49 protein-coding genes and 1 pseudogene are annotated in these 48,745 nt (G+C 66.8%); 8 read left to right on the top strand and 42 right to left on the bottom strand.

The window, feature by feature from the left end:
* The 3 genes and pseudogenes from phzF to phzM all read left to right on the top strand — a co-directional run.
* Positions 1-369, top strand: a pseudogene (gene phzF, locus JHD77_RS32385) (phenazine biosynthesis protein PhzF); the annotation flags it as partial.
* A 25-nt stretch (positions 370-394) separates the two neighbouring features.
* Positions 395-1,039 (top strand): phenazine biosynthesis FMN-dependent oxidase PhzG, encoded by a 645-nt coding sequence (gene phzG, locus JHD77_RS17715; RefSeq protein ID WP_003112073.1) that lies wholly within the window; start codon positions 395-397, stop codon positions 1,037-1,039.
* A gap of 179 nt (positions 1,040-1,218) precedes the next feature.
* Entirely contained in the window at positions 1,219-2,427 is a 1,209-nt protein-coding gene (phzM, locus tag JHD77_RS17710; protein ID WP_003093633.1) for a pyocyanin biosynthetic protein PhzM, read from the top strand.
* A 95-nt stretch (positions 2,428-2,522) separates the two neighbouring features.
* Here phzM and JHD77_RS17705 read toward each other — a convergent pair whose 3' ends face one another.
* The 10 genes from JHD77_RS17705 to pchR form a co-directional block, all read right to left on the bottom strand.
* A complete protein-coding gene (locus tag JHD77_RS17705) occupies positions 2,523-3,767 on the bottom strand; it encodes an MFS transporter (RefSeq protein WP_003115085.1) in 1,245 nt (414 codons plus the stop codon).
* Positions 3,760-5,265, bottom strand: coding sequence for a PepSY-associated TM helix domain-containing protein (locus JHD77_RS17700; RefSeq protein ID WP_023090318.1), 1,506 nt, complete (start codon positions 5,263-5,265; stop codon positions 3,760-3,762). Before JHD77_RS17700 ends, JHD77_RS17705 begins: the two co-directional genes overlap by 8 nt.
* 1 nt (position 5,266) lies before the next feature.
* A complete protein-coding gene (locus tag JHD77_RS17695; protein WP_003107348.1) occupies positions 5,267-5,548 on the bottom strand; it encodes a protein FptB in 282 nt (93 codons plus the stop codon).
* Positions 5,548-7,710, bottom strand: a complete 2,163-nt coding sequence (gene fptA / locus JHD77_RS17690; protein WP_023116522.1) for a Fe(3+)-pyochelin receptor FptA — start codon at positions 7,708-7,710, stop codon at positions 5,548-5,550. The genes JHD77_RS17695 and fptA overlap by 1 nt, the downstream gene beginning before the upstream one ends.
* Positions 7,711-7,801: 91 nt before the next feature.
* Positions 7,802-9,526, bottom strand: a complete 1,725-nt coding sequence (pchI, locus tag JHD77_RS17685) for an ABC transporter ATP-binding protein PchI (protein WP_023116521.1) — start codon at positions 9,524-9,526, stop codon at positions 7,802-7,804.
* Entirely contained in the window at positions 9,523-11,235 is a 1,713-nt protein-coding gene (gene pchH / locus JHD77_RS17680) for an ABC transporter ATP-binding protein PchH (RefSeq protein WP_023116520.1), read from the bottom strand. The genes pchI and pchH overlap by 4 nt, the downstream gene beginning before the upstream one ends.
* Positions 11,232-12,281, bottom strand: coding sequence for a pyochelin biosynthesis thiazoline reductase PchG (gene pchG / locus JHD77_RS17675; protein ID WP_023088845.1), 1,050 nt, complete (start codon positions 12,279-12,281; stop codon positions 11,232-11,234). The genes pchH and pchG overlap by 4 nt, the downstream gene beginning before the upstream one ends.
* Positions 12,278-17,707: a pyochelin non-ribosomal peptide synthetase PchF gene (gene pchF, locus JHD77_RS17670; RefSeq protein WP_023116519.1), complete on the bottom strand. Its 5,430-nt coding sequence runs from the start codon at positions 17,705-17,707 to the stop codon at positions 12,278-12,280. The genes pchG and pchF overlap by 4 nt, the downstream gene beginning before the upstream one ends.
* A complete protein-coding gene (gene pchE / locus JHD77_RS17665) occupies positions 17,704-22,020 on the bottom strand; it encodes a pyochelin non-ribosomal peptide synthetase PchE (protein ID WP_034022205.1) in 4,317 nt (1,438 codons plus the stop codon). Before pchE ends, pchF begins: the two co-directional genes overlap by 4 nt.
* 193 nt (positions 22,021-22,213) lie before the next feature.
* Positions 22,214-23,104, bottom strand: a complete 891-nt coding sequence (gene pchR, locus JHD77_RS17660) for a pyochelin biosynthesis transcriptional regulator PchR (protein ID WP_003106955.1) — start codon at positions 23,102-23,104, stop codon at positions 22,214-22,216.
* Positions 23,105-23,333: 229 nt separating this feature from the next.
* Here pchR and pchD point away from each other — a divergent pair, with 229 nt between their 5' ends.
* From pchD to pchA, 4 genes are read left to right on the top strand one after another with little or no spacing between them, the layout of a single operon-like run.
* The gene (gene pchD, locus JHD77_RS17655; protein WP_015649689.1) at positions 23,334-24,977 is read left to right on the top strand and encodes a pyochelin biosynthesis salicyl-AMP ligase PchD; all 1,644 of its coding nucleotides are present in this window, start codon (positions 23,334-23,336) and stop codon (positions 24,975-24,977) included.
* Positions 24,974-25,729 (top strand): pyochelin biosynthesis editing thioesterase PchC, encoded by a 756-nt coding sequence (gene pchC, locus JHD77_RS17650; protein WP_003118153.1) that lies wholly within the window; start codon positions 24,974-24,976, stop codon positions 25,727-25,729. Before pchD ends, pchC begins: the two co-directional genes overlap by 4 nt.
* Positions 25,729-26,034, top strand: a complete 306-nt coding sequence (pchB, locus tag JHD77_RS17645) for an isochorismate lyase PchB (RefSeq protein ID WP_003106950.1) — start codon at positions 25,729-25,731, stop codon at positions 26,032-26,034. The genes pchC and pchB overlap by 1 nt, the downstream gene beginning before the upstream one ends.
* Positions 26,031-27,461 (top strand): isochorismate synthase PchA, encoded by a 1,431-nt coding sequence (pchA, locus tag JHD77_RS17640; protein ID WP_003118152.1) that lies wholly within the window; start codon positions 26,031-26,033, stop codon positions 27,459-27,461. Before pchB ends, pchA begins: the two co-directional genes overlap by 4 nt.
* Positions 27,462-27,549: 88 nt before the next feature.
* On the opposite strand, the gene ssb is transcribed toward pchA, so the two are convergent.
* Positions 27,550-28,047 carry a single-stranded DNA-binding protein gene (gene ssb, locus JHD77_RS17635; protein WP_003114685.1) on the bottom strand — a complete coding sequence of 166 codons (498 nt, stop codon included), beginning with the start codon at positions 28,045-28,047 and terminating at the stop codon, positions 27,550-27,552.
* 16 nt (positions 28,048-28,063) lie between these two features.
* Positions 28,064-29,452, bottom strand: coding sequence for an MFS transporter (locus JHD77_RS17630; RefSeq protein ID WP_003103910.1), 1,389 nt, complete (start codon positions 29,450-29,452; stop codon positions 28,064-28,066).
* 213 nt (positions 29,453-29,665) lie between these two features.
* On the opposite strand from JHD77_RS17630, the gene uvrA reads away from it, so the two are divergent.
* Positions 29,666-32,503, top strand: a complete 2,838-nt coding sequence (gene uvrA, locus JHD77_RS17625; RefSeq protein WP_003093663.1) for an excinuclease ABC subunit UvrA — start codon at positions 29,666-29,668, stop codon at positions 32,501-32,503.
* A gap of 70 nt (positions 32,504-32,573) precedes the next feature.
* On the opposite strand, the gene bfr is transcribed toward uvrA, so the two are convergent.
* From bfr to rpsJ, 30 genes are all read right to left on the bottom strand, one after another.
* Positions 32,574-33,038, bottom strand: coding sequence for a bacterioferritin (gene bfr / locus JHD77_RS17620; RefSeq protein ID WP_003093668.1), 465 nt, complete (start codon positions 33,036-33,038; stop codon positions 32,574-32,576).
* Positions 33,039-33,168: 130 nt separating this feature from the next.
* Positions 33,169-34,617 (bottom strand): catalase KatA, encoded by a 1,449-nt coding sequence (gene katA, locus JHD77_RS17615; protein WP_003103909.1) that lies wholly within the window; start codon positions 34,615-34,617, stop codon positions 33,169-33,171.
* Between the two features lie 281 nt (positions 34,618-34,898).
* On the bottom strand, positions 34,899-35,288 hold the full coding sequence (rplQ, locus tag JHD77_RS17610; RefSeq protein ID WP_003093672.1) for a 50S ribosomal protein L17: 390 nt from the start codon (positions 35,286-35,288) through the stop codon (positions 34,899-34,901).
* 43 nt (positions 35,289-35,331) lie between these two features.
* Positions 35,332-36,333, bottom strand: a complete 1,002-nt coding sequence (locus JHD77_RS17605) for a DNA-directed RNA polymerase subunit alpha (RefSeq protein ID WP_003093675.1) — start codon at positions 36,331-36,333, stop codon at positions 35,332-35,334.
* A gap of 22 nt (positions 36,334-36,355) precedes the next feature.
* Positions 36,356-36,976: a 30S ribosomal protein S4 gene (gene rpsD, locus JHD77_RS17600; RefSeq protein ID WP_003093678.1), complete on the bottom strand. Its 621-nt coding sequence runs from the start codon at positions 36,974-36,976 to the stop codon at positions 36,356-36,358.
* Between the two features lie 16 nt (positions 36,977-36,992).
* Positions 36,993-37,382: a 30S ribosomal protein S11 gene (rpsK, locus tag JHD77_RS17595; RefSeq protein ID WP_003093689.1), complete on the bottom strand. Its 390-nt coding sequence runs from the start codon at positions 37,380-37,382 to the stop codon at positions 36,993-36,995.
* Between the two features lie 18 nt (positions 37,383-37,400).
* Positions 37,401-37,757 (bottom strand): 30S ribosomal protein S13, encoded by a 357-nt coding sequence (gene rpsM, locus JHD77_RS17590; RefSeq protein ID WP_003093692.1) that lies wholly within the window; start codon positions 37,755-37,757, stop codon positions 37,401-37,403.
* Between the two features lie 130 nt (positions 37,758-37,887).
* A complete protein-coding gene (rpmJ, locus tag JHD77_RS17585) occupies positions 37,888-38,004 on the bottom strand; it encodes a 50S ribosomal protein L36 (protein WP_003093693.1) in 117 nt (38 codons plus the stop codon).
* A gap of 28 nt (positions 38,005-38,032) precedes the next feature.
* Positions 38,033-39,361, bottom strand: coding sequence for a preprotein translocase subunit SecY (gene secY, locus JHD77_RS17580; protein WP_003093694.1), 1,329 nt, complete (start codon positions 39,359-39,361; stop codon positions 38,033-38,035).
* Positions 39,362-39,796: a 50S ribosomal protein L15 gene (rplO, locus tag JHD77_RS17575; protein WP_003093695.1), complete on the bottom strand. Its 435-nt coding sequence runs from the start codon at positions 39,794-39,796 to the stop codon at positions 39,362-39,364.
* A gap of 3 nt (positions 39,797-39,799) precedes the next feature.
* Positions 39,800-39,976, bottom strand: coding sequence for a 50S ribosomal protein L30 (gene rpmD / locus JHD77_RS17570; protein WP_003093696.1), 177 nt, complete (start codon positions 39,974-39,976; stop codon positions 39,800-39,802).
* Between the two features lie 2 nt (positions 39,977-39,978).
* Positions 39,979-40,479 (bottom strand): 30S ribosomal protein S5, encoded by a 501-nt coding sequence (gene rpsE / locus JHD77_RS17565; protein ID WP_003093697.1) that lies wholly within the window; start codon positions 40,477-40,479, stop codon positions 39,979-39,981.
* 3 nt (positions 40,480-40,482) lie between these two features.
* Entirely contained in the window at positions 40,483-40,833 is a 351-nt protein-coding gene (gene rplR / locus JHD77_RS17560; RefSeq protein ID WP_003093698.1) for a 50S ribosomal protein L18, read from the bottom strand.
* Positions 40,834-40,843: 10 nt separating this feature from the next.
* Positions 40,844-41,377 carry a 50S ribosomal protein L6 gene (rplF, locus tag JHD77_RS17555; RefSeq protein WP_003093699.1) on the bottom strand — a complete coding sequence of 178 codons (534 nt, stop codon included), beginning with the start codon at positions 41,375-41,377 and terminating at the stop codon, positions 40,844-40,846.
* 11 nt (positions 41,378-41,388) lie between these two features.
* Complete coding sequence (gene rpsH, locus JHD77_RS17550; RefSeq protein ID WP_003093700.1) at positions 41,389-41,781, bottom strand: 30S ribosomal protein S8; 393 nt, start codon at positions 41,779-41,781, stop codon at positions 41,389-41,391.
* A 189-nt stretch (positions 41,782-41,970) separates the two neighbouring features.
* Positions 41,971-42,276: a 30S ribosomal protein S14 gene (gene rpsN, locus JHD77_RS17545; RefSeq protein ID WP_003093701.1), complete on the bottom strand. Its 306-nt coding sequence runs from the start codon at positions 42,274-42,276 to the stop codon at positions 41,971-41,973.
* A 13-nt stretch (positions 42,277-42,289) separates the two neighbouring features.
* Positions 42,290-42,829 carry a 50S ribosomal protein L5 gene (rplE, locus tag JHD77_RS17540; protein WP_003093703.1) on the bottom strand — a complete coding sequence of 180 codons (540 nt, stop codon included), beginning with the start codon at positions 42,827-42,829 and terminating at the stop codon, positions 42,290-42,292.
* Between the two features lie 19 nt (positions 42,830-42,848).
* Positions 42,849-43,163 (bottom strand): 50S ribosomal protein L24, encoded by a 315-nt coding sequence (gene rplX, locus JHD77_RS17535; protein WP_003093711.1) that lies wholly within the window; start codon positions 43,161-43,163, stop codon positions 42,849-42,851.
* Between the two features lie 12 nt (positions 43,164-43,175).
* On the bottom strand, positions 43,176-43,544 hold the full coding sequence (gene rplN / locus JHD77_RS17530; protein WP_003093714.1) for a 50S ribosomal protein L14: 369 nt from the start codon (positions 43,542-43,544) through the stop codon (positions 43,176-43,178).
* Between the two features lie 23 nt (positions 43,545-43,567).
* Entirely contained in the window at positions 43,568-43,834 is a 267-nt protein-coding gene (rpsQ, locus tag JHD77_RS17525; RefSeq protein ID WP_003093717.1) for a 30S ribosomal protein S17, read from the bottom strand.
* A gap of 2 nt (positions 43,835-43,836) precedes the next feature.
* On the bottom strand, positions 43,837-44,028 hold the full coding sequence (gene rpmC / locus JHD77_RS17520; protein WP_003093720.1) for a 50S ribosomal protein L29: 192 nt from the start codon (positions 44,026-44,028) through the stop codon (positions 43,837-43,839).
* Positions 44,028-44,441: a 50S ribosomal protein L16 gene (rplP, locus tag JHD77_RS17515; RefSeq protein ID WP_003093723.1), complete on the bottom strand. Its 414-nt coding sequence runs from the start codon at positions 44,439-44,441 to the stop codon at positions 44,028-44,030. Before rplP ends, rpmC begins: the two co-directional genes overlap by 1 nt.
* Positions 44,442-44,452: 11 nt before the next feature.
* Positions 44,453-45,139: a 30S ribosomal protein S3 gene (gene rpsC, locus JHD77_RS17510; RefSeq protein ID WP_003093727.1), complete on the bottom strand. Its 687-nt coding sequence runs from the start codon at positions 45,137-45,139 to the stop codon at positions 44,453-44,455.
* Between the two features lie 12 nt (positions 45,140-45,151).
* Positions 45,152-45,484 (bottom strand): 50S ribosomal protein L22, encoded by a 333-nt coding sequence (gene rplV / locus JHD77_RS17505; protein WP_003103908.1) that lies wholly within the window; start codon positions 45,482-45,484, stop codon positions 45,152-45,154.
* A gap of 12 nt (positions 45,485-45,496) precedes the next feature.
* On the bottom strand, positions 45,497-45,772 hold the full coding sequence (gene rpsS, locus JHD77_RS17500; RefSeq protein WP_003093734.1) for a 30S ribosomal protein S19: 276 nt from the start codon (positions 45,770-45,772) through the stop codon (positions 45,497-45,499).
* A 16-nt stretch (positions 45,773-45,788) separates the two neighbouring features.
* Positions 45,789-46,610, bottom strand: coding sequence for a 50S ribosomal protein L2 (gene rplB, locus JHD77_RS17495; RefSeq protein ID WP_003103878.1), 822 nt, complete (start codon positions 46,608-46,610; stop codon positions 45,789-45,791).
* A gap of 11 nt (positions 46,611-46,621) precedes the next feature.
* Positions 46,622-46,921 (bottom strand): 50S ribosomal protein L23, encoded by a 300-nt coding sequence (gene rplW, locus JHD77_RS17490; protein WP_003093736.1) that lies wholly within the window; start codon positions 46,919-46,921, stop codon positions 46,622-46,624.
* Positions 46,918-47,520, bottom strand: a complete 603-nt coding sequence (gene rplD, locus JHD77_RS17485; protein WP_003093737.1) for a 50S ribosomal protein L4 — start codon at positions 47,518-47,520, stop codon at positions 46,918-46,920. Before rplD ends, rplW begins: the two co-directional genes overlap by 4 nt.
* Positions 47,521-47,533: 13 nt before the next feature.
* Positions 47,534-48,169 carry a 50S ribosomal protein L3 gene (rplC, locus tag JHD77_RS17480; protein WP_003103877.1) on the bottom strand — a complete coding sequence of 212 codons (636 nt, stop codon included), beginning with the start codon at positions 48,167-48,169 and terminating at the stop codon, positions 47,534-47,536.
* A gap of 82 nt (positions 48,170-48,251) precedes the next feature.
* Complete coding sequence (gene rpsJ / locus JHD77_RS17475; RefSeq protein ID WP_003103876.1) at positions 48,252-48,563, bottom strand: 30S ribosomal protein S10; 312 nt, start codon at positions 48,561-48,563, stop codon at positions 48,252-48,254.
* Positions 48,564-48,745 lie beyond the last annotated feature (182 nt).

Below are 48,745 nucleotides of genomic sequence, written 5' to 3'. Positions count from 1 at the left end.
TTCGTCGGCCTGGAGAGCGTCGCCGCGCTGTCCGCGCTGCACCCCGACCACCGCGCGCTGTGCGACTTCCCGGACCTGGCGGTGAACTGCTTCGCCGGCGCCGGGCGGCACTGGCGCAGCCGCATGTTCTCGCCGGCCTACGGCGTGGTCGAGGACGCCGCCACCGGTTCCGCCGCCGGGCCGCTGGCGATCCACCTGGCGCGCCACCGGCAGATTCCCTACGGGCAGCAGATCGAGATCCTCCAGGGCGTCGAGATCGGCCGGCCGTCGCGCATGTACGCCCGCGCCGAGGGCGCCGGCGAGCGGGTCTCGGCGGTGGAAGTGTCGGGCAACGGCGCGGCCTTCGCCGAAGGCCGCGCCTACCTGTGAACGGGCAGAACGGAGGAACGCCGTGATGGGCGTCAACGCGAACATTTCCGAGTCCCTCACCGGGACCATCGAAGCCCCTTTCCCGGAGTTCGAGGCGCCGCCGGCGAACCCCATGGAGGTGCTGCGCAACTGGCTGGAACGCGCCCGCCGCTATGGCGTGCGCGAGCCGCGGGCACTGGCCCTGGCCACGGTCGACGGGCAGGGCCGGCCGTCGACGCGGATCGTGGTGATCGCCGAGCTGGGCGAGCGCGGGGTGGTGTTCGCCACCCACGCCGATAGCCAGAAGGGCCGCGAACTGGCGCAGAACCCCTGGGCCTCGGGGGTGCTGTACTGGCGCGAGAGCAGCCAGCAGATCATCCTCAACGGCCGCGCCGAACGCCTGCCCGACGAGCGCGCCGACGCCCAGTGGCTGAGCCGCCCGTACCAGACCCACCCGATGTCGATCGCCTCGCGGCAGAGCGAAACCCTCGCCGACATCCACGCCCTGCGCGCCGAAGCCCGGCGCCTGGCGGAAACCGACGGCCCGCTGCCGCGCCCGCCGGGCTACTGCCTGTTCGAACTGTGCCTGGAGTCGGTGGAGTTCTGGGGCAACGGCACCGAGCGGCTGCACGAGCGCCTGCGCTACGACCGCGACGAAGGAGGCTGGAAGCACCGCTACCTGCAACCGTGACGACACCGCTGCGCCGGCGTTTCATGGCGGATATGCGTCCCGCGGCCCCGGAGTCGGGCCGTAGGGTGAATAACGCCACCGGCGTTATCCGCCGCTGCGCCGACGTTTCATCGCGGTAAACGGTCATCCATCCCAGCCGAACCCCCATCGATTCGAACACTCGAGAAAAGGAAGCACCCATGAGCGAACCCATCGATATCCTCATCGCCGGCGCCGGCATCGGCGGCCTCAGTTGCGCCCTGGCCCTGCACCAGGCCGGCATCGGCAAGGTCACGCTGCTGGAAAGCAGCAGCGAGATACGCCCCCTTGGCGTCGGCATCAATATCCAGCCCGCGGCGGTCGAGGCCCTTGCCGAACTGGGCCTCGGCCCGGCGCTGGCGGCCACCGCCATCCCCACCCACGAGCTGCGCTACATCGACCAGAGCGGCGCCACGGTATGGTCCGAGCCGCGCGGGGTGGAAGCCGGCAACGCCTATCCGCAGTACTCGATCCATCGCGGCGAACTGCAGATGATCCTGCTCGCCGCGGTGCGCGAGCGTCTCGGCCAACAGGCGGTACGCACCGGTCTCGGCGTGGAGCGCATCGAAGAGCGCGACGGCCGCGTACTGATCGGCGCCCGCGACGGACACGGCAAGCCCCTGGCGCTCGGTGCTGATGTGCTGGTCGGCGCCGACGGCATCCATTCGGCGGTCCGCGCGCACCTGCATCCCGACCAGGGGCCGCTGTCCCACGGTGGGATCACCATGTGGCGCGGCGTCACCGAGTTCGACCGTTTCCTCGACGGCAAGACCATGATCGTCGCCAACGACGAGCACTGGTCGCGCCTGGTCGCCTATCCGATCTCGGCGCGCCACGCGGCCGAAGGCAAGTCGCTGGTGAACTGGGTGTGCATGGTGCCGAGCGCCGCCGTCGGCCAGCTCGACAACGAGGCCGACTGGAACCGCAACGGACGCCTGGAAGACGTGTTGCCGTTCTTCGCCGACTGGGACCTGGGCTGGTTCGACATCCGCGACCTGCTGACCCGCAACCAGTTGATCCTGCAGTACCCGATGGTCGACCGCGATCCGCTGCCGCACTGGGGCCGGGGACGCATCACGCTGCTCGGCGACGCCGCCCACCTGATGTATCCGATGGGCGCCAACGGCGCTTCGCAGGCGATCCTCGACGGCATCGAGCTGGCCGCCGCGCTGGCGCGCAACGCCGACGTGGCCGCAGCCCTGCGCGAATACGAAGAAGCGCGGCGGCCGACCGCCAACAAGATCATCCTGGCCAACCGCGAACGGGAAAAAGAGGAATGGGCCGCGGCTTCGCGACCGAAGACCGAGAAGAGCGCGGCGCTGGAAGCGATCACCGGCAGCTACCGCAACCAGGTGGAACGGCCACGCTAGCAACACCGGGCAGGCCACCGCGCCTGCCCTCTCCCGTCCGCGGGAGAGGCGGCATCCGTGCGGGTGCCGGGCGCTGCGCGCCTATCGGCAGCGCCTCAGGCCTCTTCCGCCCGCCCCTTCCACTCCCCGCGCCCCTCGCCGGCCTGCAGGCGCAGGGCGAGCAGCAGGGCCAGCACCGCCAGGGCGCTGCCGGTGAGGAAACCGCCGGCATAGCCGATCTGCGCGGTGAGGCTGACCAGGAACGAAGACGCCAGCATCTCGCCGAGGTCTCGGGTGCTCTGCACCGCGGTGACATCGGTGCCGGCCTGGCCGCCCTGGCCGGCGAAGCGCATCGCCGCGGTGAGGATCGCCACCGAGGTGATGCCGGTAGCCAGCGAGCCGATCAGCACGCAGGTCCACGCCAATCCTTCGCTCAGTGCCAACCAGCGACCGGCCTGCAGATACCAGAGCAGCGCCGAACAACCGGCGAGCACCACGCCAAGGGCGAAACCGCGCCACAGGCCGATCCGCCTGACCAGCCAGGCGCCGCCGCCGCAGCCGAGGAATACCGTGACCAGGCCACCGCTCATGCCCAGCCGGCCGATGTCCTGCAAGGCCCAGCCGGCATCGCTGAGGTACAGCTTGGACAGGCCGAAGCCGGATACCGCGGTCATCGCCGACAGCAGCGCCAGCGCCAGCAGCGAAGGCGCCAGCGGCCGACGCAGGAAGCGCAGCAGGCTGGCCTTGGCGGCCGGTGCCGGGGGGAGTTCGTGGGGGTCGCCGCGCCCCAGGGCGAGCACGCAGCACAGGCTTGCCAGCGGCACGCAGGCCATGACCAGGAACGCCGTGCGCTGGCCGAAATGCCCGGCGAGGATCAGGCTGCCGGCGCCGCCGCCGAAGAAGCCGATCATCACCCCGGCGATCTGTACCGCGTTGACCTTGGCCAGCAGCTCGCCGCTGAAGTGCTCCGCCGCCATGCCGTCGGTGGCGATGTCCTGGGTCGCGCTGGCCAGCGAAGCCAGCGCCAGCAGGCCGACCGCCCAACCGGCACTGGCCACGCCGAGGCCGAGCGTCGCCAGGCCGAGCAGGCAGGCGAGGACCATGCATTGCATCGGCAGGATCCAGCTACGCCGCCGGCCGAGACGGCGCGACCAGTGATTGTCGACCCAGGGTGCCCAGAGGAACTTGACCACCCAGGGCAGCCCCACCAGGGGCAGGAAGGCCAGCGCCTGCAATGGCGCGCCATCCTGGCGCAGGAGGGTGGGCAGGGCGTCCATGGCCAGGCCAATGGGAATGCCCTGGGACAGGTAGAGCAACGCCAGGGTGATGACCAGGCGGCGGTGGCGATACAGCTCAAGCATGGTGGTCTCCGGTGACACGGGGGTGGGCGGGTGGCGCGGCGGCGCGCGCCTGCATCCAGGCGTGCCGGATGAGCAGCGCGCCGCAGAGGATCAGGGTGAGGTCGGGGCCCAGGGCCGGCAGCCGGCCGCGCATGAGCCAGGGCGCCAGGTGCGCGACGGCGGCCGCCAGGCAGGCCAACCCGGCGACGCCGAGCAACCCGCGCGCCAGCGGCCAGTCGCCCGGCAGCAGCAACGCCGCCAGGCCAGCGGCGGCCCACAGGACAAGGAACAGCCGCCCCGGCCAGTGTCCGGCGAGTAGCTCCGAGGGGGCGAGTTGCAGCCCCAGCAGGAGCAACGCGGCCGCCGCCACCAGGCCGGCACAGAAACCCTCGCTCAGGCGCTGCAAGAGCCGTACGCGGGCGTCCGGCGCCGAGGCGCGTCGTTGCAGCCACAGGTACAGGCCGCTGGCGCAGAGCAGGCAGGCGCCGAGGCCCATCGCCAGGTGCAGGCCGCGCAACGCGGCGGACCAGCCCGGCCCGAGCCACTGGTACTGGGCGAAATGCAACGGCTGCACGGCGATGAAGGCGCGCAGCCAGAAACCGCGCTGCGCCGAGCTGCGCTCGCCGAGCAGGGTGCCGTCGGCCAGCCGATAGCGGTGCCGCTCGAAGTTCGCGGTGCTCGGCAGGCCACGCCGGATACCGGCGATCTCCACGCTGCCGGCGACATCCCCGGCATGACTGAGGCTCAAACGCTGGGCGACGAAGCCGGGCGCCCGCACGGCATCGCCGGCAAGCAGGCGGTCGAGATCGATGCGGGACGCCAATGGCCGCCCCTCGGCGGCGGGCGGCGGCGGTCCCATCAACTCGACGAACACCCGGTTCGGTTCCTGCGGGTAGGCCACCGGCGCCAGCAGCAGGGTCCCGAGCGCGCCCAGCCCGCTGAGCGCGCCGGTGAAACCGAACAACAGCAGCCAGGGCAGTCCCCAGATGCCGATCAGGCCATGCAGGTCGAACAGCGCCAGGCGCAGCCCGCGATCCCGCCGCCAACGCCGCAGGTCGCGCCAGCGGCGGCTGTGCAGCAGCACGCCGGCCAGGCACAGCAGCAACAGCGATACGCCGAACAGGCTGACCAGCACCCGCCCGGGGAAGCCGACGAACAGGCTCTTGTGCAGGTTCAGCAGGAGGTCCAGCGCCGGCATCGGTGGCAGCACCCGGCCGCTGGCCGGGTCGAGGTCCAGCCGGCAGTCCAGGCGCGCATCGCAGACGCTGAAGGCGGCATGGCCGGGAGCGGGCAGCAGCAGGGTCGCATCGCGGATGTCGACGCCTTCCTCGCCCGCCCGTTCGAGCAGGCGCTCCAGCGCAAGGGCTTCTCCTCCCGCCTGCGCCGGGGCCCGCAGCCACTCGCGCAGGTCGTCGTGGCCAAGACTCCAGGCGCCACTGAACAGCACCACGAACAGCAACACGCCGAACAGCGCGCCGGCGCCACCGTGCAGCGAGAGCAGGAGAGGACGCGCCGCCACTTCAACCGCGCCCCGCCAGCAGCCACAACGCCAGGCCCAGTACCAGCAGGCTACCGCCCAGGCGCCAGGCGAAGTTGCCCGGACCACGCGCCAGCAACCCGCCGACAAGCAGCAACAAGCCCACCCCGAGCGCGCCGAAGAGCCCGGCGTAGAGACGCTCGAGCGGGTCGTCCAGGGGCAGCCCGCGAGTCAACAGATAGCCGCTGGCGGTCGCCGCCGCCAGGCTGCCGGCGAGCGCCAGCGGAACCCGCCAGGCCCAGCCGAAGCCCGACTGGCGCGGCATCAGAACGCGCCCCGCAGGCTGACGTTGAAGCTGCGCGGTTCGCCGTAGCGGTTGTTCCAGTTGGGGTTGGACAGGCTCTGGTAGTAGGTCCGGTCGAACAGGTTGTTGACGTTGACCGCCGCCGTCCAGTGCTCGTCGATCTTGTAGCCCAGGCGCATGTTGACCAGTGCGTAGCCGCCCTGGCGCATGCTCACGCCGCGGTAGTCGACGCTGTAGTCGCTCTGCGCCTGGAGTCCGCCGCCGACGCTCCAGCGCCGATCCTGCCAGGGCAGGTCGTAGTTGCTCCACAGGCGCAGCAGGTGCCTCGGGGTGAAGGTGGAGTAGCGCGTCCCCGAGTCGTTCTGGCTGTCCTTGAGGTACTCGGTGCTGGTGTAGGTGTAGCCGGCCGAGAGACTCCAGTAGGGCGTCAGGTAGCCGGTGCCTTCCAGCTCGAAGCCCTGGCTGCGCACCTTGCCGCCGCTGATGTAGAACGGATTGTTGGGCGGCCCCGAATGGTCCGGGTCTTCCTGCGGATTGTTCTCCAGGTCGATGCGGAACGCCGCCAGCGACAGGTTCAGGCGGCCGTCGGCCAGTTCGCCCTTGATCCCGGTTTCGTAGGTCTTGCCTTCCACCGGGCTCAACGGCTCGCTGTTCCAGGTCTGGCGATCCGCCTGCGGCTGGTAGACCTCGGCGTAGCTGACATACCACGACCAGTCCCTGGCGAAGTCCCAGATCAGCCCGCCGTAGGGCGTGAACTGGCGACCGGGCTTGAAGCGGGTGGCCGGGGTGTCCTGGTCCCACCAGCTTTCGCGGCCGCCGACCACCAGGGTCAGCGGCTCGGCGAGCTTGATCCGACCCAGGGCATAGAGGCCTTTCTGGGTGGTGGTGGTGGTGCCCGGCGAAGTGTACTGGCCGATCTGCGGGCGCGGCACGCCGTGCGGGTCCCAGCGGTAGACATTGACCGGGGTGTTCGGCAGGTTGAGGAAGCGTGCGGTGTCCTGGCGGGTCTCGCCCTGGGCGTAGGTGACCCCACCGAGCAGTTCGTGGGTCAGGCCGAACAGTCGCACCGGCCCATTGAGGTTGGCGTCGAGGCTGCGCTGGATGCTCTTGAACTTGTAGGCGGCGCCCGTCAGCTGGCCACCGTCGCCGGTCTGCGGGTCGATGGCGCCGAAGGAGCCGGCGTAACGCAGGCGCGAATCGGCTTCCTGGTATTCGGCGCTGACCTTGCCTTTCCAGCCGCCGCCCAGTTGCTGTTCGAGGGAGCCGAAGGCGCGGTAGGTGTCCCACTTGAAGCGGTCCCAGTCGACATCGAGGTAGGTGTCGCGGGACAGCCCGAGATTGGACCCATCCTTGGCCATCGGTACCCCGGCCATGTTGGTGATCGAGTCGATGTGCTGGTATTGCGCACCGACGGTGAGCAGGGTGTCGGGGCTCAGGTCGAACTCGGTCACCCCGTAGAGCAGGCGGGTGCCCTGGTCGGCCACGTCGTAGAAGTAGTCGCGGTCCTCGTAGGCGGCCACCGCTCGGCCGCGCACGTTGCCGCTGGCGCTCAGCGGGCCGCCGACGTCGACCTCGGCGCGGTAGCGGTCCCAGCGCCCGGCGCTGAGGGTAGTGCTGGCGGCGAATTCGCGCTGCGGCCGCTTGCGCACCAGGTTGACGGTGGCCGCCGGGTTGCCGGTGCCATGCAGCAGTCCGTTGGAGCCGCGAAGGATCTCGACCCGCTCGTAAATCGCCATGTCCTGCGGCGAACTGGCAGTATTGCCAAGCAGCGCCGGCACCCCGTCCAGCTCGAAGGAGTCGACCTTGAAGCCGCGCACGTAGTAGGCGGTGGTCAGCAGCTGGAACGGCTGCACGGTGACCCCGGTGGCCTGCTGCATGGCTTCGTCGAGGCTGAACAGATTCTGCTGTTCGAGGCGCTCATGGTCGATGACGCTGGCGGACTGCGGCAGCTCGCGCGGCTTGAGCGGCACCTTGCCCAGGGTAGTCACCCCCGGCGGCTGGGTGGCAGACGTGCTTTCTCCGCTGATCACCATGTCCGGCAGTTCCGTCTCGCCGTCCTTGCGCGCGTCGGCCACGGCCGCGGCCAGCGGACTCAGCGCCAGCAGCAGCCCCAGGCACAACGGGGTGTGCCGATTGCGGGCGATGCCCTGGCGTCCCTTGATCACCTTCGTCTCCGTTTTCATCGTTCGAACAGCCTCGGGGGATATACGATTTGATAATGCTTATCATTATGAAGAAATCGTCTACGGGGCTTTTTCGATTGCCGGTCTTTCTCTATCGATCCACGACCGTCGCGGAACTTTCCTCGCCCGCCAGCCCGACGAAACCGGCATACCAGTCGTCCCGGACGAGCAGATCGGCGTGACGTCCGCTGAGGCGCAGGCGCCCCTCCTCCAGCAGCAGTACCTGGTCGGCCTGACGCGCCAGCGCCGGGCGGTGGGTCACTACCAGCAGGGTGCGCCGGCCGCGCAACCCGAGCAGGCTGCGCAGCACCTGCGCCTCGCTGGCGGCGTCGAGGCTGGCGGTGGGCTCGTCGAGCAGCAGCAACGGCGCCGTCGAGAGCAGCCCGCGAGCCAGGCACAGGCGTTGCCGCTGGCCGCCGGACAGCAGCGCGCCGCCGGGACCGACGTCGCTGTCCCAGCCCTGCGGCCAGGCCTCGATCTCTTCCAGCAGGCCAACCGCCCGCGCCGCCTCGCGCAGCGCTTCGAGATCGGCGTCCGCTCGCGCCATGCGCAGGTTCCAGGCAACGCTGCCGCGGAACAGGCCGTTGTCCTGGAACACCAGGTTGCGACTGGCGGCGAGGGTCGTTTCGCTCAACCGGCGGATATCCACGCCACCCAGCAGGACACACCCGGCGTCGGCGTCGTAGAGCCGCCCGAGCAGCGCCAGCAGGCTGCTCTTGCCGGCCCCGGAGGGTCCGACGAGGACGTTCAGCGAACCCGGCTCCAGCCTCAGGGAAATGTCCTCGAGCAAGGCGCGGCCATCTTCCAGACGCAATTCCACGGCCTCGGCCGCCAGGCTGGCGTCGTGCGGCCGCTCGCCCGGCTCGGGGCTGCGCAGCGGAGCCAGGGCGAAAACCCGCAGCAGGGTATCCAGCGCCTGCCAGGCGCCGCGCAACGCCTGGTCGAGATGGGTGAGCTGGGCCAGCGGCTCGATGAAGCGCACCAGTAGCACCAGCACGGCCACCAGCCGAGCGCCGTCCAGCCATTGCCGCTCCACCGCCCAGGCGCCGCCGAGCAGGGCGAAGGCGAACGCCGCCTGCACCGCCAGGGCGAAGCCGAGGCCGCTGGGCAGGCTGCGCCGCAACAGATCCAGGGTGCTGCGGTGGAGACTGCGCAAGGCCTCTTCCAGCCCCTGGCGGGCGACGCTTTCGCGCTGCGCCGCGCGCAGCAGCGGCTGGCGTTCGGCGAACGCCTGCAACTGCCGTGCAGCGTCGCGCTCGGCGGCCAGCCGGGCATCCTCCGCCGCCAGATTGCGCCGCCCGCTCCAGCGCAACAGCGCAGCGAGGACGGCACCGGCAACGAGCAGGCCGAGGGCGATGGACGGGTCGATCAGGAACAGCCCGAGGATCACCCCGAGCGGCGTCACCAATGCGGCGATCAGCGGCCCCAGCAGGTGCGCCGGAATGCCCATCGCCTGCATCACCGGACCGCGCAGCAGGCCTTCGGCCGGCGCGACCCGGCGCAGCGCCGGCGGCGCCAGGCGCGGCAAGCGCGCCACCAGGCTGCGCACCAGTCCAGCCGCCAGCGAGCCGCCGGCGGCGAAACCGCGACGCAGGGCCAGGTACTGCAACAGCGCCTGCGCCAGGCTCAAGCCGAGCAACGCGGCGACCCAGCGCCAGGGCAACGCGCCTTCGGCGAACCAGGCCTCGACCAACGGCACCAGCAATACGCCGCAAGCGGCGTCCAGCAGCGCCGCCAGGACCGCCCAGGCGCTCGCCCGGCGCAACGCGGCACGGCAGTCTTCGGGCAGCGCACGCATTCGTTCGAACAGGGTCATGCCGCCACCTCCGCGCCGTTCTGTTCACGCCACAAGCGCGCATAAGCGCCGTCCGCCGCCAACAGCGCCGCGTGCTCGCCGCGTTCGACCAGACGGCCAGCGACCAGCACCAGGATCAGGTCGGCATCGCTGACTTCGGCCAGACGATGGGCGACGATCACCCGGGTCCGGCCACCGCCGCGTTCGCGCAGGTTGCGCAGGACCTGCCGGGCGGTCTGCGGATCCAGCGCCGAGGTTGGCTCGTCGAGCAGCAACAGGCGCGCCGGCGATAGCAGCGCACGGGCCAGGGCCAGTCGTTGCAGTTCGCCGCCGGACAGTTGCAGGTCGCGTCCCGGCACGCTGTCGTAGCCACGCGGCAGGGCCATGATGCGCTCGTCGAGGCAGGCGTCACGGGCCGCCTGGCGAATCTCCTGGAGATCGGCATCGGGGCGGAACAGGGCAATGTTGTCGGCCAGGGATATCTCCAGCGCCGCCGCCTGCTGGCCGACCAGCGCGATATGCCGATGGCGCACGGCATCAGGCATGTCCTTCAGTGCCAGGCCGCCAACCTCCAGTTCGCCGCGCTGCGCGTCCATGTAGCGCGCCAGCAGGTGCAGCAGGGTGCTCTTGCCGGAGCCCGAGGGACCGACCAGGGCCACCAGGCTGCCATCCTCCAGCTCCAGATCGATATCGGCCAGGACCTCCACGCCTTCATAGGCATGGCCCAGGCCGTGCAGCGCCACCGCGCCATCGACCGGCTCGCGGGTCGAGCGGCCCTCGACCAGCGGCGCCTGGTCGAACACCTGCTGCAGGCGCTCGGCGGCGGCGCGCGCGCCCAGCAGCGCGTCGCCGCCGTGGCCGAGCGCCTGTACCGGGGCGGCCAGGGCCCGCAGCAGGAGCAGGAAGGCACAGGCCTGGCCGAGCGCCAGCGGCACGCCGAGGGCATCCAGGGCCAGCGCGCCGAGCAGGACCCAGGCCAGCAGCCAGGGCGTCGACAACTGCACGTAGACCAGCGCGGCGAGGTGGCCGACCCGCTTCACCCAGGCGCCGAACGCTTCGCCGAAGGCCGCCGCCGACGACTCGGCGCCCTGTTGTATGCCGGCCCCGGGGTACTGTCGGGCCAGCAGCAGGTTGTGGGCGAATTCGCCATAGTCCGCCGAGAGCCTTTCCAGCGCGGCATTGCGCCGCAGCACCAGGTCGCGGTAGCGCGCCGAGCGCAGCAGCAGGAAGCCGGCGGCGGCCAGCACCAGCGGCAGCAGGCAGAACAGCAGCAGCCAGGGGTGCAGCCAGGCCAGCCAGAGCAACGCGACGAGCGGCACCACCAACAGGTTGCTGAGATCGTTGGGAGCGTGCGCGATCAGTTGGTGCAGGGCCCGCACGTCCTGCTCCACGAGGCGCGCCACGCCGTCCGGGCCCTGGCGACCGAACCAGTCCAGCGGCAGCCGTTGCAGGTGCGCCAGCAGGCGCAGGCGCAGGTCGTTGCAGAGGTCCGCGTCGACCCGGTGGGCCAGGTGCGCGGCCAGCGCCTGGCAGCCCAGCCAGGCCAGCACCGCCAGCAGCACCAGGGCCAGCAGGGCCGGCTGCGCCTGGCCGCGCGCCAGCGGCTCGGCGAGCCAGGCGAGAAGCATCCAGGGCAACAGCGAGCAGAGCCCGGCCAGGGCCTGCAACCCCATGGCCGCCGCCAGCCGCCAGCGATAGGTGCGCAGCAGGCGCCACAGCACCGGGGTCACGAGGCTTGCTCCAGCACCTGTTCCAGGCTCGCCGGCGCCAGCGACGCCGGCGGCGCCTCAGGGAAGCCAAGGCACTCGCCGATCCGCTGCCACAGGGCGGCGACCTCCAGGCTGCGTTGGTTGCGCCGACGCACCTCGTCGCCGTCGGCGAGCAGCGCCAGCGCCTCGGCCGCCGCCGCCGGCCACAGGCGCTGGTGCACCTGGGCCCAGCTGCACGGTTCGGCATACCAGAGCTGGGCGCTGGGCAGCGGTTCGCCGGCTATCTCGTCGAACAGCGCGAACAGGCCGTCGTCATCCTCTGCCGGTACCGCCACCGCAGGCGTCCACAACAACGGGCCATGGGGGCTGAGCAGGCTCAGCGTGCCGCGATCGGTGGTCAGGCTGACGCGCTGCAACAAGGTCATGCGCCCGTCGTCGGCGGCCGCCAGTTCGTTGAGCACGAGCAGGCTCAACGGCACTTCCGCCAACACCAGGGACAGCCCGCGCATCGCCGACAGGTCGTTCGAGGGCGACTCCAGCGACCAGGGGCCAACGCCCTCCAGCAACGCGGCGAGGATGTCCAGGGTGGCGAAACCGACCTGCACCCCGCAGGCCGCGTCCAGGTGGCGGATGCCGCGCCGGCGATGCAACTGGCGGCCCAGCTCGATGAAACGCGCCACCGCCGGCAACTGCGGATAGAAGGTGTTGAGCAGGCAGCGCCGGCCCAGGCGCTCGGCGCTGCGCAGCAGGTCCTGCCATTCGCGCGGCAGCAACGGATGCTCGATCAGCACGTCGATGCCACGCGCCATCAGCGCCTCGGCCAGCGCCGGGCCCTGCTCGCCGCGTGCCGCGCCGCCGACCGCGACGCAGGCCAGGCGGACATCGTCCGGCAACGCCTCGACCTCGCACCAGGTCTCCACCCCGAGGCGCTCGGCCAACGCCCGCGAACGCCGGCTGCCCTGGCCAAGGATGCCGCGCAGGACGAAGCGCGGATCGGCGGCGACGCCGGCGGCATAGAACTGGCCGAACCGGGAACCGGCGACCACCACGGAACGGACGTCGCTCATCGGCTCGCCTCCTCTGGCATGGGTTTCGACAAGGATTGCGCCAGGGCTTCGCCCAGGCAGTCGAAGTGCCCGCCGGGCACCTCGTGGATGCCGCACGCGCCGAGCGCGGCGGCCCGCCATTGGGTCTCCAGGGCCTCGGTGTAGCGCGGCACCAATGGGTTGCCGGCGTCCGGCACGAACAGCCGCAGCGCGCCGACGTAGGGCTCCGGCGCCGCGGCCTGGCTGGCACGCACCGAGTGACAGAACAGTCGGTAGAGGGTGTCGCGTTCGACGCTGACGGCGTCGGCGCTACCGCTGGCCGCCTGTAGCACGCGGCCGCGCAGGGCGACGAGATCGGCCAGGCCCGGTAGCCCCGCCAACGCCTCGGCGCCCAGGCGCTCCGGTGTCTGCGCGAGCGCCGCCTGCACCGCCAGGCCGAGACGTTCCGGCGCGGGGAAGCCGAGCGCCGCGGTATCCAGGCCGAGGGTCGCGGCGAAGCTGAACAACAGCAGGCGCTCGTCGTCCACCCGGTAGGGAATCCGGTAGCTGGAGACGATATCCAGTTGGCGCACGCGCACCCCGCGCTGGACCAGGGACTTGGCGGTCTCCAGGGCGACCAGCCCGCCGGAGCAGTAGCCGAGCAGGTCGACCTCACGCAGCCCGGCGCGATGGAGCGCCTCGGCGTAGCGGCGGCCGAGGCAGGCGTTGAGATGCTCGGCGGGGATCGCCAGGTAGGCGTCGCTGTCATGCACGGCCAGCCCCAGCAACGGCCGCCCCTCACCCAGGGCGCGAAGCAGCGGGCGGTACGGCAGTAGCGTGCCGAGGCCTTCGTGGACCAGCACCCGCGGCACGCCCTCGCCGGGCACCAGGCGCACCAGCGGGTCGAGCGCCACCGCGCCCTCGGCGAGCGGTGCGCGCGACATGCCGGCCGGCGCCGGGGCGACGCCGCGCGCCGCGGCCAGGGCTGGCCCACGGCCCTCTTCCGGCGCGCTGCGCAGGCGTTCGGCCAGGCCGCGCGGCGTCGGCTGGCTGAGCGCCCAGCGTAGCAGGCGATCGAACGGATGCCGACGGGCGCTTTCCAGTCGTTCGCGCAAACGGGCGATCAACTGGGCGATCAACAGCGAGTCGCCGCCAGCCCCGAAGAAGTCTTGCTCGACGCCCAGCAACGGGTTGTCCAGCACCTCCCGCCAGAGTGCCAGCAGCGCATTCTCCAGTTCGTCGGCCGGTGCCTGCGCGACGCCATGCCGAAGGTCCGCCTGGGGCTGGCGGGCAAAGCCGGTCAGGGCCTTGCGGTCGATCTTGCCGTTGCCGGTGACCGGCAGGCGTTCGAGCACGCGCAACTGCGCCGGGAGCATGTAGCGCGGCACCCGCGCTTCGACGAAGGCCAGCAGCTCGGCCGGCTCCAGGCGGGCGCGGTCGGTCTTGCAGCGAGCCAGCAGGACATCGTAGCCAAGCAGGTCGAGAGCGCTGCCCGGCGGCACCACCCCACAAGCCAGGTCGCCACCCTGTGCCGCCAGCCACTCCAGCCATTGCCCGGTGTGGACGAACAGTTGGCGGCGCTCGTCGCGGAGGTCGCGCGGGTTCTCCATCATCAGGCTCTGGCTGACGCTGATCTCGTTGTGCTCGCGCGTCAGTTCCTGGATCACCAGCCAGGCGTCGGCGCTCAGCAACTCGCGCAGGCCGGCCAGCAGCGCCGGGGTGTCCAGCGCGTTGTTCAAGGCCCCGGAGCTGAGCAGGATATCCACCGAGTGCGGCGCCACGCCCTGGTCGAGAAGATCGCCGTTCATGTCGAAGCGGCCGAAGCGTACCCACGGCTGGTCGGCGAAGCGCTCGCGGGCGGCGGCGAGGAAGTAGCTGGAAACGTCGGTGAACAGGTAGTCCACCTCCGCCCCTCGCTGCACCAGCGGCGCCAACCGGGCGATCACCGTGCGGCTGGCGGCGGCGGTGCCGGCGCCAAGCTCCAGCAGGCGCCAGCGCCGTTGCGGCTGGCGCTCGACGATGGCGGCGATGGCCTCGGCCATGGCCTCGTGCAGCGCCTGGGCATGCAGGCCCTGGCTGTACATGGCCTCGGCGATGCGCGCCGAGCCCTGCGGGAACATCAGCGCCGCCGGGCTGATCCGCCCGGCCAGTTGCTCGCCGAGGGATTGCGCGCTGTCACGCAGGTAGGCGACCAGCTCGGCCGGCCAGAGCGCCGCCGGCGCGCAGCCGGCGAACGCCGTCCAGGCGTCCTCCGGACTCTGCGCGGGACGCTCGGCGCAGCCCAGCCAGCCCTCGCCCTCGGCGCGCAGGTAGCCGCCCTCCTCCAGCTGGCGCAACCAGTGGCGCAGCAGGCGCTGGCGCGCCTCGGCGATACCCAGGCGCTGGCACAGGGTGGCGAAGTCCAGCGGCGTCGCACTGGCGAACAGACCGCTGCCGGCCAGCCAGGCGGCCAGCGAGGCGAGGCAGGCACGGTCGAGTGCGGCCACCGCCGCGGCGATGCCCTCCTCGCTGCCCCAGTCGCGGCGCAAGGCCTGGGCCGCCCGCTGGCGCACCGCGTCGAGCGCCGTACGCGGATCCTCGCCAGCCTCCGCCGGCGCATGCAGGGTGACGAAGCTGGCCAGGCTGCGCTCGTGGGTCTCGCCGAGCACCACGGTGGCCGCCAGATTGACCTGCGGATGAGCGCACAGCGCGGCGTCCAGCTCGGCCAGTTCGATGCGGTGGCCGCGAATCTTCACCTGGTCGTCCTCGCGGCCGAGGAACTCGATGCTGCCGTCGGCCAGATAGCGGCCGAGGTCGCCGGTGCGATACAGGCGACGGCCATCGGGGTGACGGACGAAGCGTTCGGCGGTGCGCTGCGGATCGCCGGCGTAGCCGAGCGCCAGGCCAACCCCGCCGATATGGATCTCGCCGCGCACGCCCGGCGGGCAGCGCCGCCCGCGGGCATCCAGGACTTCCACGCTCTGCCCACGCAGGGCACGGCCATAAGGGATGCTGGCCAGCTCGGTGTGCTGCGGGCGGATCGGCTGCTCGATCGACCAGATCGCCGCCTCGGTGGCGCCGCCCAGGCTGAACAGCGCGCTGTCCGGCCAGCGCCGCCACCAGCGGGTCGGCAGGCTGACCGGAATCCAGTCACCGGACCAGAGCACGCAGCGCGGTCCCGGCAGGTGGCGTTGCGGCTCGCTCTCCAGGTAATCGATGAGCATCTGGCCCTGGGCCGGCACCGAGTTCCACAGGGTGATGGCGTGGCGTTCCAGCAGTTCCGCCCAATGCGAAGGATCGCTGCCGCGCGCCGGGTCCGGCAGGACCACCTGGGCCCCCGCCGCGGTGGCGCCGAAGAAGTCGTAGACCGAGAGGTCGAAGCTCAGCTCGGCGAGGCCGAGGACGCGGTCGTTGGCGTCGACGCCGTAGCGCTGGTTGATGTCGAGCAGCGTGTTGCTCACCGCTGCATGGCTGAGCATCACGCCCTTGGGCGTGCCGGTGGAGCCGGAGGTGTAGATCACGTAGGCGAGGTCGTCCGCCGCCACCTCCGCCGCGGGCGGTGGCGGCCAGGCGCTGTCGGCGACCAGCCGGTCGATGGCCACGCAGGCGCAGCCGACGTCCGGGACATCGCTTTCCAGGCAGACCAGCGCGACCACTTCGGCGCTGGCGAGGATCGCCTGGCGCCGCAGCGGAGGCTGGCGGATGTCCACCGGCACATAGGCGGCGCCGGCCTGGAGGATGCCGATCACCGCGACCAATTGCGCGGCGCTTTTCGGCAGCATCACCGCGACCCGCCGGCCACGGCCCGCGCCGTGCGCTTCCAGGACGCGGCGCAGGGCGCTGGCGTGCTGGGCGACCTGGCGGTAGCTGTAGCTGCCGGCGGCATCGTGGATCGCCGTGGCGTCGGGGGTCAGCAGGGCACGCTCGGCGAAACCGGCGGCGATGCTCCGGGCACTACCGGGCAACGCCTGCGGCGGCGCCTCGACGGGTTCCGTGGCATCGCCGTCGGTCCAGGCGCGCGGGCTCTGCGCCAGGCGCCGGAGCAGCCCGACGAAGTCGTCGAACATGGCTTCCGCCTGGCCCTCGGGGAACAACCCGAGGCGTACGTCCCAGCCGATCTCCAGGCCGCCGAACTGGTCGGTGACCTGGCAGTCCAGCCAGACCTGCGGGGTCTGGCTGATCATGTAGCGTGGCGCGCGCGGCGCCTCGCCATCGCCGAGCAGGCGCTGCACACTGCCGATGCCACTGGTGAACACCACCGGCATCAGGTCGGCGCCGCGACCACGCCGGCGCGCCAGTTCGCGCAGCAGGTCGACGCCGCTGAAGGTCGGGTGGTCGAGGTCGTCGAACATCTGCTCGCCGATGCGTCGGGCACGCTCGACGAAACTGTCGCCGTGGCGGCTGTCCACTGCCAGCAGGCTGAGCGCGGTGAAGTCACCGAGCACCTGCGCCAGCTGCGGATGCAGCGGCGGCCGGTTGAGTACCGTCAGGTTGAGACAGAACGCCGGTGCCTGGCTCCAGCGACCGATGGTCTCGGCGAAGGCCGCCAGGGCCACGCCGGCAGCGCTCAGGCCGTGTTCGCCGGCGCGCGCGCCGAGCGCCTGCCAGGCGGCCTCGTCGAGGCGCGCGTGGAAGTGCCGGAAGCGCGTGGACCGGGTGTCCGGCTGCACCCGCAGCGGCAGGTCGGGACGCCCCGGTAGCGCGTCGAGACGCGCCAGCCACCAGTCGCGGTCGCGCTGCCAGGCTGGCGACTGGCGTCGGCGCTGCTCGACGCCGACATAGTCGCGGAAGGTCGCCTCCAGCGGTTCCGCCGTCCATTGCGGATCGAGATAGCGGCGGCGCCATTCGCCAAGCAGCAATTGCAGGCTGGCGTAGTCGACCAGGGTGAAATCCACCGAGCAGTGCAGTACGCAGGCATCCCGGCCGATACTCAGCTCGGGGCGCAGGACCGGCCACTGGTCGAGCGCCGCGCAGGCGTGGTCGAGGCGTTCGCGGACCCGCTCCAGGTGCGCCTGGAAAGCGGCCTCGTCGAGCCCCGCGCAGGCATGCACGGTCAGCCGCTGCCAGGGCACCTCGGGCAGCACGCGCTGCCAGGCGTTGTCCTCGATCACCGCGCGCAGCATCGGGTGGCGCTCGACCATGGCGTTCCAGGCCGCCTCCAGGCGCGCCGGATCGGTGTCGGCCGGCCAGTCGTACTCGGCGTACAGCTGGCAGGCGTTACCGCCGTAGTCGAAGGCCGCCTGGCGGCCCAGCACGTAGGCGGCCTGCACCGGGGTCAGCGGGAAGCGCTGGTGGGCCAGGTCGGGTTCGGCGCGCCAGCCAGGGCCGCCTTCCAGGTGTTCCAGCAGGGCCTCGCGCTCGGCCCGCAGGCGCTCGGCGAGGCCGGCGTCGAGGGCGCCCTGGGGGGCGCGATAGCGCAGGCGGCCCGCCTCGCTCCAGAGTTCGATGCGCCGGCTGCGGCAGGTTTCCAGCAGTTCGCCGAGGCTCATAGCACGCCCTCTTCCAGTTGGGTTTCCTCGATTTCGACGGTCTGCGCCTGCAAGTGGCGGGCAAGACCGGCCAGGGTCGGCTGGCGATAGAAGTCGGCCATGCCCAGGCGTACGCCGAAACGCTCACGTATGCCGGCCAGCAGGCGGGTCGCCAGCAGGCTGTCGCCGCCGAGGCTGAAGAAGCTCGCCTCGCGACGACGCACCGGGCGTTTGAGAACCGCTTCCCAGCACTCGGCCAGCGCTTGCTCATGGGCTTCCAGCGGCTCCTCCGCCGAGGGCTCGTGACGACACTCGCCGAGTGCGCGGGTCATGCTCTCGGCCAGGCGGCGACGATCGACCTTGCCATTGCCGTTCAACGGCAGGCTTGGCAGGCACCACAGGCGTTCGGGCCGCATCGCCTGGGGCAGGCGTTGCTCCAGGCCGGCCTGGAGCGCGGCGGCGTCGAGCCCGAGTCCCGGCGCCAGCGCCTCGACCAGGGCGAGCCGTTCGCTGCGCCACAGGCAACGCGGCGCCAGTCCCGCAGCGGCGAGATCGGCCAACAGGCTCGGCAACTCCGCCAGGCGCAGCGGCCGGTCGTCGAGCAAGGCCGCACCGAGCAGCGCCAGTGGCGACTCGCATAGCAGGTCCACCAGCAACAGGCGGCCCTGCGGGCGCAGCAGCGCCGCCGCCAGCGCCAGGCCTTCGCGGCTGGCCTCGTAGGCGTGCAGCGCGGCGAAGCTGATCACCCGGTCGTAGCGACCGAGGTGCTCGGCAGGTAGCAGGCCGTCGTCCAGCGCCTGCACCACGATCCGTTCCGGCAAGCGGGTGGCGGCGGCGTCGAGGAGGACGCGGCTGCGTTCGAAGAGGGTCAGTTCCAGCCCCGGGCGCAACAGCGAGGCCATGCCCTGGTCGAGCCAGAGCCCGGCGCGGGTATCCAGCACCGCCACCCGCAGGCGTTCGCCGGCAGCCGGCGTCGGCAGCGCTTCGAGCAGGCGCGCCAGGGCCTCGCGGCCGTCCGGCAGGCGCGCGGCCACCGCCTGCGGCGCCAGCCAGGGATCGAGGAGCAGCGCGGCCGGCGCCTGTTCGCCGGCGAGCAGGCCGCGCAGAGCGTTGCCCATCGCGGTCAGCCCCGCGGCCTGCCAGCCGAGCCGGCGCAACGCCTCGTCGAGCGACGGCAGCGCGCTGGCGGCGGAGTCCGCTAGCCAGTCCAGCCAGCGCCGGCGCAAACCGTCGTCTAGCTCCAGCGGCGCCTCCAGCAGCGCGCCGAGGATTTCCCGGGTGAGTACCGCCTCGGCCTCTGCCAGGCCGGCGAAGGGCTGTGCGGCCGGTAGTTCCATGGAGCCTTCGGCCCGTGGCGCCAGGCGCGGTACCAGCACCGCGCCGAGGCTCGCCACGCCACCGCCGAGCACCGCCGCGCAGGCGCTCTCCACGCCAGCCTGGGCGCACAGCGCGGCCTCCACCTCGCCCAACTCGATGCGCTGGCCGCGCACTTTCACCTGCTGGTCGACCCGACCGAGGAATTCCAGGGTACCGTCGCCCCAGTAGCGACCGCGATCGCCGGTGCGATACCAGCGGCCCTGGGCATCGTGGACGAAGCGCCGGGCGCTGAGTTCGGGATCGTTGCGATAGCCGCGGGCCAGGCTGGCGCCGCCGATCCACAACTCGCCGACCACCAGGTCCGGCACGTCGCGCCCGTGGGCGTCGACCACCCGGTAGGCCTGTCCCGGCAATGGCCGGCCGTAGGGAATCGAACGCCAGTGCGGCGGCACCGTATCGACGCTCTGCAGGTTCGACCAGATGCCCGCTTCGGTAGCGCCACCCAGCACATGCAGGCGGCAGCCTTCGGCACAACGTGGGCGCAGGCGGCCGGGCAGGTCCAGGGCCACCCAGTCGCCGGACAGCAGCACCGCCCGCAGACTGCGATAGTCGGCCTGGCTCGCCGGCAGGCTGAGGGCCATCTCCAGCAAGGCCGGCGCCGAGTTCCACAGGCTCACCGCATGCCGCTGGATAGCCTCCGCCCAGGCAGCGGCATCGCGCGCCTGTTCCTGGGCCGGCAGGACCAGGCTGGCACCGGCGCCGAGGCCGCCGAACAGGTCGAAGACCGACAGATCGAAGTCCAGCGCGGAGACCGCCAGCAAGCGATCCGATGCGTTCACCCGCAGCAGGTCGAGCAGCGCGTCGATGGTATTGATCGCCGCCGCGTGGCTGACCTCGACGCCCTTGGGCACCCCGGTGGAGCCCGAGGTGTAGATCACATAGGCACTCGCCTGCGGCGCCAGCGGCACGGGGGCGGCCAGCGCCGGGCCGCGCAGCAGGCGCTGGACATCCAGGCGCGGCGGCAAGGCCTGCGGATCGTCCTCCTCGGTGATCGCCAGGCATACCCCGGCGGCCTCTTCGATCAGGCGCCGCCGTGCGGGCGGCTGGTCGATGTCCAGCGGCACGTAGCAGGCGCCTGCGGCGAGCACGCCGAATACCGCCGCGACCTGCTGCGGTCCGCGCGGCAGGCTGACCTCGACCGCGTCGCCAGGGCGCACCCCGGCTTCGCGCAGGCCGCCGGCGATGCGCAGCGCACGCTCGGCCAGTTCGCCGCGGGTGACACGTTGGTCGCGATAGAGCAGCGCGTCGGCATCCGGCGCCTCGGCGGCGCGAAGGAAGAAGTCGCGATGCAGGGTGCGCGCCGTGGCGCATGCCGGCTGGCCGTTGAGCAGGGCCCGGCGCGCCTGCTGCGCCCAGGGCAACGGCAGATCGGCGGGCTGCTCCCAGGCGCTGTCGCAGAGACGCTGGAGCAGCCCCACGTAGGCTTCGAACATGGTTTCCGGCAGGCCTTCGGGGAACAGGCCGACGACGCTGTCCCAGGCCAGCAGGATACCGTCGCCCACCCGGTAGAGCTGGTGGTCGAGCCAGACCTGCGGGGTCTGCGAGAGCATGTCGTGGAGATCGCCGAAAGCGTCGCGGAAGGCCGCCGGGACGAAGCCCTCCTCGCCCAGGTTGCTGGCGAACACCACCGGCGCCGAGCGTGGCTGGCCCTGCCGGCGCGCCTCGCGGAGCACCTCCAGGGCGGGGAATGCGGCGTGGTCGATGGCTCCGTGGAGGTTGCGCTGGAAGCTCTTCACCGCCTCGGCGAAGGACACCCCGGCCTGCATCCGGCACTCCAGCAGCAACAGGGTGGTGAAGTCGGCGATCACCTCGCCGATACGCGGGTCGTCGGCATGCCGATCGAACAACGGCACGTTGAGGAGAAATTCCGCGCTTTCGCTCCAGCGCGCCAGGACCAGCGCGAAGGCGCAGCCGAACACGCTGGACAAGGTCACGCCATGCTGCGCGGCAAGACGCTCCAGGCGCCGGCTCTCGCCGGCGGAAAGCTGGAATGCCAGGCGCCGGGTGCGCGGCTGGCGGATGCTTTCCGGCGCGCAGGCCAACGGCAGGGCCGGCGCGTCCGGCAAGCGCGGCAGGCGTTCCAGCCAGTAGTCGCGGGCCCGCGCCGCGGCCTCGGCGCGTTGCGCCGCACGGCGCGCCAGGTAGTCGGCGAAATGCAGCGCCGGCGGCTCCGCCAGGCGCTCCGGCGCCAGGTAGGCAACGCCCAGTTCGGCCAGCAGCAGGCGCAGGCTTTCGACATCGGCGGCAAGCAGGTCGAGACTCAGCCAGAGGCGATCCTCGCCGCCCGGCATGCGCACCAGCCCGAGCAGGAACACCTGGCCGCGCTCCACCGCCAGGCATTCATGGGCGCGCCAGTCGCGCAGCGCCTGCCAGTCGCGCTCGGCCTCGTCCACCTGTAAGGTGCGCCAGTCCTGCAGGTCGAAGCAGGACAGCGGCGGCGTCGGAAGGATCTGCTGGCGACCGTCGAGGAAGCGCGCCCGCAACATCGGGTGGCGTTGACGCACGCACTCCGCCGCCGCGGCCAGGCGCTGCGGGTCGACATCCCGCGTGCGGAATTCCAGGAAGGCATGGCAGCTGACGTTGCCCAGCACCTCGCCGGCGCCACGTCCCAGCCAGTAGGCCTGCTGCACGGAAGACAGCTCGAACGGCTGGTCGCGATCCTGCGCCGTCGGCAGCGCGACCGTTGCCGGGGCGGACAGCCGGTCCGCGCAGGCCAGCAGGTCGAGCCAGGCCCCCAGGCAGGGGCGCTGCGCCAACTGGGCGAAGTCCAGCGTCGAGCCACGCGCGCGCAGGCGTTCCTGCAGGTACATCAGGCGGATCGAGTCGAGGCCGCAGCCCAGCAGGTCGTCGTCGTCCGCCAGGGCGCGCACGTCGGCAAGCGGTTCACCGAGCAGGTCGGCGAGCTGCTCGGTCAGCCAGTCGCGCAGGGCGGTACGGGAATCGGGGGGCAGATCCATGGGGGCTCCCTAGGGCAAGCATCTGAGGTCGGTTGCCAGTTCCTGGCAACGATTATCAAATGCGACCTTATCTCACTTGCCTGGGAGGCCTGGCCGGCAATGCTTTAGACAGCCGGACTGTTTCGTTAGATGCAGCGTCATCCCGCAGCGGCGACGCCCCTCCCGTGGCCGGGTCGGGGGTCGTCGCGGAGACTCAGCGGATCTCGCTGGGGGAGATGCCGTAGCGCTTGCGGAAAGCGATGGAGAAATGCGCCGGGCTGTAGCCCACCCGGTAGGCCACCGTGGAGACGTTCGCCTCTTCGTCGCAGAGCATCCGGTGCGCCTCGCGCAGGCGGTATTCCTGCAGGTAGCCGAATACGCTGGCGCCGAACACCTTGCGAAAGCCGGCGGTCAGCTTGCGCGGGTTCATGCCCACGCGGCTGGCCAGCGTGTCCAGCGACGGCGGCTCCTGCAAGGCGCCGACCAGCAGGTCGCGGGCGGCGTGGATGCGCTCGACCTCCGAGCAGGTGATGCGCGGCTCCTCGACGGGGCGCCCCTCGCCGGAAAGGAACTGTGCGCTGAGCGCGGCCAACTCCAGGGCCTTGCCGCCGAGGTAGAGATCGCGGGTCGGACCGAGCATCTGGCAGGTGGCGATCTGCGAGGCCAACGCCTGCATCGCCCGCGGCGCCGGGCAGCTCATGATTCGCGGATCGCCGCCGGGGCGGCGTATCAGTTGCTCGGGCAGCCAGCCGAGGCGGCTGTCCAGGGCTTCGACGCCGAGCTGGACGATGGTGTAGCGCAACGGCTTGTCGGTGCCGTAGATCTGCGCCGAGGTGAAGTCGCCATCGTTGGCGATGGTGCACAGGCTCGGCCCCTCGATGAGGTGCTCGGGCTGGCCGGGAATCCGGCAGCGCAACTGGCCGCTCTGCACGAGGATCAGGCGCAGGCCGCGCTCCAGCGGTTCCTCGAACCAGTCCTCGCTGGCCGAACAGAAGGTTCCGGTCACCAGCTTCATGTTCGGATCGATGTGCGCGACGCCGGGCCGGTTGCCCGGTGCCGGCGCGGCGGCATCGGCCTGTGGCGGAGCAATGATGGTGATGGTCATCAGGTTTTCCTGTAGCCCGGGCGCTGCCGACGCGGCGACGCCTTCCTGGATACGTGGGGGCAGGGGGACTTTTTAGCGGAGATGGACAAAGCGCCCTGCACTCCGCCCCTGCAGCGAATGAAAAAGCCCCGCAATCGAAAGGCGCGGGCTTGCGCGGTCCCTGCCGCCCGCCAATGATAATAAATCTCATTTCCCAGCAATGGCAATCGACCGCATCCACGGAGATCGCATGACTTCCTCGCCCGTCACCCCATCGGCCGTCGACGACGCCCCCGACTGGCCCGCCGCCTTCGTCCGCCGCTATCTCGACGCCGGCCACTGGCAGGACCAGAACTTCGCCGAAGCCCTGGCCGCCAGCGCCGCGCGCCATCCGCGGCGGATCGCGCTCTGCGACGACGACCAGCGGCTCAGCTATGCCGACCTGCTCCAGCGCTGCCGCCGCCTGGCAGCCGGACTGCGCCAGGCCGGCCTCGCACATGGCGACACGGTAGTGCTGCACCTGCCCAACGGCATCGCCTTCGTCGAGACCTGCTTCGCCCTGTTCCAGCTCGGCGTACGCCCGGTGCTCGCCCTCCCCGCCCATCGCCAGCATGAGATCAGCGGTTTCTGTCGCTTCGCCGAGGCCAAGGCCTACATCGGCGCCGAACGGATCGACGGCTTCGACCCACGGCCGATGGCCCGTGAGCTGCTCGCCAGCGGCGCCTGCCAGATGGCGCTGATCCACGGCGAGGCCGAGGCGCCGCTGCAAGCGCTGGCACCGCTGTACCAGGCCGACGCGCTGGAAGACTGCGCCGCCCGCGCCGAGGATATCGCCTGCTTCCAGTTGTCCGGCGGCACCACCGGCACGCCGAAGCTGATTCCCCGGCGTCATCGCGAGTATCTCTACAACGTCCGCGCCAGCGCCGAGGTCTGCGGCTTCGACGAGCACACGGTGTACCTCACCGGCTTGCCGATGGCGCACAACTTCACTCTCTGCTGCCCCGGAGTGATCGGCACGCTGCTGGCCGGCGGCCGCGTGGTGGTCAGCCAGCGCGCCGATCCCGAGCATTGCTTCGCCCTGATCGCCCGTGAACGGGTCACCCACACCGCCCTGGTACCGCCGCTGGCGATGCTCTGGCTGGATGCCCAGGAAAGCCGCCGCGCCGATCTATCCAGCCTGCGTCTGCTCCAGGTCGGCGGCTCCAGGCTCGGCAGCAGTGCCGCGCAACGCGTCGAACCGGTGCTCGGCTGCCAGTTGCAACAGGTGCTGGGAATGGCCGAGGGGCTGATCTGCTACACCCGCCTGGACGATCCGCCCGAACGCGTGCTGCATACCCAGGGTCGGCCGCTGTCGCCGGACGACGAAGTGCGGGTGGTCGACGCCGAGGGCCGCGAGGTCGGCCCCGGCGAGGTGGGCGAACTGACCGTGCGCGGTCCCTACACCATCCGCGGCTACTACCGCCTGCCCGAACACAACGCCAAGGCCTTCAGCGCGGACGGCTTCTACCGCACCGGCGACCGGGTCAGCCGCGACAAGGACGGCTACCTGGTGGTGGAGGGCCGCGACAAGGACCAGATCAACCGCGGCGGCGAGAAGATCGCCGCGGAAGAGGTGGAGAACCTGCTGATAGCCCATCCGCAGGTGCACGACGCCACCGTCGTGGCGATGCCCGACAGCCTGCTCGGCGAGCGCACCTGCGCCTTCGTCATCCCGCGCCAGCCGGCGCCCTCGGCGCTGAAGCTGAAGCAATACCTGCACGCCTGCGGGCTGGCCGCGTTCAAGGTGCCGGACCGCATCGAGCTGGTCCCGGCCTTCCCCCAGACCGGCATCGGCAAGATCAGCAAGAAGGACCTGCGCGAGCGCCTGCGCCGCGAGCTGGAGGCCCGCGCATGAGCGCCGCCTGGGTCCGGCCGTTCCGCCTGACGCCGATGCCGCACCTGCGCCTGGCCTGCTTCCCCCATGCAGGCGGCAGCGCCAGCTTCTTCCGTAGCTGGAGCGAACGCCTGCCGCCAGACATCGACCTGCTTGCCCTGCAGTACCCGGGTCGCGAGGACCGCTTCAACGAGGCGCCGGCCACCCGCCTGGAGGACCTCGCCGACGGCGCCGCCCTCGCCCTGCGCGATTTCGCCGACGCGCCCCTGGCGCTGTTCGGCCACAGTCTCGGCGCGGCGCTGGCCTACGAAACCGCCCTGCGCCTGGAAAGCGCCGGCGCGCCGCTGCGCCACCTGTTCGTCTCCGCCCATCCGGCACCGCACCGGCAACGCGGCGGCGCGTTGCACCGCGGCGACGAGGCGGCGCTGCTGGAGGACGTCCGCCGCCAGGGTGGCGCCAGCGAGCTACTCGAGGACGCCGACCTGCGCGCGCTGTTCCTGCCGATCCTGCGCGCCGACTACCAGGCGATCGAGACCTACCGACGGGCGCAGCCCATCGCCCTGGCCTGCGCCCTCGACGTCCTCCTCGGCGAGCACGACGAGGAAGTCAGCGCCGCCGAGGCGCAGGCCTGGAGCGACGCCAGCCGGACTCCCGCCAGGCTGCGGCGCTTTCCTGGCGGCCACTTCTACCTGAGCGAGGGGCGCGACGCGGTGATCGAGCACCTGCTGCGCCGCCTCGCACATCCCGACGCCCTTTCCCGAGAGGTTGCATGATGAAAACTCCCGAAGACTGCACCGGCCTGGCGGACATCCGCGAGGCCATCGACCGGATCGACCTGGATATCGTCCAGGCCCTCGGCCGCCGCATGGACTACGTCAAGGCGGCGTCGCGCTTCAAGGCCAGCGAGGCGGCGATTCCGGCGCCCGAGCGGGTCGCCGCGATGCTCCCCGAGCGCGCCCGCTGGGCCGAGGAAAACGGACTCGACGCGCCCTTCGTCGAGGGACTGTTCGCGCAGATCATCCACTGGTACATCGCCGAGCAGATCAAGTACTGGCGCCAGACACGGGGTGCCGCATGAGCCGGCTGGCGCCCCTGAGCCAGTGCCTGCACGCCTTGCGCGGCACCTTCGAGCGCGCCATCGGCCAGGCGCAGGCGCTCGATCGTCCGGTGCTGGTGGCGGCATCGTTCGAGATCGACCCATTGGACCCGCTGCAGGTATTCGGTGCCTGGGACGACCGGCAAACGCCCTGCCTGTACTGGGAACAGCCCGAGCTGGCGTTCTTCGCCTGGGGCAGCGCCCTGGAGCTGCAAGGCCACGGCGAACAGCGCTTCGCCCGGATCGAGGAAAACTGGCAATTGCTCTGCGCCGACGCCGTGGTCGAGGGCCCGCTGGCGCCGCGCCTGTGCGGCGGATTCCGCTTCGATCCGCGCGGCCCGCGCGAGGAACACTGGCAAGCCTTCGCCGATGCCAGCCTGATGCTCGCCGGCATCACCGTGCTGCGCGAGGGCGAACGCTACCGGGTACTCTGCCAACACCTGGCCAAGCCCGGCGAAGATGCCCTGGCCCTGGCCGCCTACCACTGCTCGGCGCTACTGCGCCTGAGGCAGCCGGCCAGACGCCGGCCCTCGGGGCCGACCGCTGGCGCGCAGGGCGACGCTTCGGCGCAGGAGCGCAGGCAATGGGAAGCCAAGGTGAGCGACGCGGTAAGCAGTGTCCGCCAGGGACGCTTCGGCAAGGTCGTGCTGGCCCGCACCCAGGCCCGGCCTCTCGGCGACATCGAGCCGTGGCAGGTCATCGAACACCTGCGTCTGCAACATGCCGACGCCCAGCTGTTCGCCTGTCGCCGCGGCAACGCCTGCTTCCTCGGCGCCTCCCCGGAACGCCTGGTCCGCATTCGCGCCGGCGAGGCACTCACCCATGCCCTGGCCGGGACCATCGCCCGCGGCGGCGATGCCCAGGAAGATGCGCGGCTCGGACAGGCCCTGCTGGACAGCGCCAAGGACAGGCACGAACACCAGTTGGTGGTGGAGGCGATCCGTACGGCCCTGGAACCCTTCAGCGAGGTGCTGGAAATCCCCGATGCGCCCGGCCTGAAACGACTGGCGCGAGTCCAGCACCTGAACACGCCGATCCGCGCCCGCCTCGCCGACGCAGGCGGCATCCTGCGGCTGCTGCAGGCGCTGCATCCGACCCCCGCGGTGGGCGGCTACCCACGCAGCGCGGCGCTGGACTACATCCGCCAGCACGAAGGGATGGACCGCGGCTGGTACGCCGCGCCGCTGGGCTGGCTCGACGGCGAAGGCAACGGCGATTTCCTGGTGGCGCTGCGCTCGGCCCTGCTCACGCCGGGCCGGGGCTACCTGTTCGCCGGCTGCGGTCTGGTAGGCGATTCGGAACCGGCCCACGAGTATCGCGAAACCTGCCTTAAGCTCAGTGCCATGCGGGAAGCTCTATCCGCCATAGGCGGCCTGGACGAAGTGCCCTTGCAGCGCGGCGTCGCCTGAAAACGAAGACCCCCTGCGGCCCGAGGGCGGCAGGGGGTCTTCGAAGGTCTGCCCGTGGCGCGGACGGGCCGCGCCGCAAGGGCGTCGCTTAGAACGGAATGTCGTCGTCGAAGCTGTCGTAGTCCTGGGCCGGTTGCGGCGCCGGTTGCTGCTGCGGGGCCGGACGCGACTGCTGCTGCGGGGCCTGCTGCGGGCGCTGCATGGGCTCGCGCGGGGCGCGCTGCGAATCGTCGCCGGAGGGGCGGCCGCCGAGCAACTGCATGTTGCCGTTGATGTCGACCACGATCTCGGTGGTGTAGCGATCCTGACCATCCTGGCCCTGCCACTTGCGGGTGCGCAGGCTGCCTTCGACGTAGACCTGGGAACCCTTGCGCAGGTACTCGCCGGCGATCTCCGCCAGGCGGCCGAAGAACACCACGCGGTGCCATTCGGTGCGCTCCTGTTGCTGGCCGGTCTGCTTGTCCTTCCAGCTCTCGCTGGTGGCGAGGGTGATGTTGGTCACCGCATTGCCGTTGGGCATGTAGCGGGTTTCCGGGTCACCACCGACGTTACCAACTAGAATGACTTTGTTAACCCCACGGGCCATGACGTTCTCCTAAGGTTCAGCATCCGCCCGGCGCGGCCTGGGCCAGGCGCTCGAGGGCGGTGCGATCCACTTGTTGGGTATCCACTTTGACATAGGCGGCGGCCTCCTCGGCCACCACCACGGCGTCTGCCACACCGGGCAACGCCCTGAATCGCTGGACCAGCACCGCGTCCTGCAGCGCGGCGGGCGCGAGCGGCAGGCGAATGCTGGTCACATAAGGCGGTTCGCGCATGGTAACAGCAATCGCCAGCCAGAGGGCAGCGAGCACCGCGCATCCGATGAACACCATGCTCAGCCCGCCGTGCTGGAACATCCAGCCGCCGAGGATGCCGCCCAGCGCCGCGCCGAGGAACTGGCTGGTGGAATACACCCCCATCGCCGTGCCCTTGCCGCCGGCCGGCGAGACCTTGCTGACCAGCGACGGCAGCGAGGCTTCGAGCAGGTTGAAGGCAGTGAAGAACACCACCGTGCCGACCACCAGCATGGCCAGGCTGTGACCGAAGACCAGGAAGAACAGTTCGCAGGCCAGCAGGGTCGCCACCGCGCCGGTCAGCACGCGCTTCATGCGACGCTTCTTCTCGGCGTAGATGATGAACGGCACCATGCCGAAGAAACCGACCAGCAGCGCGGTCAGGTAGACCCACCAGTGCTGCTCCTTGGGCAGGCCCCCCTCGTGCACCAGTGCCAGCGGCAAGGCGACGAAGCTGGCCATGAGGATGGCGTGGAGGATCAGGATGCCGGCGTCCAGGCGCAGCAGGTCGCCGTGCTTCAGGGTCGGCAGCAGGGCCTGGCGCGCCACGCTGGATTCGCGGTGCTGGGTCATGTGGTCCGGCTGCGGGACGAAGAACAGGATCAGCAGCAGGCCGACCAGCGCCATCCCGGCGGTGAACCAGAACAGCCCATGCAGGCCGAACAGATGGGTCAGCACCGGGCCGAGCACCATGGCCACGGCGAAGGAGACGCCGATGCTCATGCCGATCATCGCCATCGCCTTGGTCCGGTGCTGCTCGCGGGTGAGGTCGGAGAGCAGCGCCATCACCGCCGCCGAGATCGCCCCGGCGCCCTGCAGGACGCGGCCGGCGATCACCCCCCAGATGGAGTCGGCATTGGCCGCGAGGGCCGCGCCGGCGGCGAAGATCAGCAGCCCGACGACGATCACCGGGCGCCGGCCGATGCGGTCGGAAATGGTCCCGAAGGGAATCTGCAGGATCGCCTGGGTCAGGCCATAGGCGCCGATGGCCAGGCCGATCAGCGCCGGGGTCGCGCCGGCCAGGTCCTGGCCGTAGGTGGCCAGCACCGGCAGGACCATGAACATGCCGAGCATGCGGAAGGCGAATACCAGTGACAGCCCGACGGCCGCTCGCGTTTCGGTACCGCTCATCCGCTCAGTATGTGAGTCGTGCATAACACCCTCATGGAAGAAACCGCTGCAGGGCAAGGCCTCATGCCCCTGCCGATGGCGCCGCCGCCCGCTCCTGGGCGGCCGGGGCAATGCCCGCGCCGGAAAAATGCCGCGCATTCTACCAGTCCGCCCCCTCGCGGCACAGGCGCGCCACTTTGCCGCGCGCTAGCGGCCAGCCGTATAATCAGCGGTTTTCGCCCGCCATGCGAGGCCGCTGTGGATAAGATCCTGATTCGTGGGGCGCGTACCCACAACCTGAAGAACGTCGACCTCACACTGCCACGCGACAAACTGATCGTGATTACCGGCCTTTCCGGTTCCGGCAAGTCTTCCCTGGCTTTCGACACGCTCTATGCGGAAGGCCAGCGGCGCTACGTGGAATCCCTCTCGGCCTACGCCCGGCAGTTCCTGTCGATGATGGAGAAGCCGGACGTGGACACCATCGAAGGGCTGTCGCCGGCGATTTCCATCGAACAGAAGTCCACTTCCCACAACCCACGCTCCACCGTGGGTACGATCACCGAGATCTACGACTACCTGCGCCTGCTTTATGCCCGCGTCGGTACCCCGCGCTGCCCGGACCACGACATCCCGCTGGAGGCGCAGACCGTCAGCCAGATGGTCGACCAGGTCCTGGCCCTGCCGGAAGGCAGCAAGCTGATGCTGCTGGCGCCGGTGATCCGCGAGCGCAAGGGCGAGCACCTGGCGGTGTTCGACGAGATGCGCGCGCAGGGCTTCGTCCGCGCCCGGGTCGACGGCAAGCTCTACGAACTCGACGAAGTGCCGAAACTGGATAAGCAGAAGAAGCACAGCATCGATGTGGTGGTGGACCGCTTCAAGGTTCGCGCGGACCTCCAGCAACGCCTGGCCGAGTCGTTCGAGACCGCCCTGTCCCTGGCCGACGGTATCGCCCTGGTAGCACCGATGGACGAGGACGAGGATGTCGAGGAGATCATCTTCTCGGCGCGCTTCGCCTGCCCGGTCTGCGGCCACTCTATCAGCGAGCTGGAACCCAAGCTGTTCTCCTTCAACAACCCGGCCGGCGCCTGTCCGACCTGCGACGGCCTCGGCGTGAAGCAATTCTTCGACGCGCGCCGGGTGGTCAACGGCGAGTTGACCCTGGCCGAGGGCGCGATCCGCGGCTGGGACCGGCGCAACGTCTATTACTTCCAGATGCTCGGTTCGCTGGCCCAGCATTACGGCTTCAGCCTGGAAGAACCCTTCGACGAACTCGGCGCCGAACACCAGAAGGTGGTGCTCTACGGCTCCGGCCGGGAAAACGTCGACTTCCGCTATCTCAACGACCGCGGCGACATCGTCAAGCGCTCGCACCCCTTCGAAGGCATCCTGCCGAACCTTGAGCGGCGCTACCGCGAGACCGAGTCGGCCACGGTCCGCGAGGAGCTGGCCAAGTTCCTCAGCACCCAGCCCTGCCCGGATTGCCACGGTACCCGCCTGCGCCGCGAGGCGCGGCATGTGTGGGTCGGCGACCGGACGCTGCCGGCGATCACCGCGATGCCGGTCGGCGAAGCCTGCGAGTATGCCGCCGGACTGAGCCTGACCGGCCGCCGTGGCGAGATCGCGGCGAAGATCCTCAAGGAAATCCGCGACCGCCTGCAATTCCTGGTCAACGTCGGCCTCGACTACCTGACCCTCGACCGCAGCGCCGACACCCTGTCCGGCGGCGAAGCCCAGCGCATCCGCCTGGCCAGCCAGATCGGCGCCGGCCTGGTGGGAGTGATGTACATCCTCGACGAACCCTCGATCGGCCTGCACCAACGCGACAACGAGCGCCTGCTCGGCACCCTCACCCACCTGCGCAACCTCGGCAACACGGTGATCGTGGTCGAGCACGACGAGGACGCGATCCGACTCGCCGACTACGTCGTCGACATCGGTCCGGGGGCCGGCGTGCACGGCGGCCAGGTAGTGGCGGAAGGTACGCCCGACCAGGTGATGAACCACCCCGACTCGCTGACCGGCAAGTACCTTTCCGGGCGCAAGAAAATCGCGGTTCCGGCCAAGCGCACCCCGCGCGACAAGAAGAAGCTGCTGAAGCTGAAAGGCGCCCGCGGCAACAACCTGCAGAACGTCAACCTGGAAATCCCGGTCGGCCTGTTCACCTGCATCACCGGGGTCTCGGGCTCCGGCAAGTCGACGCTGATCAACAACACCCTGTTCCCGATCACCGCCACCGCGCTGAACGGCGCGACTACCCTGGAAGTGGCGCCGTACGACTCGTTCGACGGCCTGCAGCACCTGGACAAGGTGGTCGACATCGACCAGAGCCCGATCGGTCGTACCCCGCGCTCCAACCCGGCGACCTATACCGGCCTGTTCACGCCGATCCGCGAACTGTTCTCCGGCGTGCCGGAGGCCCGCTCGCGCGGCTACGGTCCCGGCCGCTTCTCGTTCAACGTCAAGGGCGGCCGTTGCGAGGCCTGCCAGGGCGACGGCGTGATCAAGGTGGAGATGCACTTCCTGCCGGACATCTACGTTCCCTGCGACGTCTGCAAGGGCAAGCGCTACAACCGCGAGACCCTGGAGATCCGCTACAAGGGCAAGAGCATCCACGAGGTGCTGGAGATGACCATCGAGGAAGCCCGCGAGTTCTTCGACGCCGTCCCCGCCCTGGCGCGCAAGCTGCAGACACTGATGGACGTCGGCCTGTCCTACATCAAGCTGGGCCAGAGCGCGACCACCCTCTCGGGCGGCGAGGCACAGCGGGTCAAGCTGTCCCGCGAGCTGTCCAAGCGCGACACCGGCAAGACCCTGTACATCCTCGACGAACCGACCACCGGCCTGCACTTCGCCGACATCCAGCAACTGCTCGACGTGCTCCACCGCCTGCGCGACCACGGCAACACCGTGGTGGTGATCGAGCACAACCTGGACGTGATCAAGACCGCCGACTGGCTGGTCGACCTCGGCCCCGAGGGCGGCTCCAAGGGTGGCCAGATCATCGCCAACGGCACGCCAGAGCAGGTGGCCGAGATGCCCCAGTCGCACACCGGCCACTTCCTCAAGCCGCTGCTGGAACGCGATCGCGCCTGATTGCCGGGCGCTCATGAAAAAGCCCCTGCGGCCGTGAGGCGCAGGGGCTTTTTCGTATCCGCGGGTAGGGTCAGATCTGCGACTGCAGGTAGTTCTCCAGGCCCATCCTGGCGATCAGGCCAAGCTGTTGCTCCAACCAGTAGGCGTGGTCTTCCTCGGTGTCGGCCAACTGGGCCTTGAGGATGTCGCGGCTGACGAAGTCCTTATGCTGCTCGCAGAGGGCGATGCCCTTGGCCAGCGCGGCGCGGACATGGCGCTCGAGCTTGAGGTCGGCCTCGAGCATCTCCGGCACCGTGGTGCCCGGGTGGATATCGTCGGGACGCATGCGCGGCGTACCTTCGAGCAGGAGGATACGGCGCAGCAGGGCGTCGGCGTGCTGGGTCTCCTCCTCCATCTCGTGGTTGAGGCGCTCGTAGAGCTTGCTGAAGCCCCAGTCCTCGTACATGCGCGAGTGGATGAAGTACTGGTCGCGCGCGGCCAGCTCGCCGGTCAGCAGCGTGTTGAGGTAATCGATGACTTCCGGATGGCCTTGCATCGGGGGGCTCTCCCTGGAGAAAACTAGGAATCTAGCCGCATATGCTCCCGGCTCCGCCTGATCCGGGTCAAGCCAATGCAGATAAAAAAGCCCCCTTCCTAGGAAGGGGGCCGGGGGCCTCATCAGGCCATCAGTCCAGCTTCAGGCCGAGGGCGTCGGCGACGCCTTTGCCGTAGGCCGGGTCGACCTTGAGGAACAGGCCGATCTGGCGACGCTGGATCTGTTCCGGTACATCGCGGATGTCTTCGGCGATGTTGGCGAACAGCCGCTGCTTCTGCTCGTCGGTGAACAGATGGAACAGCGCGGCGGGCTGGCTGTAGTAGTCGTCGTCCACCCGGTGGTTCCAGTGGTCCGCCGCGCCCTCCAGGCTCAGCGGCGGCTCGGAGAAGTCAGGCTGCTCCTGCCACTGGTTGAAGCTGTTCGGCTCGTAGGTGACGCGCTGATGGGCGTTGTTGCCGTCCACCCGCATGCCGCCGTCGCGGTGGTAGACCTGGTGCGGGCAACGCGCGGCGTTCACCGGGATCTGGTGGTGGTTGACGCCCAGGCGATAGCGATGGGCGTCGCCGTAGGAGAACAGACGGCCCTGGAGCATCTTGTCCGGCGAGAAACCGATACCGGGCACCACGTTGGCCGGCGTGAAAGCGGCCTGCTCGACCTCGGCGAAGTAGTTGTCCGGGTTACGGTTCAGCTCGAAGAAGCCCACTTCGATCAACGGGTAGTCGCCGTGGGGCCAGACCTTGGTCAGGTCGAACGGGTTGTAGCGATAGGTGGCCGCTTCCTTCTCGGGCATGATCTGCACGTACATCTTCCAGCGGGGGAAGTCGCCTTTCTCGATGCTCTCGTACAAGTCGCGCTGCGAACTCTCGCGGTCCTGGGCGATCACTTCGGCAGCCTCGGCGTTGGTCAGGTTCTCGATGCCCTGTTGGGTCTTGAAGTGGAACTTGACCCAGAAGCGCTCGTTGTTCGCATTGATGAAGCTGAAGGTATGGCTGCCGAAACCATGGATGTGCCGATAGCTCTTCGGCAGACCGCGGTCGCTGAAGTCGATGGTCAACTGATGCAGCGACTCAGGGAGGTGAGAGAAAAAGTCCCACTTGAAGGTCGCATTGCGCAGGTTGGTGCGCGGGTCACGCTTCACCACGTGGTTGAGATCGGGGAACTTGAGCGGGTCGCGCAGATAGAACACCGGGGTGTTGTTGCCGACCAGGTCCCAGTTGCCCTGCTCGGTGTAGAAACGCATGGAGAAGCCGCGGATGTCTCGCTCGGCATCCGCCGCGCCACGCTCACCGGCGACGGTGGAGAAGCGCAGGAACATATCGGTCTTCTTGCCGACCTGGGAGAAGATCTTCGCCCGGGTGTAGGGGGTGATGTCATGGGTGACGGTGAAGGTGCCGTAGGCCGCGGAGCCTTTCGCATGCATGCGTCGCTCGGGGATCACTTCGCGATCGAAGTGGGCGAGCTTCTCGAGGAACCACACGTCCTGCAGCAACATCGGGCCACGCGGACCGGCGGTCTGCACGTTCTGGTTATCGACCACCGGTGCGCCAGCGGCAGTGGTCAGGCGGGTCTTCTCTTCCATTTACTCTCTCCTCAACGGCTAACGTGCTATGAAGCGAAGCGGCTACACGGAAATCATCAGCGTGGACCAGGGATTGGCGGAGGACAACCTGTCGGCTGAACCAAGCGCCCTTTGCATTGATCTCGCTTATCCGAACGTAGCTTTTCGTAAAAGCAGGTTAAGGATGAATGACAGCCCTCCCGCAATCCAATTTATTAAAGACAGCGAGCCGATAGATAAAAACTTTAAGGCAGGTAATAAAAAAACCGGGCCTAGGCCCGGTTTCTTGTGCAGCAGATGCCTTATTCGGCAGCTTCTACGACTTCACCGCCGACAGGACGATCAACCAGCTCGACGTACGCCATGGGGGCGTTGTCGCCAGCGCGGAAACCGCACTTCAGGATGCGCAGGTAGCCGCCCGGACGGTTGGCGTAGCGCTTGCCCAAGTCGTTGAACAGCTTGCCAACGGCAGCTTTCGAACGGGTACGGTCGAAAGCCAGGCGACGGTTGGCGACGCTGTCTTCCTTGGCCAGGGTGATCAGCGGCTCGGCAACGCGACGCAGTTCCTTGGCCTTGGGCAGGGTGGTTTTGATCAGTTCGTGTTCGAACAGCGACACCGCCATGTTCTGGAACATAGCCTTGCGGTGCGCGCTGGTGCGGCTCAGGTGACGACCACTTTTACGATGGCGCATGGTTCAATTCCTTTCCAAACTTTACGTTCGGTAGTTACGACGATCAGGCAGTGGCCTTGTCGTCTTTCTTAAGACTTGCCGGCGGCCAGTTATCGAGGCGCATACCGAGGGACAGACCACGGGAAGCCAGAACGTCCTTGATTTCGGTCAGGGACTTCTTGCCCAGGTTCGGCGTTTTCAACAGCTCCACTTCGGTGCGCTGGATCAGGTCACCGATGTAGTAGATGTTTTCCGCCTTCAGGCAGTTGGCCGAACGTACGGTCAGTTCCAGGTCATCGACCGGGCGCAGGAGGATCGGATCGATCTCGTCTTCCTGCTCTTCAACGACGGGTTCGCTGTCGCCCTTGAGGTCCACGAACGCTGCCAGCTGCTGTTGCAGGATGGTAGCGGCGCGACGGATAGCCTCTTCGGGATCCAGGGTGCCGTTGGTTTCCAGGTCCAGGACCAGTTTGTCCAGGTTGGTGCGCTGCTCGACACGGGCGTTTTCCACCACGTAGGAGACACGACGGACCGGGCTGAACGATGCGTCGAGCTGCAGACGGCCGATGCTGCGGCTTTCGTCTTCATCGCTCTGACGTGCGTCGGCAGGCTCGTAGCCACGGCCACGAGCTACCTTCAGCTTCATGTTCAGCGCGCCGTTGTCTGCCAGGTTGGCGATAACGTGGTCACCGTTGATGATCTCAACATCGTGATCCAGCTGAATATCGGCAGCAGTCACAACACCCGAGCCCTTCTTAGCCAGGGTCAGCGTCACTTCATCACGACCGTGCAGCTTGATGGCCAGACCTTTCAGGTTCAGCAGGATCTCGATTACATCTTCCTGCACACCTTCGATCGCCGAGTACTCGTGGAGTACGCCGTCGATCTCGGCCTCGACCACTGCGCAGCCAGGCATGGAGGACAACAGGATGCGACGCAGCGCGTTGCCCAGGGTGTGACCAAAACCACGCTCGAGAGGCTCGAGCGTGATCTTGGCGCGGGTTTGACTGACCACCTGCACATCGATGTGGCGGGGGGTCAGGAACTCATTTACCGAACTCTGCATGGATGCACCTATTTTCTAGCCCTTACTTGGAGTAGAGCTCGACAATCAGGTTTTCGTTGATATCAGCGGACAGGTCGCTGCGAGCCGGAGCACTCTTGAAGGTACCAGCCTTCTTGTCGAGGTCGACTTCGACCCACTCGACGCGACCGCGCTGGCCACAGAGTTCCAGAGCCTGAGCGATACGCAGCTGGTTCTTCGATTTTTCGCGAACAGCTACGACGTCACCGGCCTTCACTTGGTAGGAAGGGATGTTGACGGTCTGACCGTTGACGGTGATGGCCTTGTGGGATACCAGCTGGCGGGATTCCGAACGAGTGGAACCGAAGCCCATGCGGTATACGACGTTGTCCAGGCGGCACTCGAGCAGTTGCAGCAGGTTCTCACCGGTAGAACCCTTGCGACGGGAAGCTTCCTGGTAGTAACCGCGGAACTGACGCTCCAGCACGCCGTAGATGCGACGTACTTTCTGCTTTTCACGCAGCTGCAGACCGTAGTCGGACAGACGGCCACGACGCTGGCCATGCTGGCCAGGAACGTTTTCAGCCTTGCACTTCGAGTCGAGGGCGCGGGCGCCGCTCTTCAGGAACAGGTCGGTGCCTTCACGGCGAGACAGTTTGCACTTGGGACCAATGTAACGAGCCATTTCTCACTGTCTCCTATTACACGCGACGCTTTTTCGGCGGACGGCAGCCGTTATGCGGGATCGGGGTTACGTCGGTGATGCTGGCGATCTTGTAGCCGCAAGCATTCAGAGCGCGAACGGCGGACTCGCGGCCCGGGCCCGGGCCCTTGACGTTGACGTCCAGGTTCTTCAGACCGTATTCCAGGGCAGCCTGGCCGGCACGCTCGGCCGCTACCTGGGCAGCGAACGGGGTGCTCTTACGCGAGCCGCGGAAACCGGAACCACCGGAGGTCGCCCAGGACAGTGCGTTGCCCTGACGGTCGGTGATGGTCACGATGGTGTTGTTGAAAGACGCGTGGATGTGGGCGATCCCATCGACCACTGTCTTTTTGACTTTCTTACGGGGACGAGCAGCAGGTTTTGCCATGACTAGATTCCTACGCGATTACTTGCGGATCGGCTTACGCGGGCCCTTGCGGGTACGCGCGTTGGTCTTGGTACGCTGACCGCGAACCGGCAGACCGCGACGATGACGCAGACCGCGGTAGCAACCGAGGTCCATCAGACGCTTGATGTTCATGTTGATTTCGCGACGCAGGTCACCTTCGGTGGTGATCTTCGCGACTTCGTTACGCAGCTGATCGATCTGCTCGTCGCTCAGGTCCTTGATCTTGGCAGCCGGGTTTACGCCGGTGGCTGCGCAGATGCTCTGAGCAGTAGTGCGACCAACACCATAGATGTAGGTCAGCGAGATAACAGTGTGCTTGTTATCCGGAATGTTGACGCCTGCAATACGGGCCATTCAGAAAAACTCCAATTGACAGCTACCCTGCGCCCAGGAAGCCAAGAAAGGGCGCGGATATTAGCGCTGTAATAGCAAATAATCAACCCGGCAGCACACTAGCTGCCGGGTTATCACGCGTGGATCACAATCAGCCTTGGCGCTGCTTGTGACGCGGTTCCGCGCTGCAGATCACCCGCACGATGCCATCGCGACGGATGATTTTGCAGTTACGGCAAAGCTTCTTGACCGATGCACGAACTTTCATCACCAACTCCTCGAACCTTACGGGTCTATCAGCGCAGCATGCCGCTGCCGTAGCCCTTCAGGTTGGCTTTCTTCATCAGGGATTCATACTGGTGAGAAACGAGGTGAGATTGCACCTGGGCCATAAAGTCCATGACAACCACGACCACGATCAACAGCGAGGTCCCGCCAAGATAGAACGGCACGTGCGCCGCAACCACCAGGAACTGGGGCAGCAGGCAGACAGCCGTCATGTACAGAGCACCGAACATGGTCAAACGGGTCAGCACGCCATCGATGTAGCGAGCGGACTGTTCGCCCGGACGGATGCCCGGAATAAATGCACCGGACTTCTTGAGGTTCTCCGCCACGTCCTTCGGGTTGAACATCAGCGCTGTATAGAAGAAGCAGAAGAAAACGATCCCTGCAGTGAACAGCAAGATGTTCAGCGGCTGCCCCGGAGCGATCGCTTGCGCGACGTCCTGCAACCAACCCAAGCCTTCCGACTGACCGAACCAGGAGCCCAGGGACGCCGGGAACAGCAGGATACTGCTGGCGAAAATCGCGGGAATCACACCCGCCATGTTCACCTTCAACGGCAGATGGCTGGTCTGCGCTGCAAACACCTTGCGGCCTTGCTGGCGCTTGGCGTAATGCACCGCGATGCGACGCTGGCCACGCTCGATGAACACCACGAACGCGATGATCGCCACGGCCAGCAGGCCGACGCCGATCAGGGCGAAGATGTTGATGTCACCTTGACGGGCAGACTCGAAAGACTGACCGATGGCGCGCGGCAGGCCTGCAACGATACCAGCGAAGATCAACATCGAGATGCCGTTGCCGACACCGCGCTCGGTGATCTGCTCGCCCAGCCACATCATGAACATGGCACCAGCCACGAAGGTGGTGACAGCCACGAAGTAGAAGCCGAAGTCGTTGGAGAAGGCTACGCCCTGGCTGCCCAGGCCAACGGACATGCCGATGGCCTGGACCAGTGCCAGGACTACAGTACCGTAGCGGGTGTACTGGCTGATCTTGCGACGCCCAGACTCACCCTCTTTCTTCAACTGCTCCAGCTGCGGGCTGATAGCGGTCATGAGCTGCATGATGATCGATGCCGAGATGTACGGCATGATCCCCAGTGCAAAGATACTCATGCGCTCCAGCGCGCCGCCGGAAAACATGTTGAAGAGGCTAAGAATGGTCCCCTCGTTCTGCCGGAACAGTGCCGCCAAGCGATCGGGGTTGATGCCCGGAACTGGGATGTGCGCGCCGATCCGATAGACGATGATCGCCAGGAACAGGAAACGCAGACGTGCCCAGAGCTCGGACAGACCGCCGTTGCTTAGCGCAGAGAGAGCACCTTGCTTAGCCATTTAGTCCTCGAATTTACCGCCAGCTGCTTCGATAGCCGCACGCGCACCCTTGGTGGCGGCGATACCTTTCAGGGTGACCGCACGACCAACTTCGCCGGACAGCATGACTTTGACGCGCTGTACGTGCTGGTTGATCAGGTTGGCATCCTTCAGGGTCTGCAGGCTGACGACGTCGCCTTCGACCTTGGCCAGCTCGGAGGTGCGTACTTCAGCACGATCCATGGCCTTCAGGGAAACGAAGCCGAACTTCGGCAGGCGACGGTGCAGAGGCTGTTGACCACCCTCGAAGCCCGGAGCGACCTTGCCACCGGAGCGGGAGGTCAGACCTTTGTGACCACGGCCACCGGTCTTGCCCAGACCGCTACCGATGCCACGGCCCGGACGGTGCTTTTCGCGACGGGCACCCGGCGCGGAACGCAGATCGTTCAGTTGCATGGATTAACCCTCCACACGCAGCAGGTAGTAGGCCTTGTTGATCATGCCGCGGTTCTCAGGAGTGTCCTGAACTTCGACGGTATGATTGATGCGACGCAGGCCGAGACCCTTGACGCAAGCCTTGTGGTTGGCCAGACGGCCGTTCAGGCTCTTGACCAGAGTGACTTTGACAGTTGCCATGGTTAGAGAATCTCCTCGACGCTCTTGCCACGCTTGGCCGCTACTGCTTCCGGAGCCTGCATGTTCTTCAGGCCCTTGAAGGTGGCATAAACCACGTTCACCGGATTGGTGGAGCCATAGCACTTGGCCAGGACGTTCTGCACACCAGCCACTTCCAGAACGGCACGCATGGCGCCGCCGGCGATGATGCCGGTACCTTCCGAAGCCGGCTGCATGTACACCTTGGAGGCGCCATGGGCGGACTTGGTCGGATACTGCAGGGTGGTGCCGTTCAGATCGACTTGGATCATGTTGCGGCGAGCGGCTTCCATTGCTTTCTGGATGGCGGCCGGCACTTCACGCGCCTTGCCACGACCGAAACCAACGCGACCCTTGCCATCACCCACCACGGTCAGTGCGGTGAAAGCGAAGATACGGCCACCTTTTACGGTTTTGGCGACGCGGTTAACCTGAACCAGCTTCTCGATGTAGCCTTCGTCGCGCTTTTGCTCGTTGTTTGCCATAACTTAGAACTCCAGTCCGCCTTCACGAGCGGCATCAGCCAGCGCTTTCACACGGCCGTGGTACTTGAAGCCAGAACGATCGAACGCCACCTGGGTGACGCCGGCCGCTTTGGCGCGCTCGGCGACCAGTTGACCAACTTTCTTGGCTGCATCGATGTTGCCGGTGGCACCTTCGCGCAGGTCTTTGTCCAGGGTCGAGGCGCTGGCCAGGACCTTGCCGCCGTCGGCCGCAATGACCTGGGCGTAAATGTGCTGGGAAGAGCGGTACACGCAGAGGCGTACGGTTTCCAGCTCGCGCATCTTCAGGCGTGCCTTGCGAGCGCGACGCAGACGGGTTTCTTTCTTGACGCTCATTTGCTATGCCCTACTTCTTCTTGGCTTCTTTACGACGGACGACTTCGTCGGCGTAACGCACGCCCTTGCCTTTGTAAGGCTCCGGCGGACGGAAGTCGCGAATTTCGGCAGCAACCTGACCGACCAGCTGCTTGTCGATACCCTTGATCAGGATATCGGTCTGGCTGGGGGTCTCAGCGACGATGCCGGCCGGCAGTTCGTAATCAACCGGATGGGAGAAGCCGAGGGACAGGGACAGCACTTGGCCCTTGGCCTGCGCTTTGTAACCAACGCCGACCAGCTGGAGCTTGCGCTCGAAGCCCTGGCTGACGCCGACTACCATGTTGTTCACCAGAGCACGGGTGGTACCAGCCATGGCGCGAGTCTGCTGGTCGCCGTTACGCGCAGCAAAACGCAGCTCACCGCTGTCCTGGATCACTTCGACCGAAGGATGGACCTTGAGCTCCAGAGCACCTTTGGCGCCCTTGATGGACAGTTGCTGACCAGCCAGTTTGATTTCAACGCCGGCAGGCAGCTTGACGGGGTTCTTAGCAACGCGAGACATGCTGATTCCCCTTAGAACACAGTGCAGAGCACTTCGCCGCCAACACCAGCAGCACGGGCAGCACGATCGGTCATCACACCTTTGTTGGTGGAGACGATCGACACACCGAGGCCGCCACGAACTTTCGGCAGTTGCTCAACGGATTTGTACTGACGCAGGCCAGGACGGCTGATGCGCTTGACCTCTTCGATGACAGGCTTGCCTTCGAAGTACTTCAGTTCGATGGACAGCTGGGGTTTTACTTCCGAGCTGATCTGGAAATCCGCAATATAGCCTTCGTCCTTCAGGACTTTGGCTACCGCCGCTTTCAGTTTCGAGGACGGCATGCTTACGACGGTCTTTTCAGCCATCTGGGCATTACGGATGCGAGTTAGCATGTCTGCTAACGGGTCCTGCATACTCATGGGCTTAACGCTCCTGATACAAAAGAATAAGCCTTCAACTTCAATTCGCCCATAAACGCCAGGCGAAACAAACCCAGGCTCAGGGGAGCCGGGTATTCTAGAGATCACGCCAAAACGAATCAAGCCCCATGAGGGGCTTGATTCGATGTCGCGATCAACGGTGCCGACTGGCGACACCGTTCGCTGCGATTACCAGCTGGCTTTCACCAGACCCGGTACGTCGCCGCGCATGGCGGCTTCGCGCAGCTTGTTACGGCTCAGGCCGAACTTGCGGTAGAAGCCGTGCGGACGACCGGTCAGGCGGCAACGGTTACGCAGGCGGCTGGCGCTGGCGTCACGCGGTTGCTTCTGCAGGGCGACCTGGGCATTCCAACGCTCTTCCGCAGAGGAGTTCGGATTAGCGATGATCGCTTTCAGCTCGGCACGCTTCTTGGCGTACTTGGCTACCGTCAGCTGACGCTTCAGCTCGCGGTTCTTCATGCTCTCTTTAGCCATGTTCCTACTCCAATCAGTTACGGAACGGGAATTTGAAAGCACGCAGCAGGGCGCGACCTTCGTCATCCGTACGAGCGGTGGTGGTCAGGGTGATGTCCAGGCCACGCAGCGCATCGATCTTGTCGTAATCGATTTCCGGGAAGATGATCTGCTCTTTCACGCCCATGCTGTAGTTGCCGCGACCATCGAAGGACTTGGCATTCAGGCCGCGGAAGTCACGCACGCGCGGCAGGGAGATGGACAGCAGACGATCCAGGAACTCGTACATCCGGTCGCTACGCAGGGTGACCTTGACGCCGATCGGCCAGCCTTCACGGATCTTGAAGCCTGCGATGGACTTACGAGCGTAAGTCACGACCGGCTTCTGACCAGTGATCTTTTCCAGATCGGCTACGGCGTTCTCGATGATCTTCTTGTCACCGACCGCCTCGCCAAGACCCATGTTCAGGGTGATTTTGGTAACGCGCGGAACTTCCATCACGTTCGCCAGCTGAAGCTCTTCTTTCAGCTTGGGCGCGATTTCCTTCCGATAAATTTCTTTCAATCGTGCCATGGTGATCTACCTAGCAGCCTCAAGCCTGAACCGGTTTCTGGGTCGACTTGAAGACACGAATTTTCTTACCGTCTTCTACCTTGAAGCCAACGCGGTCAGCCTTGCTGGTTTCAGTATTGAAGATGGCGACGTTGGAGACGTGCAGAGGCGCCTCCTTCTCGACGATACCGCCCTGTTGACCGAGCATCGGATTGGGCTTGGTGTGGCGCTTGATCAGGTTCACCCCGCCGACGACCAGACGGTCGTCAGCGAGAACCTTCAGCACCTTGCCACGCTTGCCCTTGTCCTTGCCGGCAATGACGATTACTTCGTCGTCACGACGAATCTTTTGCATGACGGCTACTCCTTACAGCACTTCGGGGGCGAGCGAGACGATCTTCATGAACTTCTCGGTACGGAGTTCACGAGTCACTGGCCCAAAGATACGGGTGCCGATCGGCTCCTGCTTGTTGTTCAGCAGGACGGCGGCGTTGCCGTCGAAGCGGATGATGGAACCGTCGGTACGACGTACGCCGTGCTTGGTGCGAACGACCACGGCAGTCATGACCTGGCCCTTCTTCACTTTGCCGCGCGGAATCGCTTCCTTGACGGTGACCTTGATGATGTCGCCGATGCCGGCGTAACGGCGGTGGGAACCGCCGAGCACCTTGATGCACATCACACGACGCGCGCCGCTGTTGTCAGCGACATCGAGCATGGATTGAGTCTGAATCATATAATTTCTCCGACCCCTAGTCCTTAGACTTCCACCGCGCGTTCAACGATATCAACCAGGGTCCAGGCCTTGGTCTTGGCCAGCGGACGGGTTTCGCGAATGGTGACCAGGTCACCAATGCGGCACTGATTGGATTCGTCGTGTGCGTGCAGTTTGGTCGAACGCTTGACGTATTTGCCGTAAATCGGGTGCTTGACGCGACGCTCGATCAGTACGGTGACGGTCTTGTCCATTTTGTCGCTGACGACGCGGCCGGTCAGCGTACGGACGGTTTTCTGAGCTTCAGCCATGATCACTTACCTGCTTGCTGATTGAGCACAGTTTTAACGCGAGCGATGTCGCGCTTAACCTGCGAGAGCAGGTGAGACTGCCCCAACTGGCCAGTTGCTTTCTGCATGCGCAGATTGAACTGGTCGCGCAGCAGGCCGAGCAGTTGCTCGTTCAGCTGCTCAACGGATTTTTCACGAAGTTCATTCGCTTTCATCACATCACCGTCCGCTTAACAAAGGAGGTGGCGAGGGGCAGCTTTGCAGCAGCCAGGGCGAAAGCCTCACGCGCCAGCTCTTCGGAAACACCCTCGATCTCGTACAGGACCTTGCCCGGCTGGATCTGGGCTACCCAGTACTCGACCCCACCCTTACCTTTACCCATACGAACTTCGAGGGGCTTCTTGGTGACAGGCTTGTCAGGGAATACGCGGATCCAGATCTTGCCGCCACGCTTCACGTGACGGGTCAGCGCACGACGCGCGGACTCGATCTGACGAGCAGTAAGGCGGCCACGGCTAGTGGCCTTCAGTGCGTACTCACCGAAGCTGACCTTACTACCACGATGAGCCAGACCACGGTTGTGGCCGGTCATTTGTTTGCGGAACTTCGTACGCTTGGGTTGCAGCATTTGCGTACTCCTTACCTAGCAGCTTTTTTACGAGGAGCGGGTGCTACCGGCTTCAGCTCTTCCTGGCGGCCACCGATGACCTCGCCCTTGAAGATCCAAACCTTGACACCGATCACACCGTAAGTGGTGTGCGCTTCGTAGGTGGCATAGTCGATATCGGCGCGCAGGGTGTGCAGGGGCACACGACCTTCGCGATACCATTCGGTACGGGCGATTTCAGCCCCACCCAGACGACCGCTGACCTGAATCTTGATGCCCTTGGCACCAATGCGCATGGCGTTCTGTACGGCGCGCTTCATGGCGCGACGGAACATTACGCGACGCTCCAGCTGCTGGGCTACGCTCTGCGCAACCAGCATGGCATCGAGTTCCGGCTTGCGGATTTCCTCGATGTTGATGTGCACGGGCACACCCATTTGCTTGGTCAGGTCCTGGCGCAGTTTCTCAACATCTTCACCTTTCTTGCCGATCACGATGCCGGGACGAGCGGTGTGGATGGTGATGCGTGCGGTTTGAGCCGGACGATGAATATCGATACGGCTTACGGACGCGCTTTTTAGTTTGTCTTGGAGGTACTCACGCACCTTCAGGTCGGCAAACAGGTAATCCGCATAGTTCTTGCGGTCTGCGTACCAAACGGAGGTGTGCTCCTTGACGATACCCAGGCGAATGCCATTGGGATGTACTTTCTGACCCATCTGTCGACTCCGTTACTTGTCCGCAACCTTGACCGTGATATGGCAAGACCGCTTCACGATGCGATCAGCACGGCCTTTGGCACGCGGCATGATGCGCTTGAGCGAACGACCTTCGTTGACGAAGACGGTGGAGACCTTCAGGTCATCCACATCGGCGCCTTCGTTGTGCTCAGCGTTGGCAACGGCCGACTCCAGCACTTTCTTCATGATCTCGGCGGCTTTCTTACTGCTGAAAGCCAGGAGGTTGAGCGCTTCGCCCACCTTCTTCCCGCGGATCTGGTCGGCGACCAAGCGGGCTTTCTGGGCGGAGATACGAGCGCCCGACAGCTTAGCGGCTACTTCCATCTTCCTTACCCCTTAACGCTTGGCTTTCTTGTCCGCAGCATGCCCGCGGTAGGTGCGGGTAGCGGCGAACTCGCCCAGTTTGTGGCCGACCATGTCCTCGTTGACGAGAACCGGTACGTGTTGACGGCCGTTGTGCACGGCGATGGTCAGACCAACCATATGCGGCAGAATCATCGAACGACGCGACCAGGTCTTGATCGGCTTGCGGTCGTTCTTTTCCACCGCGACTTCGACCTTCTTCAACAGGTGAAGATCGATAAACGGACCTTTTTTCAGTGAACGTGGCACTGTGGTATCCCTCTATTTACTTGCGGCGGCGGACGATCATGTTATCGGTACGCTTGTTCGAGCGAGTCTTCTTACCCTTGGTCTGAAGACCCCACGGCGATACCGGATGACGACCAGCAGAGGTACGGCCTTCACCACCACCATGCGGGTGGTCGACCGGGTTCATCGCCACGCCGCGAACGGTCGGGCGAACACCACGCCAGCGCGTAGCACCGGCTTTACCCAGCGAACGCAGGCTGTGCTCGGAGTTCGAGACTTCGCCCAGGGTCGCACGGCACTCAGCCAGGACTTTACGCATTTCACCGGAGCGCAGACGCAGGGTTACGTACGCACCTTCACGCGCGACCAGCTGGGCGGAAGCGCCAGCGGAGCGAGCGATCTGAGCGCCTTTACCCGGCTTCAGCTCGATACCATGAACAGTGCTACCCACCGGGATGTTGCGCAGAGGCATGCTGTTGCCTGCCTTGATCGGCGCACCGATACCGGAGATCAGCTGGTCACCTGCAGCAACGCCCTTGGGGGCGATGATGTAGCGACGCTCGCCGTCTGCATACTTCAGCAGAGCGATGTGTGCAGTGCGGTTCGGATCGTATTCGACGCGCTCAACGATGGCAGGGATGCCATCCTTGTTGCGACGGAAGTCGACCAGACGGTAGTGCTGCTTGTGACCACCACCGATATGACGGGTGGTGATACGACCGTTGTTGTTACGGCCGCCAGACTTGGATTTCTTTTCCAGCAGCGGTGCGTAGGGAGCGCCTTTGTGCAGCTCCTGATTCACCACCTTGACGACAAAGCGACGACCAGCGGAAGTCGGTTTGCACTTAACGATTGCCATGATGCACCCCTTTACTCAGCGCTGGTGGCGAAATCGAGATCTTGGCCCGGCTGGAGAGCGATGTACGCTTTTTTCCAGTCGTTACGCTTGCCCAGACCGCGAGCGGTGCGCTTGGTCTTACCCTTGACGTTCAGGGTAGTGACGCGCTGTACCTTCACGCTGAACAGGCTTTCTACGGCCTTCTTGATTTCCAGCTTGGTTGCATCGGTGGCAACCTTGAAAACGAATTGGCTCTTGCCGTCCGCGAGACCCGTGGCTTTCTCGGAGATGTGCGGACCAAGCAGCACTTTGAATACGCGTTCCTGGTTCATCCCAGCAGCTCCTCGAACTTCTTCACGGCGGACACGGTGACCAGCACCTTGTCGTAGGCGATCAGGCTGACGGGGTCGGAACCTTGGACATCACGTACATCGACGTGCGCCAGGTTGCGCGCAGCGAGGTACAGGTTCTCGTCGACACCATCGGTCACGATCAGCACGTCTTTCAGACCCAGGGTGTCCAGCTTGGCAACCAGGCCCTTGGTTTTCGGTGCATCGACAGCGAAGTCGGCAACGACGACCAGACGGTCCAGACGAACGAGCTCGGCAAGGATGGAGCGCAGTGCTGCGCGGTACATCTTCTTGTTCAGCTTCTGTTCGTGGCTACGCGGTTTAGCGGCGAAAGTGGTGCCGCCCCCACGCCAGATGGGGCTACGGATGGTGCCAGCGCGAGCACGACCGGTGCCCTTCTGACGCCACGGCTTCTTGCCACCACCAGAGACTTCGGAGCGAGTCTTCTGCGCCTTGCTGCCCTGACGGCCGCCAGCCATGTAGGCCACGACTGCCTGGTGCACCAGGGTCTCGTTGAATTCGCCACCAAAGGTACGCTCGGAGACTTCGATAGCCTGAGCGCCGTTCACATTCAATTGCATCTCAGCTTCCCCCTTAACCGCGAGCCTTGGCTGCCGGACGCACGATCACATCACCGCCGGTAGCGCCGGGAACGGCACCCTTGACCAGCAGCAGATTGCGTTCAGCATCGACGCGCACGATCTCCAGGGATTGAACGGTTACCCGCTCCGCACCCAGATGACCGGACATTTTCTTGCCCTTGAACACTCGACCAGGAGTCTGGCACTGGCCGATGGAACCCGGGACGCGGTGGGAAACGGAGTTACCGTGGGTGTTATCCTGACCACGGAAGTTCCAGCGCTTGATGGTGCCCGCGAAGCCCTTACCCTTGGACTCGCCGGTAACGTCTACCATCTGGCCTGCCTGGAACAGATCGACAGTGATCTGGTCACCAGCGGCATACTGCTCTTCACCCAGACGGAATTCCCACACGCCGCGACCGGCGGCGACATTCGCCTTGGCAAAGTGACCAGCTTGCGCTTTGGTAACGCGAGAAGCACGACGCTCGCCGGCGGTGACTTGCACTGCACGGTAGCCATCGGTTTCTTCAGTCTTGAACTGGGTGACGCGATTCGGCTCGACCTCGATGACCGTAACCGGAATAGAGACACCTTCCTCGGTGAAAATGCGGGTCATGCCGCATTTACGACCGACAACACCAATTGTCATGTTGTAAACCTCTTGAGTGTACGGGGCTTTCACCCGCTATGGCCGCCCATTTCAGAGCGTTACACGACCAATGCCGAAGGCATTAGCCGAGGCTGATCTGTACTTCAACGCCTGCAGCAAGATCGAGCTTCATCAGCGCATCGACGGTTTTATCCGTCGGCTGGACGATGTCCAGTACACGCTTATGTGTACGAATTTCGTACTGATCACGCGCATCTTTGTTGACGTGCGGAGAGATCAGCACGGTGAAACGTTCCTTGCGGGTCGGCAGAGGGATTGGACCACGCACCTGAGCACCAGTACGTTTCGCGGTTTCCACGATTTCCTGGGTTGATTGATCGATCAGGCGATGGTCAAAAGCCTTCAACCGAATCCGGATTTGTTGGTTTTGCATTTGACCTCAGACTCCAATTTACCATTCCCAACGGACGGACTACGCCCGTTAAAAGGAGGCGCAATTGTACGGATGCCCCCACAGGGTGTCAATATTTAACCAACGAACGAAAAAAGGGGCCCCGGAGGGCCCCTTTTCTGATGACAGGATCAGCGATTACTCGATGATCTTGGCAACCACGC

This window comes from Pseudomonas sp. P20 (genome assembly GCF_016463925.1).
Taxonomy (GTDB): domain Bacteria; phylum Pseudomonadota; class Gammaproteobacteria; order Pseudomonadales; family Pseudomonadaceae; genus Pseudomonas; species Pseudomonas aeruginosa.
Note: the sequence above shows the minus strand (reverse complement) of the source record. Positions and strands in the feature narration are given on the sequence as shown.

Bases quoted from the DNA above. Each gene is read 5' to 3' on its own strand.
- rpsM (WP_003093692.1), bottom strand. From the start codon at position 37,757: ATGGCCCGTATTGCAGGCGTCAACATTCCGGATAACAAGCACACTGTT.
- pchR (WP_003106955.1), bottom strand. From the start codon at position 23,104: ATGACCATCACCATCATTGCTCCGCCACAGGCCGATGCCGCCGCGCCG.
- rplW (WP_003093736.1), bottom strand. From the start codon at position 46,921: ATGAACCAGGAACGCGTATTCAAAGTGCTGCTTGGTCCGCACATCTCC.
- rpsE (WP_003093697.1), bottom strand. From the start codon at position 40,479: ATGGCAAACAACGAGCAAAAGCGCGACGAAGGCTACATCGAGAAGCTG.
- pchA (WP_003118152.1), top strand. From the start codon at position 26,031: ATGAGCCGGCTGGCGCCCCTGAGCCAGTGCCTGCACGCCTTGCGCGGC.
- JHD77_RS17605 (WP_003093675.1), bottom strand. From the start codon at position 36,333: ATGCAGAGTTCGGTAAATGAGTTCCTGACCCCCCGCCACATCGATGTG.
- fptA (WP_023116522.1), bottom strand. From the start codon at position 7,710: ATGAAAACGGAGACGAAGGTGATCAAGGGACGCCAGGGCATCGCCCGC.
- pchG (WP_023088845.1), bottom strand. From the start codon at position 12,281: ATGAGCGACGTCCGTTCCGTGGTGGTCGCCGGTTCCCGGTTCGGCCAG.
- rplX (WP_003093711.1), bottom strand. From the start codon at position 43,163: ATGCAAAAGATTCGTCGTGACGACGAAGTAATCGTCATTGCCGGCAAG.
- pchB (WP_003106950.1), top strand. From the start codon at position 25,729: ATGAAAACTCCCGAAGACTGCACCGGCCTGGCGGACATCCGCGAGGCC.
- rplQ (WP_003093672.1), bottom strand. From the start codon at position 35,288: ATGCGCCATCGTAAAAGTGGTCGTCACCTGAGCCGCACCAGCGCGCAC.
- phzG (WP_003112073.1), top strand. From the start codon at position 395: ATGGGCGTCAACGCGAACATTTCCGAGTCCCTCACCGGGACCATCGAA.
- pchD (WP_015649689.1), top strand. From the start codon at position 23,334: ATGACTTCCTCGCCCGTCACCCCATCGGCCGTCGACGACGCCCCCGAC.
- katA (WP_003103909.1), bottom strand. From the start codon at position 34,617: ATGGAAGAGAAGACCCGCCTGACCACTGCCGCTGGCGCACCGGTGGTC.
- rpsK (WP_003093689.1), bottom strand. From the start codon at position 37,382: ATGGCAAAACCTGCTGCTCGTCCCCGTAAGAAAGTCAAAAAGACAGTG.
- JHD77_RS17695 (WP_003107348.1), bottom strand. From the start codon at position 5,548: ATGCCGCGCCAGTCGGGCTTCGGCTGGGCCTGGCGGGTTCCGCTGGCG.
- JHD77_RS17705 (WP_003115085.1), bottom strand. From the start codon at position 3,767: ATGCTTGAGCTGTATCGCCACCGCCGCCTGGTCATCACCCTGGCGTTG.
- rplD (WP_003093737.1), bottom strand. From the start codon at position 47,520: ATGCAATTGAATGTGAACGGCGCTCAGGCTATCGAAGTCTCCGAGCGT.
- rpsJ (WP_003103876.1), bottom strand. From the start codon at position 48,563: ATGCAAAACCAACAAATCCGGATTCGGTTGAAGGCTTTTGACCATCGC.
- rpsN (WP_003093701.1), bottom strand. From the start codon at position 42,276: ATGGCTAAAGAGAGCATGAAGAACCGCGAGCTGAAGCGTCAGCTGACG.
- pchC (WP_003118153.1), top strand. From the start codon at position 24,974: ATGAGCGCCGCCTGGGTCCGGCCGTTCCGCCTGACGCCGATGCCGCAC.
- rpmD (WP_003093696.1), bottom strand. From the start codon at position 39,976: ATGGCAACTGTCAAAGTCACTCTGGTCAAGAGCCTGAACGGCCGTCTG.
- pchE (WP_034022205.1), bottom strand. From the start codon at position 22,020: ATGGATCTGCCCCCCGATTCCCGTACCGCCCTGCGCGACTGGCTGACC.
- rplB (WP_003103878.1), bottom strand. From the start codon at position 46,610: ATGGCAATCGTTAAGTGCAAACCGACTTCCGCTGGTCGTCGCTTTGTC.
- rplN (WP_003093714.1), bottom strand. From the start codon at position 43,544: ATGATTCAGACTCAATCCATGCTCGATGTCGCTGACAACAGCGGCGCG.
- pchF (WP_023116519.1), bottom strand. From the start codon at position 17,707: ATGAGCCTCGGCGAACTGCTGGAAACCTGCCGCAGCCGGCGCATCGAA.
- rpmC (WP_003093720.1), bottom strand. From the start codon at position 44,028: ATGAAAGCGAATGAACTTCGTGAAAAATCCGTTGAGCAGCTGAACGAG.
- rpmJ (WP_003093693.1), bottom strand. From the start codon at position 38,004: ATGAAAGTTCGTGCATCGGTCAAGAAGCTTTGCCGTAACTGCAAAATC.
- secY (WP_003093694.1), bottom strand. From the start codon at position 39,361: ATGGCTAAGCAAGGTGCTCTCTCTGCGCTAAGCAACGGCGGTCTGTCC.
- rplV (WP_003103908.1), bottom strand. From the start codon at position 45,484: ATGGAAGTAGCCGCTAAGCTGTCGGGCGCTCGTATCTCCGCCCAGAAA.
- JHD77_RS17630 (WP_003103910.1), bottom strand. From the start codon at position 29,452: ATGCACGACTCACATACTGAGCGGATGAGCGGTACCGAAACGCGAGCG.
- ssb (WP_003114685.1), bottom strand. From the start codon at position 28,047: ATGGCCCGTGGGGTTAACAAAGTCATTCTAGTTGGTAACGTCGGTGGT.
- rplC (WP_003103877.1), bottom strand. From the start codon at position 48,169: ATGACAATTGGTGTTGTCGGTCGTAAATGCGGCATGACCCGCATTTTC.
- rplR (WP_003093698.1), bottom strand. From the start codon at position 40,833: ATGAGCGTCAAGAAAGAAACCCGTCTGCGTCGCGCTCGCAAGGCACGC.
- pchI (WP_023116521.1), bottom strand. From the start codon at position 9,526: ATGACCCTGTTCGAACGAATGCGTGCGCTGCCCGAAGACTGCCGTGCC.
- rpsH (WP_003093700.1), bottom strand. From the start codon at position 41,781: ATGAGTATGCAGGACCCGTTAGCAGACATGCTAACTCGCATCCGTAAT.
- rpsC (WP_003093727.1), bottom strand. From the start codon at position 45,139: ATGGGTCAGAAAGTACATCCCAATGGCATTCGCCTGGGTATCGTCAAG.
- rplP (WP_003093723.1), bottom strand. From the start codon at position 44,441: ATGCTGCAACCCAAGCGTACGAAGTTCCGCAAACAAATGACCGGCCAC.
- phzM (WP_003093633.1), top strand. From the start codon at position 1,219: ATGAGCGAACCCATCGATATCCTCATCGCCGGCGCCGGCATCGGCGGC.
- rpsQ (WP_003093717.1), bottom strand. From the start codon at position 43,834: ATGGCTGAAGCTCAGAAAACCGTCCGTACGCTGACCGGCCGCGTCGTC.
- rplE (WP_003093703.1), bottom strand. From the start codon at position 42,829: ATGGCACGATTGAAAGAAATTTATCGGAAGGAAATCGCGCCCAAGCTG.
- rplO (WP_003093695.1), bottom strand. From the start codon at position 39,796: ATGCAACTGAACGATCTGCGTTCCGCGCCGGGTGCCCGTCGCGAAAAG.
- rplF (WP_003093699.1), bottom strand. From the start codon at position 41,377: ATGTCTCGCGTTGCTAAGAACCCCGTCAAGCTGCCTGCCGGCGTTGAA.
- bfr (WP_003093668.1), bottom strand. From the start codon at position 33,038: ATGCAAGGCCATCCGGAAGTCATCGATTACCTCAACACGCTGCTGACC.
- rpsD (WP_003093678.1), bottom strand. From the start codon at position 36,976: ATGGCTCGTTACATTGGTCCCAAGTGCAAACTGTCTCGCCGTGAAGGC.